50 protein-coding genes and 2 pseudogenes (2 of these 52 cut by a window edge) are annotated in these 57,671 nt (G+C 62.3%); 28 read left to right on the forward strand and 24 right to left on the reverse strand.

The window, feature by feature from the left end:
• The 6 genes from ACZ9IU_RS29425 to kduI form a co-directional block, all read left to right on the forward strand.
• Positions 1-450, forward strand: partial view of an ABC transporter ATP-binding protein gene (locus ACZ9IU_RS29425; protein ID WP_040124321.1) — the end only. It extends 660 nt beyond the left edge of the window; only the last 450 of its 1,110 coding nucleotides appear in the window; the start codon falls outside the window, past its left edge; the stop codon is at positions 448-450.
• A 32-nt stretch (positions 451-482) separates the two neighbouring features.
• Positions 483-1,739 (forward strand): ABC transporter substrate-binding protein, encoded by a 1,257-nt coding sequence (locus tag ACZ9IU_RS29430; protein WP_040124319.1) that lies wholly within the window; start codon positions 483-485, stop codon positions 1,737-1,739.
• A gap of 4 nt (positions 1,740-1,743) precedes the next feature.
• On the forward strand, positions 1,744-3,258 hold the full coding sequence (pglA, locus tag ACZ9IU_RS29435; RefSeq protein WP_040124318.1) for a polygalacturonase PglA: 1,515 nt from the start codon (positions 1,744-1,746) through the stop codon (positions 3,256-3,258).
• Positions 3,259-3,264: 6 nt separating this feature from the next.
• The gene (locus tag ACZ9IU_RS29440; RefSeq protein WP_040124317.1) at positions 3,265-4,410 is read left to right on the forward strand and encodes a glycoside hydrolase family 88/105 protein; all 1,146 of its coding nucleotides are present in this window, start codon (positions 3,265-3,267) and stop codon (positions 4,408-4,410) included.
• A 144-nt stretch (positions 4,411-4,554) separates the two neighbouring features.
• Positions 4,555-5,181: a class I SAM-dependent methyltransferase gene (locus tag ACZ9IU_RS29445; RefSeq protein WP_040124315.1), complete on the forward strand. Its 627-nt coding sequence runs from the start codon at positions 4,555-4,557 to the stop codon at positions 5,179-5,181.
• Between the two features lie 152 nt (positions 5,182-5,333).
• A complete protein-coding gene (gene kduI / locus ACZ9IU_RS29450; protein ID WP_040124314.1) occupies positions 5,334-6,182 on the forward strand; it encodes a 5-dehydro-4-deoxy-D-glucuronate isomerase in 849 nt (282 codons plus the stop codon).
• A 42-nt stretch (positions 6,183-6,224) separates the two neighbouring features.
• Here kduI and ACZ9IU_RS29455 read toward each other — a convergent pair whose 3' ends face one another.
• Positions 6,225-7,274 (reverse strand): LacI family DNA-binding transcriptional regulator, encoded by a 1,050-nt coding sequence (locus ACZ9IU_RS29455; RefSeq protein WP_040124312.1) that lies wholly within the window; start codon positions 7,272-7,274, stop codon positions 6,225-6,227.
• A gap of 171 nt (positions 7,275-7,445) precedes the next feature.
• Between ACZ9IU_RS29455 and ACZ9IU_RS29460 the strand changes: the two genes are divergently transcribed.
• The 12 genes from ACZ9IU_RS29460 (at position 7,446) to ACZ9IU_RS29515 (ending at position 24,329) form a co-directional block, all read left to right on the forward strand.
• Entirely contained in the window at positions 7,446-9,371 is a 1,926-nt protein-coding gene (locus tag ACZ9IU_RS29460; RefSeq protein WP_040124311.1) for an ABC transporter substrate-binding protein, read from the forward strand.
• Between the two features lie 87 nt (positions 9,372-9,458).
• Positions 9,459-11,567, forward strand: coding sequence for an alpha-amylase family protein (locus ACZ9IU_RS29465; RefSeq protein ID WP_040124308.1), 2,109 nt, complete (start codon positions 9,459-9,461; stop codon positions 11,565-11,567).
• A 109-nt stretch (positions 11,568-11,676) separates the two neighbouring features.
• On the forward strand, positions 11,677-12,663 hold the full coding sequence (locus ACZ9IU_RS29470) for an ABC transporter permease (protein WP_040124307.1): 987 nt from the start codon (positions 11,677-11,679) through the stop codon (positions 12,661-12,663).
• Between the two features lie 10 nt (positions 12,664-12,673).
• On the forward strand, positions 12,674-13,864 hold the full coding sequence (locus ACZ9IU_RS29475) for an ABC transporter permease (protein ID WP_040124305.1): 1,191 nt from the start codon (positions 12,674-12,676) through the stop codon (positions 13,862-13,864).
• A gap of 10 nt (positions 13,865-13,874) precedes the next feature.
• Positions 13,875-15,581: an ABC transporter ATP-binding protein gene (locus ACZ9IU_RS29480; RefSeq protein ID WP_040124303.1), complete on the forward strand. Its 1,707-nt coding sequence runs from the start codon at positions 13,875-13,877 to the stop codon at positions 15,579-15,581.
• A gap of 12 nt (positions 15,582-15,593) precedes the next feature.
• Complete coding sequence (gene otnI / locus ACZ9IU_RS29485; protein WP_040124302.1) at positions 15,594-16,385, forward strand: 2-oxo-tetronate isomerase; 792 nt, start codon at positions 15,594-15,596, stop codon at positions 16,383-16,385.
• A gap of 109 nt (positions 16,386-16,494) precedes the next feature.
• A complete protein-coding gene (locus tag ACZ9IU_RS29490) occupies positions 16,495-18,603 on the forward strand; it encodes a beta-galactosidase (RefSeq protein ID WP_040125704.1) in 2,109 nt (702 codons plus the stop codon).
• Positions 18,604-18,697: 94 nt separating this feature from the next.
• Positions 18,698-20,011: an FAD-dependent oxidoreductase gene (locus tag ACZ9IU_RS29495; protein ID WP_051900322.1), complete on the forward strand. Its 1,314-nt coding sequence runs from the start codon at positions 18,698-18,700 to the stop codon at positions 20,009-20,011.
• Positions 20,012-20,111: 100 nt separating this feature from the next.
• Positions 20,112-20,828 (forward strand): GntR family transcriptional regulator, encoded by a 717-nt coding sequence (locus tag ACZ9IU_RS29500; protein ID WP_040125703.1) that lies wholly within the window; start codon positions 20,112-20,114, stop codon positions 20,826-20,828.
• Positions 20,829-20,864: 36 nt separating this feature from the next.
• Positions 20,865-22,115 (forward strand): NAD(P)/FAD-dependent oxidoreductase, encoded by a 1,251-nt coding sequence (locus ACZ9IU_RS29505; RefSeq protein WP_040124299.1) that lies wholly within the window; start codon positions 20,865-20,867, stop codon positions 22,113-22,115.
• A gap of 104 nt (positions 22,116-22,219) precedes the next feature.
• Complete coding sequence (locus ACZ9IU_RS29510; RefSeq protein ID WP_040124297.1) at positions 22,220-23,362, forward strand: M24 family metallopeptidase; 1,143 nt, start codon at positions 22,220-22,222, stop codon at positions 23,360-23,362.
• A 55-nt stretch (positions 23,363-23,417) separates the two neighbouring features.
• Positions 23,418-24,329, forward strand: a complete 912-nt coding sequence (locus tag ACZ9IU_RS29515; protein ID WP_040124296.1) for a dihydrodipicolinate synthase family protein — start codon at positions 23,418-23,420, stop codon at positions 24,327-24,329.
• 69 nt (positions 24,330-24,398) lie between these two features.
• Here ACZ9IU_RS29515 and ACZ9IU_RS29520 read toward each other — a convergent pair whose 3' ends face one another.
• Positions 24,399-25,754, reverse strand: a complete 1,356-nt coding sequence (locus ACZ9IU_RS29520; RefSeq protein WP_040124294.1) for an MFS transporter — start codon at positions 25,752-25,754, stop codon at positions 24,399-24,401.
• A gap of 331 nt (positions 25,755-26,085) precedes the next feature.
• Here ACZ9IU_RS29520 and cyoA point away from each other — a divergent pair, with 331 nt between their 5' ends.
• The 6 genes from cyoA (at position 26,086) to ACZ9IU_RS29550 (ending at position 31,741) form a co-directional block, all read left to right on the forward strand.
• Positions 26,086-27,276: a ubiquinol oxidase subunit II gene (cyoA, locus tag ACZ9IU_RS29525; protein ID WP_040124292.1), complete on the forward strand. Its 1,191-nt coding sequence runs from the start codon at positions 26,086-26,088 to the stop codon at positions 27,274-27,276.
• Between the two features lie 31 nt (positions 27,277-27,307).
• Entirely contained in the window at positions 27,308-29,311 is a 2,004-nt protein-coding gene (gene cyoB, locus ACZ9IU_RS29530; protein ID WP_040124291.1) for a cytochrome o ubiquinol oxidase subunit I, read from the forward strand.
• A 4-nt stretch (positions 29,312-29,315) separates the two neighbouring features.
• Positions 29,316-29,960 carry a cytochrome o ubiquinol oxidase subunit III gene (gene cyoC, locus ACZ9IU_RS29535; protein WP_040124289.1) on the forward strand — a complete coding sequence of 215 codons (645 nt, stop codon included), beginning with the start codon at positions 29,316-29,318 and terminating at the stop codon, positions 29,958-29,960.
• A complete protein-coding gene (cyoD, locus tag ACZ9IU_RS29540; protein ID WP_040124287.1) occupies positions 29,957-30,373 on the forward strand; it encodes a cytochrome o ubiquinol oxidase subunit IV in 417 nt (138 codons plus the stop codon). The genes cyoC and cyoD overlap by 4 nt, the downstream gene beginning before the upstream one ends.
• Positions 30,374-30,407: 34 nt before the next feature.
• The gene (locus tag ACZ9IU_RS29545) at positions 30,408-31,157 is read left to right on the forward strand and encodes an SURF1 family protein (RefSeq protein WP_040124286.1); all 750 of its coding nucleotides are present in this window, start codon (positions 30,408-30,410) and stop codon (positions 31,155-31,157) included.
• Positions 31,158-31,285: 128 nt separating this feature from the next.
• Positions 31,286-31,741 (forward strand): hypothetical protein, encoded by a 456-nt coding sequence (locus ACZ9IU_RS29550; protein WP_040124285.1) that lies wholly within the window; start codon positions 31,286-31,288, stop codon positions 31,739-31,741.
• A gap of 73 nt (positions 31,742-31,814) precedes the next feature.
• On the opposite strand, the gene katG is transcribed toward ACZ9IU_RS29550, so the two are convergent.
• Positions 31,815-33,998 carry a catalase/peroxidase HPI gene (gene katG / locus ACZ9IU_RS29555; protein ID WP_040124284.1) on the reverse strand — a complete coding sequence of 728 codons (2,184 nt, stop codon included), beginning with the start codon at positions 33,996-33,998 and terminating at the stop codon, positions 31,815-31,817.
• A 208-nt stretch (positions 33,999-34,206) separates the two neighbouring features.
• Here katG and ACZ9IU_RS29560 point away from each other — a divergent pair, with 208 nt between their 5' ends.
• Together ACZ9IU_RS29560 and ACZ9IU_RS29565 are read left to right on the forward strand one after the other, a co-directional pair.
• Positions 34,207-35,124, forward strand: coding sequence for a LysR substrate-binding domain-containing protein (locus tag ACZ9IU_RS29560; protein WP_040124282.1), 918 nt, complete (start codon positions 34,207-34,209; stop codon positions 35,122-35,124).
• A 42-nt stretch (positions 35,125-35,166) separates the two neighbouring features.
• Positions 35,167-35,319 (forward strand): annotated as a pseudogene (locus ACZ9IU_RS29565) (IS3 family transposase); the annotation flags it as partial.
• A 27-nt stretch (positions 35,320-35,346) separates the two neighbouring features.
• Here the strand turns inward: ACZ9IU_RS29565 and ACZ9IU_RS29570 are convergent.
• The 9 genes from ACZ9IU_RS29570 to ACZ9IU_RS29610 form a co-directional block, all read right to left on the reverse strand.
• Positions 35,347-36,378: an L-idonate 5-dehydrogenase gene (locus tag ACZ9IU_RS29570; protein ID WP_040124278.1), complete on the reverse strand. Its 1,032-nt coding sequence runs from the start codon at positions 36,376-36,378 to the stop codon at positions 35,347-35,349.
• Between the two features lie 10 nt (positions 36,379-36,388).
• Positions 36,389-37,336 (reverse strand): 2-hydroxyacid dehydrogenase, encoded by a 948-nt coding sequence (locus tag ACZ9IU_RS29575; protein WP_040124275.1) that lies wholly within the window; start codon positions 37,334-37,336, stop codon positions 36,389-36,391.
• Between the two features lie 206 nt (positions 37,337-37,542).
• Complete coding sequence (locus ACZ9IU_RS29580) at positions 37,543-38,310, reverse strand: SDR family oxidoreductase (RefSeq protein WP_040124274.1); 768 nt, start codon at positions 38,308-38,310, stop codon at positions 37,543-37,545.
• Positions 38,311-38,364: 54 nt separating this feature from the next.
• Positions 38,365-39,039, reverse strand: a complete 675-nt coding sequence (locus ACZ9IU_RS29585) for a 4-carboxy-4-hydroxy-2-oxoadipate aldolase/oxaloacetate decarboxylase (protein WP_040124272.1) — start codon at positions 39,037-39,039, stop codon at positions 38,365-38,367.
• A gap of 98 nt (positions 39,040-39,137) precedes the next feature.
• The gene (locus ACZ9IU_RS29590) at positions 39,138-39,974 is read right to left on the reverse strand and encodes an ABC transporter substrate-binding protein (protein WP_040124270.1); all 837 of its coding nucleotides are present in this window, start codon (positions 39,972-39,974) and stop codon (positions 39,138-39,140) included.
• Between the two features lie 32 nt (positions 39,975-40,006).
• On the reverse strand, positions 40,007-40,774 hold the full coding sequence (locus tag ACZ9IU_RS29595) for an amino acid ABC transporter ATP-binding protein (protein ID WP_040124268.1): 768 nt from the start codon (positions 40,772-40,774) through the stop codon (positions 40,007-40,009).
• Complete coding sequence (locus ACZ9IU_RS29600) at positions 40,771-41,532, reverse strand: amino acid ABC transporter permease (RefSeq protein WP_040124266.1); 762 nt, start codon at positions 41,530-41,532, stop codon at positions 40,771-40,773. Before ACZ9IU_RS29600 ends, ACZ9IU_RS29595 begins: the two co-directional genes overlap by 4 nt.
• Entirely contained in the window at positions 41,529-42,236 is a 708-nt protein-coding gene (locus ACZ9IU_RS29605; protein WP_040124264.1) for an amino acid ABC transporter permease, read from the reverse strand. The genes ACZ9IU_RS29600 and ACZ9IU_RS29605 overlap by 4 nt, the downstream gene beginning before the upstream one ends.
• Positions 42,233-43,012: an SDR family oxidoreductase gene (locus tag ACZ9IU_RS29610; protein WP_040124262.1), complete on the reverse strand. Its 780-nt coding sequence runs from the start codon at positions 43,010-43,012 to the stop codon at positions 42,233-42,235. Before ACZ9IU_RS29610 ends, ACZ9IU_RS29605 begins: the two co-directional genes overlap by 4 nt.
• Positions 43,013-43,244: 232 nt before the next feature.
• Between ACZ9IU_RS29610 and nac the strand changes: the two genes are divergently transcribed.
• Complete coding sequence (gene nac, locus ACZ9IU_RS29615; RefSeq protein WP_040124260.1) at positions 43,245-44,150, forward strand: nitrogen assimilation transcriptional regulator NAC; 906 nt, start codon at positions 43,245-43,247, stop codon at positions 44,148-44,150.
• A gap of 36 nt (positions 44,151-44,186) precedes the next feature.
• Here nac and ACZ9IU_RS29620 read toward each other — a convergent pair whose 3' ends face one another.
• The 11 genes and pseudogenes from ACZ9IU_RS29620 to ACZ9IU_RS29670 form a co-directional block, all read right to left on the reverse strand.
• Positions 44,187-45,392, reverse strand: coding sequence for a pyridoxal phosphate-dependent aminotransferase (locus tag ACZ9IU_RS29620; RefSeq protein WP_040124258.1), 1,206 nt, complete (start codon positions 45,390-45,392; stop codon positions 44,187-44,189).
• A gap of 47 nt (positions 45,393-45,439) precedes the next feature.
• Complete coding sequence (locus tag ACZ9IU_RS29625; RefSeq protein WP_040124256.1) at positions 45,440-46,207, reverse strand: 5-oxoprolinase subunit PxpA; 768 nt, start codon at positions 46,205-46,207, stop codon at positions 45,440-45,442.
• Positions 46,208-46,235: 28 nt separating this feature from the next.
• The gene (locus ACZ9IU_RS29630) at positions 46,236-47,231 is read right to left on the reverse strand and encodes a 5-oxoprolinase subunit C family protein (protein ID WP_040124254.1); all 996 of its coding nucleotides are present in this window, start codon (positions 47,229-47,231) and stop codon (positions 46,236-46,238) included.
• Positions 47,228-47,935, reverse strand: a complete 708-nt coding sequence (gene pxpB, locus ACZ9IU_RS29635; protein ID WP_040124252.1) for a 5-oxoprolinase subunit PxpB — start codon at positions 47,933-47,935, stop codon at positions 47,228-47,230. Before pxpB ends, ACZ9IU_RS29630 begins: the two co-directional genes overlap by 4 nt.
• On the reverse strand, positions 47,932-48,354 hold the full coding sequence (locus ACZ9IU_RS29640) for an acetyl-CoA carboxylase (protein ID WP_040124251.1): 423 nt from the start codon (positions 48,352-48,354) through the stop codon (positions 47,932-47,934). Before ACZ9IU_RS29640 ends, pxpB begins: the two co-directional genes overlap by 4 nt.
• Positions 48,351-49,742, reverse strand: coding sequence for an acetyl-CoA carboxylase biotin carboxylase subunit (gene accC / locus ACZ9IU_RS29645; protein ID WP_040124249.1), 1,392 nt, complete (start codon positions 49,740-49,742; stop codon positions 48,351-48,353). The genes ACZ9IU_RS29640 and accC overlap by 4 nt, the downstream gene beginning before the upstream one ends.
• Positions 49,742-50,185, reverse strand: a complete 444-nt coding sequence (locus ACZ9IU_RS29650) for an acetyl-CoA carboxylase biotin carboxyl carrier protein (RefSeq protein WP_040124246.1) — start codon at positions 50,183-50,185, stop codon at positions 49,742-49,744. The genes accC and ACZ9IU_RS29650 overlap by 1 nt, the downstream gene beginning before the upstream one ends.
• Before the next feature lie 179 nt (positions 50,186-50,364).
• Positions 50,365-51,435 carry an alpha/beta hydrolase gene (locus tag ACZ9IU_RS29655; protein WP_244447593.1) on the reverse strand — a complete coding sequence of 357 codons (1,071 nt, stop codon included), beginning with the start codon at positions 51,433-51,435 and terminating at the stop codon, positions 50,365-50,367.
• Between the two features lie 117 nt (positions 51,436-51,552).
• A pseudogene (locus ACZ9IU_RS29660) lies at positions 51,553-54,626 on the reverse strand (efflux RND transporter permease subunit).
• Positions 54,623-55,708 (reverse strand): efflux RND transporter periplasmic adaptor subunit, encoded by a 1,086-nt coding sequence (locus tag ACZ9IU_RS29665; protein ID WP_040124244.1) that lies wholly within the window; start codon positions 55,706-55,708, stop codon positions 54,623-54,625. The pseudogene ACZ9IU_RS29660 and the gene ACZ9IU_RS29665 overlap by 4 nt, the downstream one beginning before the upstream one ends.
• Positions 55,705-56,778 carry an efflux RND transporter periplasmic adaptor subunit gene (locus ACZ9IU_RS29670; protein ID WP_040124242.1) on the reverse strand — a complete coding sequence of 358 codons (1,074 nt, stop codon included), beginning with the start codon at positions 56,776-56,778 and terminating at the stop codon, positions 55,705-55,707. The genes ACZ9IU_RS29665 and ACZ9IU_RS29670 overlap by 4 nt, the downstream gene beginning before the upstream one ends.
• A 111-nt stretch (positions 56,779-56,889) precedes the next feature.
• On the opposite strand from ACZ9IU_RS29670, the gene ACZ9IU_RS29675 reads away from it, so the two are divergent.
• Positions 56,890-57,507 (forward strand): TetR family transcriptional regulator, encoded by a 618-nt coding sequence (locus ACZ9IU_RS29675; protein ID WP_040124240.1) that lies wholly within the window; start codon positions 56,890-56,892, stop codon positions 57,505-57,507.
• Between the two features lie 107 nt (positions 57,508-57,614).
• Here ACZ9IU_RS29675 and pdxR read toward each other — a convergent pair whose 3' ends face one another.
• Positions 57,615-57,671, reverse strand: partial view of a MocR-like pyridoxine biosynthesis transcription factor PdxR gene (gene pdxR / locus ACZ9IU_RS29680; RefSeq protein ID WP_065814810.1) — the 3' portion only. The gene runs 1,452 nt beyond the window's last position; 57 of the gene's 1,509 nt are visible here — the last part of the coding sequence; the start codon falls outside the window, past its right edge; it ends in the stop codon at positions 57,615-57,617.

Raw genomic sequence — 57,671 nt, forward strand, 5'->3', positions numbered from 1 at the left:
GCCGACCCGGTGACGCTCTACAGCCGCCCGGCCAACACCTTCGTCGCCGGCTTCATCGGCAGTCCGGAAATGAATTTCCTTGACGGCACATTCGAGGGCGACAACAGCGTGCGAGCCGCAGATCAGCTGATCACGCTCGGCGACGAGTTCACCAAACGGATTTCCGGACGCAGCGAGCACGTCACGCTCGGCATCCGCCCGCAGCATTTGCGCATCGCGGCCGCTGAAACGCCCGGCACCATCAAGGGCAAGCTTACCCATATCGAGTTCATGGGCCACGAAGTCTACCTCTATGTCGACATCGGCCCGAAACGCCTGATCGCCGTCGTGCCGTCCGCGTCCTACGACCGCGGCGCGCTTCGCGACGACTGGGTCTGGCTCTCCGCCGACCCGAAGGGCGTCCATCTGTTCGACCGCCAGTCCGGGGAAAACATCAGCCTGGCGATTTGAAACGTCATCGTTCCAACTTGGGAGGAGCCAAAATGAGAACCATGTTCATGACGGCGGCTTTGTTTGCCGCCACCAGCCTTTCGACCGCATTCGCTTCGGATCTGCGCATGTCCTGGTGGGGCAGCGACGACCGCCATATCGCAACCCAGGAGGCCCTGAAACTTTGCGGCGCCAAGTTCGGCCACACGATCGCGCCTGAATTCACCGGCTTCCAAGGCCATCAGGAAAAGATCGCCACCCAGCTCGCCGGCCGCACCGAGGCCGACATCATGCAGGTGAACTGGCCCTGGCTACCGCTGTTCACCAAGAACGGCGACGGTTTTGCCGATTTGAACCAGTACAAGGACATCATCGACCTCAGCCAGTGGTCGAAGTCGGATCTCGACAGCGGCACCGTCAAGGGCAAGCTGAACGGCATTTCCGTCTCCACCACCGGCCGCGTCTTCATGTTCAACAAGACCACCTATGACAAGGCCGGCATCCCGATCCCGAAGACCTGGGAAGAGCTGATTGCCGCCGCGCCGAAGATGAAGGAAAAACTCGGCAAGGAGTTTTATCCCTTTGAAGGTGCCGCCCTCGATGCCCGCCTCATGGTGATCCTGCGCACCACCCAGAAGACCGGCAAGGACCTGATCGACCCAGCAACCAACAAGGTCGCCTGGAGCGAAGCCGAACTCGTCGAAGGCCTGGAATTTTACAAGACGCTGGTCGACAAGGGCGTTATCGAGAGCTGGAAGACGGTTGCTGCCGGCGGCAACACGCCGCTGCATGAAAACCAGAAATGGGCCAAGGGCCAGATCGCCGGCACCTACCAGTGGGACAGCACCTACGGCAAGATCGCCACGCCGATGGAAAAAGGCCAGGAGCTCGCGCCCGTGAAGCTGTTGACGATCGAGGGCGCCAAGACCGACGGCGTCTACCGCAAACCCTCCATGCTGTTTTCGATCTCCAGGAACAGCAAGGACCCGAAGGGCGCGGCCCAGGTGCTCAATTGCCTGCTCAACGATCCGGCAGCGGTCAAGATCATGGGCGCCACGCGCGGCATTCCGTCCAGCAAGGTAGCGCTCGATACGTTGACCAAAGAGGGCAAGATCAAGCCGGTGCAGATCGAAGCCTACAAGCGGGTGATGGAGCCGACCAGCCCCGGCGTCTCGCCGCTCAACGAGCATCCGCGCGTCACCGAAGTCTTCGACACCAATTTCGAAGCCTTCGCCTATGGCCAGCAATCCTCCAAGGATGCCGCGACCGAGATCATCGCTGGCATCAACCAGGCGCTGACGGGGATCTGAGGACGTGACGGACGTCGCCATCGAACTCCTGATCACCGGCCCCCGCAGCGCGACCTTCCGCGTCGATGCCGAAAGGCATCTCCACACGCGCGAGGAAGCGCTTGCCTGGCAGGTCCGGAGGCTCGATGGCGCGTTGGTGGCCGAGGGGACGACGTCGAAAGTCGTCTTCACGGTCGCTTCCCTTGAGTCGGGAGCTACCTATCACCTGCATGCAGGCGAAGCCCGGCTCGAATTTGTCACACGGCAGGAAACGGCCCTGATCGACATCCGCGATTTCGGCGCCTCGACGGATGCACAGGACAATGCGCCGACAATCCAACGGGCCATTGCGGTGCTCGCTCCCGGAGGCACGCTGAGAATGCCGGCCGGGCGCTGGCTGAGCGGTCCGATCTTCCTCAAGAGCGACATGACCCTTCTCGTCGAAGACGGCGCGGAGCTTGCGGCGATCGCCAGCAGGCAAGACTTTCCGATCCTGCCGGCGCGCCATGCGGATGGCCGCATTCTCGGCACCTGGGAAGGCGTGGCCGAGCCCTGTTACGCCAGCCTGATCAATGCGATCGACTGCCGTGACCTGCATCTCGCCGGCACCGGCATTATCGACGGCGGCGGTGATCGCGGCGACTGGTGGTCATGGCCGAAGGAGACGCGCCAGGGCGCCCGGCGCCCCCGCACCGTCTTCCTTTCGGCCTGCGAGGACGTCACGCTTTCCGGCCTCACTATCCGCAATTCGCCGTCCTGGACGGTCCATCCGGTCCTCTGCAAGGGGCTTGTCGCGGCGGACCTGACGATAGAGAACGATCCAGGTTCTCCAAATACCGACGGGTTCAACCCCGAGAGCAGCTCCGATATCCGTCTTGTCGGCCTGCACATCTCGGTCGGCGACGATTGCATCGCACTGAAGGCCGGCAAACGCAGCCCGCTCGGCGGTCCCGACCGCCCGACCAAGCATGTGCGGATCGAGAACTGCCTGATGGAACGCGGCCACGGTGCGGTCGTCATCGGCAGCGAGATGAGCGCCGGCATCAGCGACATCGCCATCCGGAACTGCCACTTCAGGGGCACGGACCGCGGACTGCGCATCAAGACGCGGCGGGGGCGTGGCGGCACCGTCGCCAACATCCGGCTCACCGACAGCCTGATGGAGGACGTGGCGACCCCGGTCGCCGTCAATTCCTTCTATTTCTGCGATGCCGACGGCCGGTCCGATTACGTCCAGTCCCGGTCGCCGCTGCCGGTCTCCATGGAAACGCCGAGCATAAGCTCGATCTCCGTCGAGAATGTTACCGTTACCGGCGCGCGAACGGCCGCCGCCGTCTTCTACGGACTGCCGGAGGCGGCAATCCGGGATATTGCCTTCGAAGACTACACCGTCTCCTTCGCGCCGGATGCCGAGGCCGAAGTGCCGGAAATGGCCTCTCTCCTCCTGCCGCTCCGGCATGCCGGGATCATTGCGGAAAACGCCGTTTTCAGCCGCCTTGCGCGACTTTCTCCGGTTTCCATTCATCCAGCTCAAGACTGAAATCCGATGCTTCAGGACTATTTCGAGACTTACGCCCGCGATTACCAATATTACAAAGGCGGCGCTTGGTGTTACGAGGACGGCTGCCTCTATCGCGGCCTGATCGCGCTTTACGAGGCGACCGGCGAGCGCCCATGGCTGGATCATCTCATCCGGCTGGTGAGCGGCCAGATCGATACGCAGGGCCGGCTTGTCGGCTACGAGATCGACGAGTTCAACATCGACAACATCCTGCCCGGCCGTGCCCTTGTCTTTCTCCATCGGCTGACGGGAGAACGCCGTTGGCTCGACGCCGCCGCCCCACTGGCGCGACAGCTCGAAACGCATCCGCGCACCGGCAGCGACGTCTATTGGCACAAGCTGCGCTACCCGCATCAGATCTGGCTGGACGGGCTCTATATGGCGCTGCCCTTCAAGGTCGAATATGCCAGGGCAGCTTCCGATCCCCGGATGGTCGAGGAGGCGCTCCGGCAGTTCACCACGGCACTCGACCTCACCCATGACCGGCAGGCGGATCTTTATCGCCACGGTTACGACGAGGCCCGGCAACAGGCTTGGGCGGATGCGGAAAGCGGCCTTTCGCCGGCCCATTGGGCAAGATCGATCGGCTGGCTGGCGATGGCCTTCGTCGACATCATCGAAAACCTGCCCGCCGGTCCAGCGCGGCGGGAGTTGACCGACCGCGCCGCGGCGCTGGCGTCCCGGATCATCGCCCTTCGCACCGCGGATCACCGCTGGCTGCAGGTGATCGACCGGCCGGAAGAGGCGCAGAACTACCCGGAAAGCTCGGCAACGGCGATGTTCTCCTATTTCCTCCAGAAGCTCGCGCGGTTGGGCGGGCCGGCCGACGTTTCCGAGGCCGGTCGAGCGAGCCTGCAATCGCTCGTCGCACAGGAACTGCGGCAGGATGCCGATGGACGGCGAAGGCTCCATAACATCTGTTGCGTCGCGGGTCTCGGGGGCTTCAACGGCCGCTATCGCGACGGCACCGTCGGTTATTACCTCTCCGAGGAAATCCGCGCCGACGACATCAAGGGTGTCGGACCGATGATGATGGCCCATGCGGAAACGCTGCTGGACACGCAATCGATGATGCCCCAGGCTGCGCAGCCGGAGGGCCGGGTCGAGCTCAGCGCCGCCGTCAAGCGATAGCAGCGCTGGGTAGTGTCTCAGATCGAACTTCTGTTATGGGTGGGAAGCAAAACGCCCGCGTTGTCACCAACTGCCGAAAGTGTGAAGCGCGCAACGGGCTCTCGCCCATTGTGGGAGTCTTTGTCTCGAGGGAGGAGCGCTACGATGAGCACCGACAGGGACACTGTGCGGTCCTATGATGCGGTCGCGGCGGAGTACGCTGCTGAAGCCGCGGCGATGCCCGAATGGGTCGCGACAGAGATCGATGCGTTCGTGACCGGGCTTGGTGGCTCGGGCAGGGTACTGGAGATCGGAAGCGGTGGCGGGCGAGACGCCCTTGCGCTTGAGAAGCGGGGGATTAGCGTCCGGCGCACCGACATTTCGAAAGGCTTCGTCGAACTGCTTCGCGAGAGCGGCTTCGAGGCCGACCTGCTGGACCCGCTGACCGACGACCTGGCCGACCCGCAGCGTCCCAGCACCCCGTATGACGGGATCTGGGCCTGTGCCTGCCTGATCCACGTCGCGCGCGAAGATTTGCGCGTGGTGCTCGAACGGCTTGCCGAGGCGACCCGGATCGGTGGCCGGCTGCACGCCTCGGTCAGAGAGGGTGATGGCGAGGATGCATCCACACACGGCAGAGCTGCAGCGCCTCGGCGCTACGTCGAAACCTACTGGCGCGAGCCTGCCCTGCGATCCGCACTCACAGACGCTGGCTGGATCGTCAGCGACGTATGTCGGTACGTCGGAAGGCCCGATGATCGGTGGCTGAGCGTTCGGGCGGTTCGGGCATGACGCAGACAAAGATCCAGGCCCGATAGAAGCGGTGTACCGCGTCCGCACGGGAAACCAACCCGGTTGGATCGAACTTCCCGGGTCGAAAGCCGAAGTTCAAACTGAGACACTACCCCAGCGCCCTCGCGCCGAGAAACAGGAGAAAACAGACCATGACGATCGATGTCCGGACGCGCCATGCCGTTCACTACAGCCAGTCGGAGCGTATGACGAGCGCGGAGCTGCGCGAAAATTTCGTGATCGAGGATCTCTTTGTCGCGGGGACATTGCAGGCTGTCTATACCCACTACGACCGCATGCTGGTGGCCGGTGTCACGCCGACACAGACAAGCATCGGCATCGGCAGCGAGCTGGCGAAACTTGTCGGCGCGGATTCCTTCCTGGAACGTCGCGAGCTTGGCCTCATCAATATCGGCGGATCGGGTCGCGTCTTCGCCGATGGCCTGACTTACGCGCTCCAGCCGATGGACGGGCTCTATCTCGGCATGGGAACGAAGGAAATCTTCTTCGAGAGCGACAACCCGTTAGCGCCAGCGAAATTCTATATCAACGCTGCACCGGCGCACGCCACCTTACCCTCGCGGTTCGTCGGCAGCTCAGATGCGATCGAGAACAATCTCGGCGACAGTGCCACATCGAACAAGCGCAAGCTCTACCAGTACCTGCATCCGAAGGTGCTGCCGACCTGCCAGCTGCTGATGGGGCTGACCCGGCTGGAGACCGGCAGCGTCTGGAACACCATGCCGGCGCATCTGCATGACCGGCGGATGGAAGCCTATCTTTATTTCGAGATCCCAGAAAACGCCTTCGTCGTTCATCTGATGGGGCGTCCGGCGGCGACAAACCATCTGATCATCCGCAATGAACAGGCAGTGCTCTCGCCGCCCTGGTCGATCCATTGCGGTGCCGGCACCGGCGCCTACGCCTTCATCTGGAGCATGGCCGGTGACAACCAGTCCTTCTCCGATATGGACATGGTGGATATGAAGAGCCTCAAATAGGTCCTCGAAGTCGGGCTGCTACCGGAGCACCGATCTACTCCGTCAGACGGGCACGATGCGTGGCTCCTGCCGAGACGCCGCACGATCGCTTGGATGCGCCGGGTCCCTGCATGGCCCGGTGGAGCGGCGCTCGATGATCCTCGATGCGACCTGGACCCTGCGCGCGGGGGTGCCGGGCTGGCGCGGGTTCTCGATCCGCTCGAGCAGCAACCGCAGGCCGACGGCTCCGCATTCCTGCCCTTCCATGCGTACCGTCGTCAGCGCCGGCGAGATCTGCTTTGCCGGCGAAAAATCGCCAAAACCGACCACCGAGACATCATCGGGAATGCGATAGCCCTGGCCCAGGAGCTCGGAAACGACGGTAAGCGCCAGGCCGTCATGTGCGCAGAAGAAGGCGGTCGGTCGCGCGCCTTCTTCCTTCAGTGCGCGATAGGTTTCGGCAAAACCATTCTCCTCCTCGAACTGCAGGACGTGCAACGTGACATCCGGGTGACGTTCGGCGATTTCGCGGGCGCCATAAAAGCGCTCGCGGCGGCCGCGATAGCCGGGTGTGCCATGGACATAGGCAATGGAACGGTGACCGAGGTCCACCAGGTATTGGATCACCGCCTGTCCTGCCTCGTGGTCGGTGCCGGAGACCTGATCGGCATCCTCCAGCGGATCGACCCAGCCGAACCGGATGATCGGAGTGCCGGTCGCCATCGCGGCGCGGATCGCCTCGCGATCGTGCGGTCCTACCAGCAACAGCCCGGCGCAGGTGCGGGCCAGTTCTTCAAGCTGGCCCTGGCTGTGGGTCCATAACATCCTGAGAGCCATGCCGAGCCTGTGCGCCTCTGCCTGAACCCCGTTCTGGATCTGCATGTGCAGCTCGCTATTGACTGGATCGAGATCGTGAAACACCACCGCGATATCGCCCGGCGTGGTCTGGCTGGCGGGCTTGCTATAGCCGAGACGCAGGGCTGTTTCGCGGATCCGCTCGCGGGTTTCCTCGCTGACGCCGCTCTTGCCCGATAACGATCTGGATACCGCATATTTCGAAAGGCCGACCTCGCGCGCGATGGTCTGTAAGGTAACCCGCCCCCTGCTCTTCATTGCCCATCCCCCTGCAGCTACCGCGTGGCTACACTGCTGCACTGCAAAACGCAATTTTGCCAAACAACACTACATAACACTTTACCTAACAGTATTCGAATGCAAACTTTTCGTTATCCACGCCCAAGGGAAATAATAGGTGACGGCGGGGACTGTGTGGAGGAGACACTCATGATCAAGCTGAAACGTCGCGCGTTTCTGGCCGGGACCTCGGCCGTTTTGATTTTGCCGGCCCTGCCGGCCTTAGCCGTCGACTACAAGGAAGCAAGCCTCCTGAAGGACAAGGTCGCCAGCGGCGCCCTGCCCCCTGTCAAGGACCGCCTGCCCGCCAACCCGCTTGTCATCAAACCGGTCGAAAGCGTCGGGAAATACGGAGGCGACTGGAAGCTGGCGCTGGTCGGCGGCGGTTCGCTCTCCATGCTGTTCCGCTACCAGGCCTATGAACCGCTGCTGCGTTATACGCCGGACTGGTCCGGCGTGACGCTGAATGTCGCGGAAGCCTTCGAAGGCAACGCAGACTCGACCGTCTACACCATCCGCCTGCGCAAGGGCATGAAATGGTCGGACGGGCATCCCTACACCACGGCCGACGTCAAGTTCTGGTATGACACGGTGCTCACCGACAAGCGCGTCGCCGTCACCAGCCAGGGCCACTGGAAAACCGCCGGCAAGCCCGCCAAGCTGGAAGTGGTCGACGAGCAGACCTTCAAGGTCATCTTCGAAAAACCTAACGGTATGTTCCCGTTGCAGGTCGCATGGTCCAACCTGGACCACACCACCCGCTGCCCCAAACACTATCTCGAACAGTTCCATATCGACTATAATCCGAAGGCGGACGAGCTGGCCAAGCAGCGCGGTTTCCAGAGCTGGATCGCCGCATTCCAGTCGGCCTCCGGCTTCCAGGATGACAACGCCTTCTTCCTCAATTCCTCGAAGAAGCCCTGCCTCAACGCCTGGATGTTCACGATCGCGCCGGGCGAAAACACCGAGCGGGTGGTGGCCGAACGCAATCCCTACTATTGGAAGGTGGATACCGAGGGCAACCAGCTGCCTTACATGGACCGCATCGTCTACCAGATGGTCGCCGACCCGCAGGTGCTGCTGTTGAAATGCATGCAGGGCGAAATCGACCTGATGGACCAGTATATCGCCACCCCCAACAACAAGTCGGTTCTCTACGACGCGCGCAAGCAGGGCGGCTATGACTTCTACACGCTGACCTCGACCGAGGCCAACGTGATGAACTTCATCTTCAACCTGAACCACAATGACGAGACGAAGCGAAAGCTCTTCCGCAACAAGAAGTTCCGCGCGGCCCTGTCGACGGCGCTCGACCGCCAGACCCTGATCGACGCAGTGCTTGTTGGCCAGGGCGCCCCCGCCCAGCCATCGATCAAGGAAGGCGATCCGCTTTATAACGAAGAGCTTGCCAAGCAGTTCACCGAGTACAGCGTCGACAAGGCCAATGCCATGCTCGACGAACTGATCCCGAAACGCGACAGCCAGAATTTCCGTCTCGACGAGAAGGGTCGGCGGCTGACGATCATCTTCGAGATCGACCAGGCACGCCCGATCTTCCTCGATCTCTTCCAGCTGGTCATCCCGATGTTCCAGGCGGTCGGCATCGATGCGCAGATGCGCACCATGGACCGTTCCCTCTGGGAAACCCGCGTTCGCCAGGGCCGAGACTTCGACGCCACCGCACACCAGTTCGGCGCCAATGGCGGCGTCGCGGCGATGCTCGATCCGCGTTATTACGTGCCGACCGACAGCAACGCGATGTATGCCCCGGCCTGGCAGCTCTGGTATCTCGATCCGAAGAACGCCAATGCCGAGGAACCGCCGGAAGACACCAAGAAGCAGCTTGCGCTCTACGACAAGCTGAAGGCGACCTCGGATCAGGCAGGCCAGCGCGAGATCATGAAACAGCTCCTGCAGGGAGCTGCGGAAACCTTCTACGTGTTCGGCATTTCGCAGCCGCCGGACGGCTACGGCATCGTCAAGAACAACATGAAGAACATCACCAAGACCATGCCGAATTCGTTCGGCTGGCCGACCCCCGCCCCGACCATGCCGGAGCAGTTCTACAAGGTCTGACGACCTCGCACATTCCGATGTTTTCCGGGCGCCGGTCTCACCCGGCCGGCGCCGAGGGTACCCCTTTTCCGATGATTGGACGCTATCATGCTTGAGGCGAGACGACAGAACACCGATACCTTGCGGACCCCGGACTGGTTCAGGACCGCGACGCGCTGGACCCAGTTGACCTTCGTCGAGGACGATCCGGACAAATACGACCCCGCCTTCTGGATCGACGTCTTCAAGCGCACGAAATCCAACGCAGTCTGCCTCAGCGCCGGCGGTTACATCGCCTACTATCCAAGCAAGGTTCCGTATCACTACGTCAGCCAATATCTGGGCGACAAGGACATCTTCGGCGCGCTCGTCGATGCGGCCCGCAAGCTCGACATGCATGTCATGGCCCGCGTCGATCCGCATGCCATCCACGACGATGCGGCCAAGGCTCATCCGGAATGGGTGATGATCAATGCCGACGGCACGCCGCGCCGCCACTGGGCCTATCCGGATGTCTGGGTCGCCAACGCCTATGGCGACTACAACTCGGTGTTCATGCCGGAGGTGGTGAAGGAGATCGTCCGCGAATACGATATCGACGCGATCTTCGCCAATCGCTGGCAGGGCCACGGTGTCGACTACAGCGATGACAGCGCCCGCCGCTTCAAGGACATGTCCGGCTACGCCCTGCCCAAGAAGGCGGATGCCGAGGACCCGGCCTGGCAGGCCTGGCTGCAATGGCGCCGCCGGGTGCTGACCGATATGATCGCCCAGTGGGACGATGCGGTCAAAGCCATCCGGCCGCATGCGAGCTTCATTCCCAACATGAGCGGCGCGTCGCTGATGGAGTTCGATCTCTCCGTCATCACCAAACATTGCCCCTTCCTCGTCGTCGACCACCAGGGTCGCAAGGGGCTGGAGCTCGGCTGGTCGGCCGGCCGCAACGGCAAGCGCATCCGCGCGACCTTCGCCGATCGCCCCGTCGTGCTGATCACCTCGATCGGTCCGGAGGAGGAATACCGCTGGAAGGATGCGGTGACCTCCGGCGAGGAAATGCAGCTGTGGATCAACAACGGCACGGCCCATGGGCTTTTCGCCTGGTTCACGAAATTCAACGGCGTGGTGCCCGACAAACGCTGGGTGGAGCCGGTTGCCGAGGCTTTCGTGCTGCAGTCGGCCGTCGAGCCGGTGCTCGAAAGCATGACGCCGACCGCGGAAATCGCCGTGATCGACCCATCGACGACCTTGCGCCACTGGGCGCCGGAAGAACGCCACGCCGCGGAGAAACACGATCTCGGCGTCTATCACGCCCTGGTCGAGGCACGCCTGCCCTTTGAACTCCTGTCCGATCAGGTGCTCATCAGGGATAATCTCGACCGCTTCAAGGTGATCATCCTTGCCAATGCCTCCTGCCTCTCGGATGCGCAGAACGAGGCGATCCGCGCCTATGTAGCGCGCGGCGGCAGCATCGTTGCCTCCTACGAGACCTCGCTTCGCGACGAATTCGGCAAGACCCGGCCCGAATTCGGCCTGTCGGACGTGCTTGGGGCGAAATTCGTCTCCGGCCCGCGCGGCATCGTCAAGAACACCTATGTGGCACTGTCCGGCGACCACCCGGTCAACAAGGGCTTTGACGGCGCCGAGCGGATCATGGGCGGCACAAGGCTGATCCATGTCGAGCCTGCGGCGGGCGCTGAAACACCTTTCCTGTACGTGCCCGACTTCCCGGATCTGCCGATGGAGGAAGTCTATCCGCGTAAAGACCCGGAAGGGGCGGCCGTCGTCGCCTGCGAAACCGGCAGGGGTGGCCGCACGGTCTATATTCCCTGGAATATCGGCGAAATCTTCTGGGAAGTGTTTGCCGTCGATCACGCCCGGCTTCTGTCCAACGCCGTCCACTGGGCGCTCGGCAACACCCCGCGCGTCACCGTCAAAGGCCCGGGCGTCATTGACCTCGCGCTCAGGGAAAACGCCGAGGGGATCGCGCTCAGCCTCTTCAACCTTACCAATCCGATGATGATGAAAGGCCCGATACGCGAAAATTACCCCCTGGCGGCCCAGACCGTTTCGGTGGAAGTTCCAGAAGGCAAGTCGGTGGCGAAAGCCTGGCTCGTCGTTGCAGACCGGGCGGCAAGCTTCAGCGTGAAGGATGGACGCGCGGAGGTGGACGTGCCGGGAATAGAGCGGCTGGAGGTACTGCATCTCACCTGGAAATAGGGTGGGAGCCTAAAATGGAGGAGCGTTGCCGGCCTCAAAGGGCCGGTAGCGGATGGAGATCCGAAGGTGGCGCCTGCGCGGTGCCTTCAACGGGAGGAGAACTATTCCGATGCTTGGCTACATCTTCAAGCGCGTGCTCTACATGATCCCGACCCTGTTCGGCATGTCGCTGATATCGTTCCTGATCATCCAGCTGCCGCCGGGTGACTACCTGACGTCGATGATCGCCACGATGAGCGACAGCGGCCAGGCGGTCGATCCGGCCCAGATCGAGCGGCTGAAGGAAATCTACGGCTTCGACGACCCCTTCTACATCCAGTATCTCAAATGGATCTGGGGCATCGTCAGCCGCGGCGACTTCGGTTATTCGTTCGAATGGAACCAGCCCGTCTCCGGCCTCATCTGGGGCCGGATGGGTTCGACGCTGGTCATCTCGCTTTTGAGCCTGCTCTTCGTGTGGATCGTCGCACTGCCGATCGGCATCTATTCCGCCGTCCGCCGCCATTCGATCAGCGACCACGTCTTCACCTTCTTCGGCTTCATCGGGCTTGCCGTGCCGAACTTCATCCTGGCGCTGGTGCTGATGTATTTCGCCTACCGCTATCTCGGCCAGAGCGTCGGCGGCCTCAACTCTCCTGAATTTGCCGAGGCCCCCTGGAGCCTTGCCAAGGTCGGCGATTTCCTCGCCCATCTGTGGATCCCGATCATCATCATCGGCGCCTCAGGGACGGCGGCGCTGATCCGCGTCCTGCGCGCCAACCTGACCGACGAACTGCACAAGCCCTATGTGATCACCGCCCGCGCCAAGGGCCTGCCGGAATACAAGGTCATCCTCAAATATCCGGTGCGCATCGCCCTCAACCCGTTCGTCTCGGCGATCGGCTGGGTGCTGCCGCATCTGGTCTCCGGCGTGACGATCACCGCCATCGTGCTCAACCTGCCGACCGCCGGCCCGCTGCTGTTCCGGGCTCTGGTGTCGCAGGACATGTATCTCGCCGGCAGTTTCATCCTGCTTTTGAGTGCCCTCACCCTTGTCGGCATGCTGCTATCGGATCTGCTGCTGGCGCTGCTCGATCCGCGCATCCGGTTCAATTGAGGGAGGCGGCATGAGCACGCACGAGACATTCGGAACCTATTCCGGCCCTGTCCACACCGTCGCCGACGGCCCTTCGATCAGTCCGCTCAAAGCCGGCAAGACCGTTTCGACCGCAACCGTCGGCCCCTGGAAGCTGATCGCGGGCAAGCTGGTCCGCCAGAAGGTGGCGATGTTTGCCGGCATGGTCATCCTGATGCTTTATCTGATCGGCCTGTTTGCCGAATTCCTGGCGCCCAGCCTGCCTTCGACCTCTCGGCCGCAATATACCTATGCGCCGCCGCAGGGCTTGAGCTTCTTCGTCACCAAGCCGGACGGCAGTTCGGAGTTCAATTTCCATGTGAAGGGCTACAAGGTCGAGATCGAAAAGGTGGCGCTGCGCCGCACCTTCGTCGTCGACGATACCAAGGTCGTGCCGGTCGGCCTGTTCGTCAAAGGCCCGCGCTATGAACTCTGGGGGCTGATCCCGATGGATCGCCACCTGATCGGCCCGATCAATCCGAACGATCCGATGTATCTGCTCGGCGCCGACCGCCTCGGGCGCGACGTCTTCTCGCGGCTGGTCTACGGCACCCGGATTTCCATGTCGATCGGTCTCGTTGGCGTCGTCATGTCTCTCGTCCTCGGCGTCGTGCTCGGCTCGATATCGGGCTTTTACGGCGGCTGGGTCGATACGGTGATCCAGCGCATGATCGAGGTCGTCAGCGCCATGCCGACCATCCCATTATGGCTCGGCCTCGCAGCGGCGATCCCACTCACATGGTCGCCGGTCAACGTCTATTTCGTCATCACCATCATCGTATCGCTGCTCGGCTGGACCAGTCTCGCGCGCGAGGTGCGCGGCCGTTTCCTCGCCCTTCGCAGCGAGGATTTCGTCACCGCTGCCATGCTCGACGGTTCGAGTGAAAAGCGGCTGATCTTCCGCCATATCCTGCCGTCGCTGACGAGCCATATCCTTGCCGTCGTGACGCTTGCCGTGCCGACCATGATCGTTGCCGAAACCTCGCTTTCCTTCCTCGGCATCGGCCTGAAACCGCCGGTCGTCAGCTGGGGCGTGCTGTTGCAGGACGCCCAGAACATCCGAACGGTGGCAACCGCGCCATGGCTGCTGATCTGGCCCTCGCTCGCGGTGATCGTTGCCGTGCTGTCCTTCAATTTCTTCGGCGACGGCCTTCGCGATGCCGCCGACCCTTATGACAATTGAGGAGGTAACCATGACCGATCCCGCCGAAGACGTCGTCCTCTCCGTCGAGAACCTCTCGATCGATTTCCGGTTGAGAACCCATATCCTGCATGCGGTCGAGAATGTCAGCTTCGAGCTGAAGCGCGGCCAGACACTCTGCCTCGTCGGCGAAAGCGGCTCGGGCAAGAGCGTCACTGCCCGTTCCTTGCTGCAGATCGTCGACAGGCCCGGCAGCATCGTCGGCGGGCGCATCCTTTTGCGCAACGCCGGCGCGGTCACCAACATCGCCAGGCTCGATCCGGATGGCCAGGCCATGCGCGCCATCCGCGGCCGCAGGATCGGCCTGATCTTTCAGGAACCGATGAGTTCGCTGTCGCCGGTCCACACGATCGGCTCGCAGATCACCGAAGCCGTTCGCCTGCACAGCGATCTCGACAAACGCGCCGCGCGGGCGAAAACGGTCGAATTGCTGCGCCAGGTGGAAATCCCCAATCCGGACCAGATGGCGGACCGCTACACGTTCGAATTTTCCGGCGGCATGCGCCAGCGGGCGATGATCGCCATGGCGCTCGCCGGCAATCCCGATATCCTGATCGCCGACGAGCCGACCACGGCGCTGGACGTCACCACCCAGGCCGAAATCCTCGACCTGATCAAACGGCTGCAGGTGGAGCGCGGCATGGCGATGCTGCTGATCACCCACGACATGGGCATCGTCGCCGAAGTGGCGGACGACGTCGCGGTCATGCGCTTCGGTCATATCGTCGAGCGCGGGCCGGTCGACGCGATCTACCATGACGCACAGCATCCCTATACCCGCCAGCTTCTCGCCTCGACGGTGAAGCTCACCCGGCATGTCGAAAGCAGGGTGCCGGCGGTGGCCCTGTCGTCGCAGCCGCTGCGGCCGATCCTTTCGGTCCGCAATCTCGGCAAGACGTTCGGCTGGCACGGCAAGACAAGTTCGTTGCGCGCCGTCGACGACGCCAATTTCGATCTCTATCCCGGCGAAAACCTCGGCATCGTCGGCGAAAGCGGCTCGGGCAAGACGACGCTCGGCCGGCTGATCCTGCGCACCGTCGAGCCGACGACGGGCAGCGTGGTCTACCACAACAAGGATGGCAGCGAGGTCGAGGTCACCCGCCTGACCAAGAAGGAGCTGCGCGGCTTCCACCGGGAGGTCCGCCTCGTCTTCCAGGATCCGTTCGCCTCGCTCAACCCGCGGATGACGGTCAAGGAAGTGATCGGTGACCCGCTGATCATCAACGGTCTCGCCAAGGGCAAGGCGCTCGAGGAACGCGTCGCCGAACTGATGCGCCTCGTCGGGCTCGATCCGATGGGCATGGAACGTTATCCGCATGCCTTTTCCGGCGGCCAGCGGCAACGCATCGGCATTGCCCGGGCGCTGGCGCTCGATCCACGCATCATCATCGCCGACGAGGCGACGTCGGCGCTCGACGTGTCGATCCGCAGCCAGATCCTCGACCTGCTGCTCGATATCCGCCAGCGGCTGAACCTCAGCTTCATCTTCATCTCGCACGACATTTCGGTGGTGCGTTATTTCTGCGACCGCGTCGCCGTCATGCATCGCGGCAAGATCGTCGAGCTCGGCGAGGCCGAGCAGATCTGCACGGCGCCACAGGAGGCCTATACCAGGAGCCTGATTTCCGCCGTTCCCAATCCCGACCCTCGCGACAAGCGCATGCTGCACCGGCACCGCTTCGTCGCACCCGTTCTCTAAAGGACAGCGCCAGTGCCGAAATTCTCCGCCAATCTCTCCTTCCTCTACCAGGACCTGCCCTTCCTCGATCGCTTCGCGGCCGCCGCGAAGGACGGTTTCGGCGGGCTCGAATATCTCGGCCCCTATGCCGAGCCGAAGGAAAAGGTCGTCGATGCATTGAAGGCGGGCGGCCTCGTCCAGGCGCTCTTCAACGTGCCTTCGGGAGACTGGGCCGGCGGCGAGCGCGGCATTGCCTGCCTGCCGGACCGCATCCAGGAATTCCGCGACGGCGTCGCCCTGGCGCTCGACTACGCCAAGGCGCTCGATTGCCGCCAGGTGAACGTCATCTCCGGCCTTGTGGCGAAGGGGGCTGATGTCGAGACTCTGGAAAAAGTGTTGGTCGACAACCTGAAATACGCCGCACCGCGCTGTGCCGATGCCGGCGTCAGGCTGCTGATCGAGCCGATCAACCTGCGCGACATTCCCGGCTTCTTCCTGTCGACGACCGATCATGCGGAACGCATCCTCGACAGGGTCGGCTCCGACAATCTCTACATCCAGTACGATTTCTACCACATGCAGGTCATGCAGGGCGATCTGATCCCGACCTTCGCGCGCCTGAAAGACAGGATCGCCCATGTTCAGATCGCCGACAATCCCGGCCGCAACGAGCCGGGCACCGGCGAGATCAACTACGATTTCATACTCCGCGAACTCGACCGCCTCGGTTACGACGGCTGGGTCGGCTGCGAATACAGGCCGAAGGCCGGCACCAGCGAAGGCCTTGGGTGGATGAAGCCCCATCTCGGCGGAGGGCCGCGCTAAGATCAACGCTTTTCGGACCTAACCGGACACCATCTACGCCATTTCCAAACCGGAGCCTTTCTCCGGAGGGCGGAGCCATGTCCGAACATCGATGAAGAAGGACAGGACCATGCTCAAAAACGATATCCAATTCCCCTACGGCGCCGTCTATTTCCGCAAGTCCAATCCGCCCCGCGAGGACTGGGAGCGCGACTACACGACGGCAGGCGAAGACGGCCTCAACATCTTCCGCCACTGGTTCATGTGGAGCGCGATCGAAACCGCGCCCGGCGTCTATGACTGGGAGGAATACGACCGGCAGATGGATTTAGCCGCCCAAAACGGCATCAAGACGGTCATCGCCGAGCTCATCCATGCGGTGCCCGACTGGGCAGTGCGCAAATATGCCGATGCGCTGCAGGTCAATGCCGACGGCACCAAGCTCGGCTCCTATATGGGCGTCTCGGCCGCAACCGGCGGCTTTTCCAACAATGGCGGCGGCGCCGGCGCGCTGACGCTCAACTGCCCGGAAGTGAAGGAAGCGGCCGGCCGGTTCCTCACCGCGCTCGCCACCCGCTACAAGGACCATCCGGCAATCTACGGCTACGACGTCTGGAACGAGTGCAACTATTCCGCCGATGTCGATTACAGCAGCTACGCCAAATCGGCCTTCCGCACATGGCTGGAGAAGAAATACGGCACGCTGAAAGTGCTCGCCAAGGCCTGGCACCGCTACAGCTATGCGGAATGGGAGGATGTCGAGCCGCCGGTCCACATGGCGCCCTATCCGGAATGCATAGACTGGCTGCAGTTCAAGCGCGACAATTTCTACGACCAGATGCAATGGCGCATCGACACGATCCGCGCCGTCGATCCGAAAAACACCATCGCCGCCCACGGCATTTCCGGTGCCATCCCCAACATGGCCGCGAACGGCTGCGATGACTGGCTGGCCGCCTCCAAGGTCGAGATCTATGGCTTCACCTGGATCCAGGCACGCAAGGGTACGGAAGCCTGGAAGAACTGGTACGGCGTCGATATCAACCGCGCAGCCGCCCGTGGAAAACCCTTCTGGCACGCAGAGCGCCAGGGCGGACCGCTGTGGCTGCAGCCGCAGGTGATCGGCCGCGACAAGGATGACGGCCGCGTCGCCGAGCCCGAGGATATCCGCCTGTGGAGCATGACGTCGTTTGCGGGCGGCGCCCGCGGCGTGCTGAACCTGCGCTGGCGGCCACTGCTCGACGGCCCGCTCTTCGGCGCTTTCGGCGCCTACGGCATGGACGGCGCACGCACGCCGCGCTCGAAGCTGCAGAGCGACATGGCGAAATGGGCAAACGACCCGGCACAGGCCGCTCTCTGGGAGGCAAAGCCGGTGCGCGGCGAAATCGGCATCCTGGTCGTTCCCGAGACGCAGGAATGGGATTACCTGCTGAATTACGACCGCAAGGAAAAACCCTATCCGGAAGCCATGTGGGGGGCCTATCGCGCCTTCCTCGAAAACGGCGTCCAGCCGGACTGGGTGCATATCGACGATATCGACGCCTATGACCGCCTCTATTTCCCCTATCCGATCATGTTCACCGCCGAGCAGGCAAAACGCCTCGCCGCCTGGGTGGAAAATGGCGGCACGCTGATCGCCGAGGCCTGCCCCGGTTATTTCGGCGACCGCGGCCATGTCGGCCAGGTTCAGCCGAACATGGGCCTCGACAAGGTTTTTGGCGCTTGCGAGGATCAGGTCGAGTTCATGCCGGATATCGGCGACCGCATCCATTTTAAGCTCGACGCAACGGCGGTCGATGGCGGCGGTTTCCTGCAATCCTATGTGCTTGCCGGCGGCACCGCGCGCGGCAACTTCGACGACGGGCGGCTTGCCGTGGTCGAGAACGCTTATGGCAAGGGCCGGACGCTGCTGATCGGCACCAATCCGTCGGTCGCCTATTACAAGTCGCAGGGCAAGGCGAACGGCGCTTTCTTTGCCGAATTGCTGCGCTGGAGCGGCTGCGCGCCGCATGCGGCCCTGTCGAACAAGGCGCTGTTCGCGCGTATCCACAAGGGCGAAAAAGGCAGCTTCCTCTGGCTCGTCAACCCGAGCCGCTTGGCGCAGGCGACCGAGGTCAAGCTCGCCGAAGGCCATGGCCGGCTCGCCGCCGGCAAGGCGGTCTGGCCGATCGGACACGCCCATGACGGTGGCAAGATCGAGGTGCCGGCTCGCGACGTGCTGATCCTGCCGCTCGACTGATACCAATTTGCCGCCCTCAGGCACGATTCCTGGGGGCGGCATGATTCCGGCCACTCCCCTCCAGCGTCATAGACGTGCCCGAACGCTTGCGGTAATGGCAAAGGCAGGAAGATCGTCGGAGAAAAGAATGCCTGAGCGGGATGCCATCGTCGTCGGCGCGGGGTTTACGGGCCTGAGCGCCGCGCTGGAGCTTATCGAGGCAGGGCTCGACGTGCTGCTGCTCGAAGCGCGCGACAGGGTCGGCGGCAAGGTCGAGTCCGAGACGCTGCCGGACGGCACCCGGATCGACACCGGCGGGCAATTCTTCTGCCGTGACATGAGCGAGCTGATAGCGCTCATCGCGGAAAACGGAAAGACCCCGGTCATGACGCACTATGATGGCGAGACCATCTACCGGCCGCCGGTCCCGCCGCAGCAGGGTTATGCGCGCTGGCAGGGGGTCGACGCGCTCCGCGACCGGATGATCGCCACCGATCCGGATGATCCGGATCTCGCGAAACTGACGGTGGCCGATTGGGTGGCCCGGCAGGACGACGTGCCGGCCGACGTGCGGAAAAGTTTCCTGCGGCTGATCAAGGGCCTCTGGTGCCGCGCGCCGGAGGAGGTCGCCTTCACCTGGCTCGCCTCTAACGACCGGCGCATCACCAATACCTATTCGGAAATGGAAATGTTCCTGCCCGGCACGCTGCACGCACTGGCCGACCAGCTGGCGGCTAGGCTCGGCGACCGGCTGCGCCTCGGCACCCCGGCGACCGGGATAGAATATTCCGACACCAGCGTCACCGTCATCGCCGGCGATGGGCGGTTCTTCGCGAAACGCGTCATCTTGGCGCTGCCGCCGGTGATGATCCGCCGGCTTCCGTTTTCGCCCGCACTTCCCGACCGGCTGCAGGAGGCGCTTTCCGCCTGGGCGCCCGGACTTTCGATCAAGCTGCAGGTCAGCTACGACAAGCCGTTCTGGCGCGAGCGCGGGCTTTCCGGCGCCGTCATGTGGCACGAACCCCAGGGCCTCTATGCCTGCGATGCCAGCCACGATGACTATGCCGGCCTCATCGTCTTCGTCGGCGGGCCGGAGGCGCAGCAATGGCATGGGCGGCCCCGCGAGGAGTTCACCGGGTTCATCCGCGAGCAGCTAAGCGCAGCTTTTGGCCCCGAAGGCGGCAATCCGCGCGACATCCATGTCCGCGACTGGGTCGACGATCCCTGGAGCGGCGGTGCCTACAGCGACGTTATCATCGATCTCGATGCCCGATATGCGGAGGACATCATCAACGAAGGCGTGCCCCCTGTCCATTTCGCGTCGTCGGAACTCTCCCCGTCCTATCCGGGCTATGTCGACGGCGCGATCGTCGCCGGCAGGCTGGCCGCAGCGCGGATCATCGCCACGACTGAGGCTTCGACTCGATAAAACCGCACCAAATCCGTTCTGCCACCTTGTGGGCTTTCCTGTCGACAATACGTGTGCAATTGTCCTGCCGCATTGGCTTGCGACGCAGAACGGTTAAATGATGGCGACGAACGAACCTGCAGAAACGGATATCCCCCGCCCGCGTGGCTCCGGGACGCAGAGCGTTTATACGATCCTGCGCGGGGAAATTCTCGCCATGACCTTGGCCCCCGGCAGTCCGCTCGACGAGGTCCGGTTGTCGGAGCGTTTCGGCATGTCGCGCACCCCGATCCGCGAAGCATTGTTGCGGCTTTCCGCCGATGGCCTCGTCACCACGCTGCCGAACCGCAACACCATCGTCGCGACGATCGATTTCGCCTCGCTGCCTCCCTATTTCGATGCCCTGACGCTGATGTACCGCGTCACCACCCGCGGTGCCGCCATGCGCGCGACGCCGCAGGCGATGGGCGAGATCCGCATGCGGCAGGCGGAGTTCGCCGCAGCGGTTGCCGCCCACGACGCCTTCGCGATGATCGAGGCGAACCGGGAATTCCACGTGGCGATCGCTGAACTCGCCGGCAACACCTATTACACCACCTTCTTCGCCCGGCTGCTCGACGAGGGCCGCCGCATCCTGCGCCTCTATTATCGTACCTTCGACGATCGGCTGCCGCGCCAATATGTCGACGAACACGAGGAGATGATCGCCGCGATCGAAGCGCGCGACATCGAGCGGTCCGACAGGCTCGCCATCAAGCATGCGGAACAGATCGTCCGGCAGATCCAGGATTATATCGCCCGCGATCTCGGCCATCCGATCGATCTCGCCGTCTCCTGACCTCACTTTCCGCATTCCCTTCACAGGACACCAATCATGAATTCCTCTTCGGTCGACGCCGTCGTCATCGGCTCGGGCATAATCGGCGCGATGTCGGCGCATTACCTGCTGGAAGACGGCCGCTCGGTGCTGATCATCGAGCGCGGGGAGGTGGCCCGGGGTGCAAGCAGCGGCAATGCCGGCATTCTCGCCTTTCCGGAAATCATCCCGATCGCCGCACCCGGCATGATGTGGAAGGCGCCGAAATGGCTGCTTGATCCGCTCGGTCCCCTCAGCCTGCCGCCGTCCTATGCACTCAACATGGTGCCGTGGCTGTGGCGACTGTGGCGGGCCAGCGCTCGGCCTGCCTATGAGCGCACGGTCGGCGTACAGGCAAGGATGATGCCGATGGCGCGCAGCGAAATGCTGCAAACGGTCGAACGCACCGGCCTTCGGGCGATGGTCAAACAGACGGGCACGCTCGACCTCTACGACAGCGAGGCGAGCCTCAATGCCGCGGCTGACGACTGGCAGGCGAAACGCAAGGCGGGTTTTGAATTCCAGAAAGTCGGCCGCAATGAGATCGATGCCCTGCAGCCGGGCCTTGCGCCGCAGTTCCGGCACGGCATCTTCACCCCTTCCGGCCTGCAGGTCTCCGACCCGCTGGAATTCACCCAGGCTCTCTTCAGCAACGCCATGTCCCGTGGCGCATCGCTGAGGATCGGTGAAGTCATCCGCATCGAGCCGATAAACGATGGCGCCAGGGTCATCCTGGCGGATGGCGCCATCTTCGACGCGAAGACCGTCGTACTGGCCGGCGGCGCCTGGTCGAAGAAGATCGTAACCGGCCTCGGCGATCATGCGCCGCTCGAAACCGAGCGCGGCTATAATACGACGCTGCCGCAAGGGGCCTTCCCGCTGCATCGCCAACTTTATTTCAACGACCACGGCTTCGTGGTGACGCCGCTTTCCTCCGGCATCCGCGTCGGAGGCGCGGTCGAGCTCGGCGGGCTGACACTGGCGCCGAACTACAAGCGCTCGGAGGCGATGCTGAAAAAGGCAAAAAGCTTCCTGCCCGACCTGAAGACCGATGGCGGCCGCCAGTGGATGGGTTTTCGTCCCTCCATGCCGGATTGCCTACCGGTGATCGGCCCATCGAGCGCAACGCCTGCAATCATCTACGCCTTCGGCCACGGGCATCTCGGCCTCACCCAGTCGGCCGCGACCGGCCGGCTGGTCGCCGATATCGCCGCACGCCGGAAGCCTGCCCTCGATATCGAACCCTATAGCATCAGCCGGTTTCGCTGACATTGACGACGGCGGAATGCAGGTCGGCTGCAGGTGCCAAATATCGCTGTCGACAAACTGACTACAGCGCGATATAACCCGAGCGACATCGAAAGGAAGCGGACATGGTCTGGTCTCACCCCGTCCCCAAGATTACCGACGACGAACGGCGGCAGCGCCTTGTACGGCTGCAGGCGTCGCTGGACGACAAGGGGCTGGGCGGCATCCTGCTCGGCGCCAGCGAGAGCCTGCGTTATTTCACCGGCCTCGTCTGGCACCAGAGCGAACGGCTGCTCGGCGCGCTGGTGACGCCGAAATCGGTAACCTATATCGTGCCGGGTTTCGAACAGAGCCGCGTCGAGAGCTTGCCCCATCTGCCGGGCGAGATCGCCGCCTGGCAGGAGGATGAAACGAGTGCCGCGCTGGTCGCCTCGCTTCTGCCTTCCAATGTGAAGCTTGCGCTCGACGACGCGCTGCCGCTGTTCGTCTACCATCAGCTAGCCGCCGTTTTCGGCACGGAACGGCTTGCCGATGGCGGCCGGCTGATCCGCGATCTCAGGCTTCGGAAGTCGAAGGCCGAGATCGACCTCATCCAGCATGCGATGAACCTGACGCTGGAAGTGCATCGCCGCGCCCATGCCTTCATCAAGCCGGGTGTGCCTGCCTCCGATGTGGTCCGCCATATCGACGAGCAGCATCGTGCGCTTGGGGCAACAGGCGGTTCGAGCTTCTGCATCGTCTCCTTCGGGGTCGCGACCTCCCTCCCCCACGGCGCCGACGGCGAGCAGGCCTATGCGCCCGGCGACGTGGTGCTGGTCGATACCGGCTGCCGGCTCGACGGTTATCATTCCGATCTCACCCGTACCTATGTACTGGAAGAGCCGACCCCGGAATTCGCCAGGGCCTGGGCGATCGAGCGGGAAGCGGAACAGGCCGTCTTCGAGGCCGCCCGCCTCGGCGCCACCTGCGGCAGCCTCGATGACGCCGCCCGCAAGGTTCTTGCCAGCCACGGACTCGGCCCGGATTACCTCCTTCCCGGCCTGCCGCATCGCGCCGGCCACGGCCTGGGCCTCGAAATTCATGAGGAACCCTACCTGGTGCGCGGCAACGCGACCGTGCTCGAACCGGGCATGTGTTTCTCCAACGAACCGATGATCGTTTTCCCGGACCGCTTCGGCATCCGTCTCGAAGACCATATCCACATGACCGAAACCGGGCCGCAATGGTTCACCCAGCCGTCGAAAGGCCCGACCGAGCCCTTCGCGTGACAGATATCGGCGCGCCCGCGCATATTATCACCCATCAACCAGAGGAGTGCATTTCATGACCACAGGCTGGAGCGGCGTTTTCCCCGCAGTGACGACACAATTCAACGAAGACTTCTCGATCGACCTCAAGGCGACCCAAGGGGTGCAGGACGCGCTCGTCAATGACGGCGTCAACGGCCTGATCGTCATGGGCACATGCGGCGAGAACAACTCGCTTGACCCGGAAGAAAAGCGCACCATCCTCAAGGCCGCCGTCGAAGTGGTGAACGGCCGGGTGCCGGTCGTGACCGGCGTGTCCGAATTCGACACCCGCCGCGCCGTCGCCTATGCCCAGGATGCCGAAAAGCTCGGCGCCGACGGCCTGATGCTGCTGCCGGCCATGGTTTATGTGCCTAAGCCTGAAGAACTGGTCGCCCATTTCAAGACGGTCGCCGCCGCCACCTCGCTGCCGATCATGCTCTACAACAACCCGCCAGCCTATCGCGTCAACATCGGCGCCGACGTATTGCGCCAGCTCGAAGACGTGCCGAACATCAAGGCCGTCAAGGAAAGCGCACCGGATCCGCGCCGCTTCACCGACCTGATCAACACCTTCGGTGACCGCTTCGACATCTTCGCCGGCCTCGACGACGTGGCGCTCGAAGGCCTGATGCTCGGCGCCAAGGGCTGGGTCTCCGGCCTCACCAGCGCCTTCCCGCAGGAATCCGTCGCCCTCGTGGCCGCCGCCAATCGCGGTGACTGGGTCGAGGCCCGCGCCATCTATCGCTGGTTCATGCCGTTGCTGCATCTCGATGCCGAGCACGACCTCGTCCAGTCGATCAAGCTCGCCGAGCAGATCATGGGCCGCGGTTCTGAGCGCGTCCGCATGCCGCGCATGCCGCTGACGGGCGCGCGCCGTGCGGAAGTGACGGCGATGGTGGAAAAGGCCGCTGCGACGCGGCCGACGCTTGCCAAGAAGGCTGCTTGATAGCGCGACGGATTCCGCAAGATACGCATACAAAAAAGCCGGGCCCGCCCGGCTTTTTTCGTTTCTCTTTTACCGCTGCCCGGGCTCGCCGCTCTGGTCCAGGACCCGGCTGAGGCTGAGCGCTGCGATCGTGCAGATTGCGCCCGAGATCAGATATCCGCCGATGAAGATGATGCCGAAGCTGCTGGCGAGGCCGAGGGCCACCAGCGGTGCGAAGCCGGCACCGATCAGCCATGCGAGGTCGGAGGTGAGTGCCGCACCGGTATAGCGGTAATATTGCCCGAAGCGCGAGGAGACGGCGCCGGAGGCCTGGCCGAACGAGAGGCCAAGGATCCCGAAGCCGATGATGATGAAGGCATCCTGCCCCTTGCCGCCCGCATCGAGCAGGAAGGGTGCCGAGAACGAGAAGATCGCGATGATCACCGCGCCGATCATCAGCTGGCTGCGGCGGCCGATGCGGTCGGCGATCAGGCCGGACAGGATGATGCCGACGATGCCGACCGCAGCACCGATCACCTGCACGAACAGGAATTCTGCCGCCGACTGCCCGCCATAGAGCGTCACCCAGCTCAACGGGAAGATCGTCACCAGATGGAACATGGCGAAGCTTGCCAGCGGCACAAACGCGCCGAGCACGACGTCATGGGCATGCTTGCTCAGCATTTCGAAGATCGGTCGGGCCTGCAGCTCGTTGGCTTCGAGCGCCGAGCCGAATTCCTTGCTGGCGACGATGCGCAGGCGGGCAAACAGCGCCACGACATTGATCGCAAACGCCACGAAGAACGGATAACGCCAACCCCAGGCGATGAAATCCGCTTCCGAGAGATTGGCGACAAAGTAACCGAACAGGATGCTCGCCAGCGCAAAACCGATCGGTGCGCCGAGCTGCGGGATCATCGCATACCAGCCGCGTCGGTTGGGCGGCGCATTGAGGTTCAGGAGCGATGCGAGCCCGTCCCAGGCGCCGCCGAGCGCAAAACCCTGCCCCATGCGGAACAGCGCGAGCAATGCCACGGCCCAGTAGCCGATCGTGTCGTAGCCGGGCAGGAAGGCGATCGAAGCCGTCGATCCGCCGAGCAGGAACAGCGCGATCGTCAGCTTGGTGCCGCGCCCATAATTGCGGTCGATCCACATGAACACGAACGATCCGACGGGTCGCGCCATGAAGGCGAGCGGGAAGATCGCGAACGACATCAGGGTCGCGGCGACCGGGGTCGGCGCAAACGGAAAGATCAGCTTCGGAAAAACGAGGACGGAGCCCAGCCCGTAGACGAAGAAGTCGAAGAATTCCGACATGCGACCGATGATCACACCAAGCGCGATGCTGCCCGGCGAGATCGGCCCGTCGTCATGAATGCGGCGGGCGTCCCTTTCGAGGCCGGACGATGTCGGGCCTGTTGACGCGGGATTGACGACCGTGGTCATGAATTCCTCCTGGCATAGTTCGCCTCGTCCTCGAGATGTTGATCAACATGCCGTCGAGATCAAGGAACAAGACTAAAAAAACCTGACATATGCGACGGACCGCACCGTCTTCTCATCCACACCCTCTGGTCGCCCCCTCAGGCTGTCCTAGATTTCCGATTGGCGAATGCGGAAACTGAGCGTGCAGGTTGGTGCAGCAAAACGGCTCGGAAGACCATGCGGTTTTTTGCTGCACTGCGACAGATTGCTGCACTGCGACGAACGACCTCATTCCAGCCCATGCAGGAACCTGACTATTCCGAACTAGACAAAACACAAATTCGAGCCCGAGATGACCCCTCAGTTGAAAATCGTCGCACGGTTGTTCGCTCTCTTCACCCTTTTAGGGCTTTCCGGATGTAACCTGGTCGTGATGTCGCCTTCCGGCGATATTGCCCGACAGCAGGCAAACCTGATCATCGTCGCCACGGTGCTGATGCTGATCATCATCGTGCCGGTGATCTTCCTCACGCTGTTCTTCGCCTGGCGTTATCGCGGCTCGAACACCAATGCGCCCTATGATCCCGAATGGCACCATTCGACGCGGCTCGAAGTCATCATCTGGTCGGCACCACTCGCCATCATCATCGCGCTCGGCGCCGTCACCTGGATGAGCACCCATAAGCTCGACCCCTACCGGCCGCTCGACCGGATCGATGCCCAACGCGCCGTGTCCGCCGAGGTGAAGCCTATCACCGTGGAAGTCGTGGCGCTCGACTGGAAATGGCTGTTCTTCTATCCGGAATACGGCATCGCCACCGTCAACGAGATGGCGGCGCCCGTCGACGTGCCGATCAACTTCAAGATCACCGCCTCCTCGGTGATGAACTCCTTCTATGTGCCGGCGCTGGCCGGGATGATCTATGCCATGCCGGGCATGGAGACGAAGCTGCATGCCGTCATCAACAGGGCGGGCGAATACGAGGGCCTTTCGTCGAACTATAGCGGCGACGGTTTTTCGCATATGCGCTTCAAGTTCCATGGCGTCGACCAGGCGAGCTTCGACCAGTGGATCGCCCGCGTCAAGCAGAACGGCACCGCACTCAATCGCGACGCCTACCTGAAGCTCGAAAAGCCGAGCGCCAAGGAGCCGGTGCGCTATTACGCCAATGTCGAGGACGGGCTCTACAGGGCCGTGCTCAACATGTGCGCCATACCCGGCAAGATGTGCATGGATGAGATGATGCATGTCGACATGATGGGCGGCGGCGGGACCGAGAGCCAGGAAAACCGGGCGCGTCTGGAGCATGACAATCGCCATGCCTTGGGAGAAAGGCTTGGCGCCACCGTGCCGGCCAGCGGCGAACCCTCCCGTGTGCCCGAACCGAGACAAAGCGTGGACCAGCCGCAGTCGACCAACCACGACACGCACAACATGCAAGATATGCCGGGAGGCAACACCGCGCCCGACGGCAACCAGGGCGGTCCGGCGCCGGCTCAACTCAACAGCAATGCTCCGGCGCAGCCTGCAACTCAGCCCTGAGACTGCATTTCAAGAGATTTTGGACAGACCCATGTTCGGCAACAGCACTCTGACGGAATTCCTTTTCGGGCGGCTTACCCTCGAAGCCATTCCTTACCACGAGCCCATTCTCGTCGCGACCTTCGTCGTCGTCGCGCTCGGCGGTCTCGCCGTTTTAGGGGTTATCACCAAATATCGGCTCTGGGGTTATCTCTGGAACGAGTGGTTCACCAGCGTCGACCACAAGAAGATCGGCGTCATGTACGTGGTTCTGGCGATCATCATGCTGCTGCGCGGCTTTGCCGATGCGATCATGATGCGCATCCAGCAGGCGATCGCGTTCAACGGATCGGAGGGCTATCTGCCGCCGCACCACTACGACCAGATCTTCACCGCCCACGGCGTCATCATGATCTTCTTTATGGCTATGCCCTTCGTGACAGGCCTGATGAACTATGTCGTGCCGCTGCAGATCGGCGCGCGCGACGTCTCTTTCCCGTTCCTCAACAACTTCTCGTTCTGGATGACGACGGCCGGCGCGATCATCATCATGATGTCCCTGTTCGTCGGAGAATTCGCCCGCACCGGCTGGCTCGCCTATCCGCCGCTCTCAGGTGCGGATTACAGTCCGGGCGTCGGCGTCGATTATTACATCTGGGGCCTGCAGGTGGCCGGCATCGGCACCACGCTTTCCGGCATCAACCTGATCGCCACGATCGTCAAGATGCGCGCGCCGGGCATGACCTTCATGAAGATGCCGATCTTCACCTGGACCTCGCTCTGCACCAACGTGCTGATCGTCGCGTCCTTCCCGATCCTCACCGCCACCCTCGTTCTGCTGTCGCTCGACCGTTATGCCGGCACGAACTTCTTCACCAACGATCTCGGCGGCAACCCGATGATGTACATCAACCTCATCTGGATCTGGGGCCATCCGGAGGTCTACATCCTCGTCCTGCCGGCCTTCGGCATCTTTTCCGAAGTGGTCGCCACCTTCTGCGGCAAGCGGCTCTTCGGTTACGCATCGATGGTCTACGCCACCTGCGTGATCATGATCCTTTCCTATATCGTCTGGCTGCACCATTTCTTCACGATGGGGTCCGGCGCCTCGGTCAACGCCTTCTTCGGCATTACCACGATGATCATCTCGATCCCGACGGGGGCCAAGATGTTCAACTGGCTGTTCACCATGTATCGCGGCCGCATCCGCTACGAACTGCCGATGATGTGGACGGTCGGCTTCATGGTGACATTCGTCATCGGCGGCATGACCGGTGTCATGCTGGCAGTGCCGCCGGCCGATTTCGTGCTCCACAATTCGCTGTTCCTGATCGCCCATTTCCACAACGTCATCATCGGCGGCGTGGTGTTCGGGCTGATGGCGGGCGTCGTCTACTGGTGGCCGAAGGCCTTCGGCTACAAGCTGGATGTCTTCTGGGGCAAGATGAGCTTCTGGTTCTGGTTCATCGGCTTCTACGTCGCCTTCATGCCGCTCTACGTGCTCGGCCTGATGGGCGTCACACGCCGTGTCAACCAATTCGAGGATCCGTCGCTGCAGATCTGGTTCGTGATCGCCGCCTTCGGCGCTGTACTGATCGCCTGCGGCATCGGTTCCTTCATCATCCAGCTGGTCGTCAGCTACCTGAAGCGCGACCAGCTGCGCGAGACCTCCGGCGATCCCTGGGACGGCCGCACGCTCGAATGGTCGACTTCCTCGCCGCCGCCGGACTACAACTTCGCCTTCACGCCCGTCGTGCACGACCATGACAGCTGGTACGACATGAAGAGCCGCGGCTATGAGCGCCCGCTCGGCGGCTTCAAGCCGATCCACATGCCGAAGAATACCGGCACGGGCGTCATCCTCGCCGCAATCAGCGTCGTCTTCGCCTTCGCGATGATCTGGTATATCTGGTGGCTGGCAATCGTCGCCTTCGTCGCCATGATCGCCGTCGCGATCGGCCATACCTTCAACTACGATCGGGATTTCCACATTCCAGCCGATACCGTGACCGCAACAGAGGACGCGCGCTCGAAGCTGCTCGCGGAACGGACCTGAGACCATGAGCCAGACGCAAGTTCAGACCCACGGCCCCTCGGGCAATCGCGAAACCGACAAGCCGCAATTCTATGTCACCGAAGAGCATCATCCGGAAGGCAGCACCATGCTGGGCTTCTGGCTGTACCTGATGAGCGACTGCCTGGTCTTCGCGGTGCTTTTCGCCACCCACGGCGTGCTCGGCCGAAATTATGCGGCAGGCCCCTCGCCCGCCGACCTGTTCGACCTGCCGATCGTCGCCCTCAACACCGCTATGCTGCTGTTCTCGTCGATCACCTACGGTTTTGCCATGCTGCAGATGGAACGCGGCGCCAAGACCGAGACGCTGTTCTGGCTCGGCGTGACCGGCGTGTTCGGCGCGATCTTCCTCGGCCTCGAACTTTACGAGTTCAACCACCTGATCCATGAGGGCGCCGGCCCGACCCGCTCGGCCTTCCTCTCCTCCTTCTTCACGCTGGTCGGCACCCACGGGCTGCACGTCACCTTCGGCATCATCTGGCTGATCACGCTGATGGTGCAGGTCGGCAGACACGGACTGATCGAGGCAAACAAGCGTCGCCTGATGTGCCTGTCGATGTTCTGGCACTTCCTCGACGTCGTCTGGATCGGCGTCTTTTCCTTCGTCTATCTCATGGGAGTCCTCGGATGAGCTCGCACGGCCAAGCCCCGCATGCCCCCGCTCACGAAAGTGCCTCAGAGGCCCATCACGGCCACAGCAACGGCCATCAGGCCGGCCACGGCACGCTGAAAGGTTACCTGATCGGCTTCAGCCTGTCGGTGATCCTGACCGCCATCCCGTTCTGGCTGGTGATGAGCGGCGCCATCGACAGCAAGCTGTTCACCGCCTTTCTCGTCATGGGGCTCGGCGTCATTCAGATCGTCGTGCACATGGTCTATTTCCTGCACATGAACCCGCGCTCGGAAGGCGGCTGGACGATGATGGCGCTGCTCTTCACCCTTGTCCTGGTCGGCATCACGCTTGCCGGATCGCTCTGGGTCATGCACCATCTCAACACCAACATGATGCCGATGTCGCCGGAGATGATGAAAAACATGCCGTGACCCCTTCGGGGGTAAACTGGGAAGGGATAGACGCGTGGCTCTCGACCATCCTTTGACCGGAGAAACAGCGGATGCTGACCCAGTCCGCTCCCGACTGGTCTTTGCCGCCGCGATGCTGTTGTTGACCGTCGTTTTCCTCGGACTCGGCACCTGGCAGGTGCAGCGGCTCTTCTGGAAGCTCGACCTGATCGCCCGCGTCGATGCCCGGGTCACGGCAACCCCGGCGCCCGCGCCCTCATCGCCAGCCTGGCCCACCATCAACGCCGAAGACGACGAGTATCGGCGCGTCACGGCGACAGGCACTTTCCGCCATGACGCGGAAACGCTGGTCCAGGCGGTCACCGATCTCGGTCCCGGCTTCTGGATTCTGACGCCTCTGGAACAGAAGGACGGGACCACCGTCCTCATCAATCGCGGCTTCGCGCCGGCCAACCGTCGCGATCCGGCTTTGCGGCCAGACGGGCAGCTCGTAGGCCCGGTGAAGATCACCGGCCTCATCCGCATCAGCGAACCGGAGGGCGCCTTCCTGCGCTCCAACTATCCCGCGAACGGCCGCTGGTACTCCCGCGACGTGGCCGCGATTGCTGCCGCCAGGGGTCTCGAAAAGGTCGCACCCTATTTCATCGATGCCGACGCAACGCCCATCCCCGGCGGCCTGCCCGTCGGCGGGCTGACGGTGATCCGCTTTCGCAACAGCCACCTCGTTTATGCCGTGACCTGGTATCTGCTGGCGGTGATGAGCGCGGCGGCCGCCTATGCGATCCAGCGCCGGCGGCTCGCCTGAAACTTGAGGCGTGGATTTCCACGGAATAGCAGGTCCGCAACCTGTTCATCGCGCGCCGAATTTCTCATACTCGATAAACGGCATTTGCCAGCGCCGCGGGCGGGCCGGCTAAGAGCGGATTTGATATTATGCGCCAGTTTTTCAACTCGAAATACAAGATCCTTTTTACGGCCGCGCTGTTCATCCTGACGTCGGTATTCATGTCGATCTCCGCGACCGGGCATGTCAGCGGCAACTATATCGCGATTGTTCTGGTGGGATTCCTGTTCACGATCCTGTCGCTCTATTCGGCAGTCAGGTCGCGACACGCGGAATACCTGATCATCGGCAGCCTGTTGTTGTCGCTTTCGACACTGGTCGGGATCACCGAATTGCTGACCAAGAAGATCTCCAACATGCAATACGGAATCTATTTCTTCGCTTTCCTCGGTTGCGTCGGCCTGCTTTCGCTGGGCCTGATCGCGCGGTATCTGACCAGCGAGGGATGGAGCGTCAGTTCCGAAAAGACGCGCGAGGCCTTGTCCGTCTGCGCCACGATCCTCGGATTCGTGCTCGCCATCGCCTCGGCCTTCGTGCCGACCTGAAAAGCTCGGCGGTAAATCAGCATTGAAAAGATGCCCGGACGTAGCTGAGCCACGTCCGGGCGATTTTGATCGATCAGACGAGATCGAAACGGTCGGCGTTCATGACCTTGGTCCAGGCCGACACGAAGTCCTTGACGAACTTCGCTTTGGCGTCGAACTGGCCATAGACTTCCGCGATCGCACGAAGCTGCGAATGCGAGCCGAAGATCAGGTCGACGCGGGTGCCGGTCCACTTGGGCGCCTTCGTCTTGCGGTCATGACCTTCGTAGATGCCATCCTTGCCGGCAACGGGCGACCATTCGGTGCCCATGTCGAGCAGGTTGACGAAGAAGTCGTTCGTCAGCGTTTCCGGTCGGGACGTGAAGACGCCGTGTTCAGGCTGGCCGGCCTTCAGCACGCGCAGGCCGCCGAGAAGAACGGTCATTTCCGGTGCTGTCAACGTCAGAAGCTGGGCGCGGTCCAGCAAGGCCTCTTCAGCCTTCATGAACTGCGTCTTACCGCTGTTGACATAGTTGCGGAAGGCGTCGGCGCGGGGTTCCAGCGCGGCAAAGGAAGCCGCGTCGGTCTGTGCCTCGGAAGCATCCATGCGGCCCGGCGTGAAGGGCACGATGATGTCCTGGCCGCCGGCCTTGGCAGCCTTTTCGACGCCGGCAGCGCCGGCAAGCACGATCAGGTCGGCCAGCGAGATCTTCTTACCCCCTGCCTGGGCAGCGTTGAAATCCTTCTGGATGCCTTCGAGAACGCCCAGGACCTTGGCGAGCTGCGCCGGCTGGTTGGCTTCCCAGTCCTTCTGCGGCGCAAGCCGGATCCGCGCGCCGTTGGCACCGCCGCGTTTGTCGGAACCGCGGAAGGTCGAGGCGGAAGCCCAGGCGGTGGAAACCAGTTCCTGCACCGAGAGGCCGGTCGCCAGAACCTTCGCCTTCAGATCGGCGACATCCTTGTCGTCGACGAGCGGGTGGTCGACGGCCGGGATCACGTCTTGCCAGATCAGGTCTTCGGCCGGAACTTCCGGGCCGAGATAACGGACCTTCGGACCCATGTCGCGATGGGTCAGCTTGAACCAGGCGCGGGCGAAGGCATCGGCGAATTCGGCCGGATTTTCCAGGAACCGGCGCGAGATCTTCTCGTAGATCGGATCGAAGCGCAGCGCCAGGTCACTGGTTAGCATGGTCGGCAGCTGCTTCTTCGACGGGTCGAAGGCGTCCGGAATGGAAGCTTCGGCGTTCTTGGCCACCCACTGCTTGGCGCCGGCCGGGCTGGTGGTCAGCTCCCATTCGAAGCCGAACAGGTTTTCGAAGAAGTAGTTGCTCCACTGGGTCGGCGTCTGGGTCCAGGTCACCTCCAGGCCGCTGCCGATCGCATCGCGACCGACGCCAGTGTTGAACTTGCTCGACCAGCCGAGGCCCTGCGCCTCGAGCTCGCCACCTTCCGGATCGACACCGACAAACGACGGGTCGCCGGCGCCATGGGTCTTGCCGAACGTATGGCCGCCGGCGATCAGCGCCACGGTCTCTTCGTCGTTCATCGCCATGCGGGCGAAGGTTTCGCGGATGTCGCGCGCCGAGGCGAGCGGATCGGGTGTGCCGTTCGGGCCTTCCGGATTGACGTAGATGAGGCCCATCTGCACGGCGCCGAGCGGTTCTGCGAGTTGGCGTTCGCCGCTGTAGCGCTCATCGCCCAGCCAGGTGCCTTCCGGACCCCAGTAGAGCTCTTCCGGCTCCCAGACGTCGGCGCGGCCGCCGGCAAAACCGAACGTCTTGAAGCCCATCGATTCGAGCGCGACATTGCCGGTGAGGATCATCAGATCCGCCCAGGAGATCTTGTTGCCGTATTTCTGCTTGATCGGCCACAGCAGGCGACGGGCCTTGTCGAGGTTGACGTTGTCCGGCCAGCTGTTGAGCGGCGCGAAACGCTGCTGCCCCTGGCCTGCGCCGCCGCGGCCGTCGGTGATGCGGTAGGTGCCGGCGCTGTGCCAGGCCATGCGGATGAACAGGCCGCCGTAGTGACCGAAATCGGCCGGCCACCATTCCTGCGAATCCGTCATCAGGGCCTGAAGGTCTTTCTTCAGGGCGTCGAGATCGAGCGTCTTGAACTCTTCGGCGTAGTTGAACGCCTCACCCATCGGGTCGGAGCGAACGGAGTGCCCGTGAAGAATCTGGACGTTCAGCTGGTTAGGCCACCACTCGCGGTTCGATCGGCCGCGAGGCGTGTGCGCGACCGGACATTTGCCGGCGTTTTCGCTAGATTTCGCATCCATGACTATCTCCTTGATTTCTTTAATTATCTGTCGTGCAGAAGAGGCTGTTTCTGCCGAACCGTCCGGTCCGGCTGCGCTGTTTTCAGACTGTCGTCCCCGCCTTTCGAGCAAGGATCATGGTCACGCGCGCCCTCCCTTGGTTCCTTCTTATCGGAAGTGCCTCATAAATTTAAGTTGGATTTACTGATCGCCGCGATAAGCTGAGGTTATGAAGAACGTTACACTGAAACAGCTCCGTTATTTCGAGGCCCTGGCGCGGGACGGCCGCTTCCGCCGCGCCGCCGATGCCTGCGCGATTTCCCAGCCGGCTTTGTCGATGCAGATCAAGGAACTCGAACAGGAATTGGGCGGCGATCTCTTCGAGCGGAATGCACGCGAAGTGAAACTGACCGCCTTTGGCCAGACATTTGCGCTGCGGGTTCGCGATATCCTGCGGGCGGTGGACGAACTGGCGGATCTCGCCCGCGCGTCGCGCGATCCGTTCCTGGCGCGCCTGCGCATCGGCATCATCCCGACGATCGCGCCCTATCTGCTGCCGGCGATCATCAACGACCTGAACAGGACGTTCGAGGGGATCGAATTGCAGGTGCGCGAGACGCAGACGGCAAAACTGGTCCAGGAACTGGCGCAGGGCGAGCTGGATCTGGCAATCGTCGCCCTGCCCGTATCGGAACCGTTCCTGACCGAACTCAAACTGTTCGACGAGGAGTTCGTGCTGGTCCGGCGACGCGAGGACGAGGACAAGCCCGTCCCCGAACGCGAGGCGTTGCGCGAAATGCGCCTGCTGTTGCTGGAGGAAGGCCACTGTTTTCGCGACCAAGCCTTATCGTTCTGCAAGATAGGATCGACCCGCGCCCGGGAAGTCATGGAAGGCAGCTCTTTGTCCACCCTGGTCCAGATGGTCAGCGCCGGCATCGGCATCACCCTGATCCCGGAAATGGCAGTGCCTTTGGAAACACGTTCGGCGCAGGTTTCGATCTCCCGCTTCCAGACGCCCCGGCCGGCCCGCACGATCGGCATGATCTGGCGCCATTCGACGCCTCTCGTCACCCAACTCCTGCAGATTTCCGAGGTAGTACGCCGCTCAGCCGATATGGTGCGCGAACAGTATGCGATGCGCGCCTGAGACGTCGATCTGCCAGCGAAGCTGCGCCACCTCGCCAACCAGCGGCTGCGTTTTGTCGGCACGTCTGCACCGATCCTGGTCGAGGCGAAGGCCAATTCCCGCCGGTCGCTCGATTTCGTCCACGATCAGTTCGCCTGCGGCAGACGGTTCCGGGTCCTCAATATCGTTGATGATGTGAGGCGCGAATGCCTTGCTCATGGTTTCGTTGCTGTCTACGCATGGTCAAAACGTTAGCTGCACCTTCATCGACTTTGTCCGGTCACCGGCCGCCTCGAATGCCTTGACGGCGTCTTCGAGGGGGTAGGTTCCGGTGAGCAGCGGCTTCAGGTCGACGCGGCGTTTTCCGATAAGGTCCACGGCAAGACCGAATTCCTCATGAAAACGGAAGGTGCCCTTCATCTCGATCTCCTTGGCCACCACCATGTTCTGCGGGATCGACACGTCGCCGCCGAGCCCGAGCTGGACGAGGATGCCGCGCGGCTTCAGCACCTCCAGTCCCGAACGCAATGCGCTCTGATTGCCAGACGCCTCGAACTGAACGTCGAAATAACCCTTGTTGGCCGAGTAGGAGACCAGGTCCTCGGGCTGGTTCGCGACGTTGATCACCCGGTCGGCACCAACCTGGAGCGCCGTCTCGAGTACGGGGGTCATCACGTCGGTGGCTATGATCTCACGGGCCCCATGGGCGCGTGCCGCGATGATCGCCAGCGCACCGATCGGACCGCAGCCGGTCACAAGAACCCGCTTGTCGGCGAGCCCGCCAGCGCGGACGACGGCGTGCAGCGTCACAGCGAAAGGTTCGGCCATCGCGGCTTCATGGATGGAGACGCCATCGGCGACCTTGTGGCACTGCCATTGTTCGGCGACCAGTCGCTCGCGAAAGGCCCCCTGGATGTGCGGCATCGGCATGGCGGAGCCGTAGAAGCGCATGTTGAGGCAATGGTTCTGCTGGCCCTTCAGGCAGTAATCGCAGGCATTGCAGGGGCGGCTCGGCGACACCGCCACCCGGTCGCCGACGGCAAGTCCGGAAACGCCTGCCCCAAGCGCCTTGATCGTTCCTGCAACCTCGTGGCCGAGGATCATCGGCTCGCGGACACGCACCGTGCCGAAGCCGCCGTGATTGTAATAATGCAGGTCGGAACCGCAGATGCCGCCCGCCTCGATGGCGACCTCCACCTGCCCGGGCCCGAGCGCCTCGACCTCCCGTTCCTCGATGCGCAGATCCTTGGCGGCATGAATGACGACGGCTTTCATGGGCTTATCCTCAGAGAACGGGGGTTGGCAAGCTGGCGCCGGCAAAGTGGGCGGCGAGGTTGTCGCGCACCAGCTTGCCCATCGCCTTGCGGGTTTCGATCGTGCCCGACGCATGATGCGGTTGCACCAGCACGTTGCTGAGCTTCAGGAAGCGCGGATCGAGCTTCGGCTCGCCTTCGAACACGTCGAGTGCCGCAGATCCGAGCGCTCCGCTTTCGAGTGCGGCGAGCAGCGCTTCCTCGTCGATGTTAGAGGCCCGCGAGATGTTGATCAGCATGCCTTCCGGACCGAGGGCGGCGATCACGTCTTTCGAGACGATATGACGAGTTGCCGCGGACACGGCGAGCGTCACGAACAGGAAGTCCGCATGCCGGGCGAGTTCGACCGGATCGGCGATGAAAGTCATCCCTTCCGCATAAGGTTTTGCGGCAACATCGCTATAAGCGATGTCCATGTCGAAGCCCTTGAGGCGTTTGGCGACTTCGAAGCCGATACGGCCAAGGCCGAGCACGCCCGCTCTTCTCCCCCAGACGCGGCGCTTCAGCGGATAAAGACCCTTCTCCACCCAGCTTCCGTCCCTCACCCAGGTTTCCGCGCCGATCATGCCGCGCGACTGGACGAGCATCATCGCCACGCCAAGATCGGCCACGTCATTGGTCAGCACGTCCGGCGTATTGGTCACGCGGATGCCGCGAGCGCGGGCAGCATCCAGATTGACCGCATCGTAACCGACGCCGTAGACAGAAATGACTTCGAGCTTCGGCAATGCGGCGATCAATTCGGCGGAGGCGCCGAGCTCGCCCCGCGTGGCGATGGCGCGGATTTCGGCGGCATGTTCGCTCATAAAGGCATCACGATCGGACGCCTCGTACAGCTTCAGGACATTGTACTGCGCCTCCAGCTCGACGAGATCCCACTCGGGATAAGGGCCGATCAGAAGAATGTCGGGCTTGCTCATGTTTCCTCCAAGTTTCAGTTCGAGCGCCTCTGGCGGGCCGCCAGCAGCGTCATTGCCATCGAGACGATGGATTCAAGCGACTGGTTGATATCTACGGTTACGACGTCGGGCTCTGCTGTCGGCAGCTCGAGCGACGCACTTGCCGCAACCGGACACGCCCATCACGACGATCGGCCCGAAGCGGCTCTTCGCCGGAACCAGATAGCTCAGAGGCTGGTGGTGATGCCGCCATCAACATAGAGCGTGTGTCCGTTGACGAAGGAGGAGGCCTTGGCCGACAGGAAAACGGCCGCACCGACCAGTTCCTCGACGTCGCCCCAACGTCCGGCGGGCGTGCGTTTCTCAAGCCAGGACGAGAACTCCTCGCTGTCGACCAGTGCCTGGTTCAACGGCGTCTTGAAGTAACCCGGCGCGATCGCATTGATCTGCAGGCCGTGCTTGGCCCAATCCGTGCACATGCCGCGGGTCAGGTTCTTCACCGCGCCTTTCGTCGCCGTATAGGGCGCGATGCCGGGGCGCGCGAGTTCGCTCTGCACCGAGGCGATGTTGATGATCTTGCCACGACCGCGGCTGATCATGTGCTTGGCCACCGCCTGGCCAACGTAGAAGACACTGGAGACGTTGGTCTTCAGCAATTGCTCCCAGCGATCGACCGGGAAATCTTCGAGCGGGCTGCGGAACTGCATCCCGGCATTGTTGACGAGGATGTCGATCGCACCGACTTCGGCCTCGATCGCATCGACCCCGCGTTTCACGGCCTCGGCGTCCGTCACGTCGAAGTCAGATACCGAAACCGTCGCACCAGTTTCCTTGAGCTGTCCTGCAGCGGTCTCGAGCCTGGCCCTGTCACGGCCGTTCAGGACGACTGAAGCGCCATGCTCGGCAAACCCCTTCGCGAGTGCGAATCCGATACCCTGTGACGAGCCCGTGATTAAGGCTCGCAAACCGGTCAGATCAAACAGGGAGTGGCTCATCGGATACCTCGTTCCTTGAACAGGAAAAAATACTGCGACATCTGGGGCGCCTACTCAGATATCGACGACAAGTCCCTTGGCTTTCAACACCGGTTCCAGCTTGCTGACCTCGATGACCGACTTTCCCTGTTTGTAGGCTTCGATATAACCGGCTTCAGCATCTTCTCGGGCCTGCGACAGACGCGCTGCCTCCTGCGCCTCGGCGCGGCGCACGACAACGAGGCCATCGGCATCGCCGACGATGATATCGCCCGGATTGATGATCTCTCCGCCGACGATAACCGGATCGTTGACGGCGGCGATGGTTTCCTTGACGGTGCCCTTGATGCAGACGCTGAGCGAAAAGACCGGGAAGCCAAGCTCCCGCAGTTGCAACGTGTCGCGGACGCCGGTATCAGTCACCAGGCCGCCGATGCCCTTTGCAAGGCAGGCATTGGCAAGAACATCGCCGAAAGAGCCGGCCTCTTCAAACTCGCCCGCAGACACGACAATGATATCGCCCGGTTTGGCGTAGTTGATGGCAAGCTGCAACATGATGTTGTCGCGCGGTGCACATTTCACAGTAAAGGCCGGGCCGCACAGCTTCATGCGATAGTCGACCGGCTTGAGGCGCGAAGAAAGTGCACCCCTGCGCCCCTGCGCTTCATGGATCGTGGCCGGCGAGAATTTGGCGACCGCCTCGATGTCGGCCTTGCTTGGCCGTTCTGCGATGTCTTTGATATGGATCATGAAAACCTCGTATGGCAAGACCGGCGACGGGCACGTCCCGCCGCCTGCAGCCTTCGTTGATTTGCGATTGAGTTCAGGCAGAGCCGAGCGAGAGACGATTACGGGATTGGGTCGAACTTCAGTTCGGAAAGCGGCACCACCTTGTCGGTGCGGGTCATCTTGTATTCGGTGTCCTGGCCAAGCCACTTGTCCCAGATCTTGTTGAGATCGCCGGACGTGTCGAGCTTGCGCAGGATTTCGTTGACCTTGGCGGTCAGGGCGGGATTGTCCTTGGCCATGCCGATACCGATTGGCTGGAAGAGCATCGGCTCGTCGATCATCCGCATCGGCTTGCCCTTTGTCTTGGATTCGTTCACCAGCTTGGTCGTGGTCATGGTGTTGGCGACCATGCCGCGTGCCTTGCCCTGCTGGACGGCGAGATAGGCGGAGCCGGTGTCCTGGAAGGTCAGCGGATCGGACTTGTTGAGCTTGATCGACATTTCCGATGTCGAACCCTTGGTGGAGGCGACGCGCTGGCCCTCGTAATCGGACTTCTTCTTGCCGGCATCGTCGACTGGAACGATCAGCATTTCCTTGGCGAGATAATAGGGATCGCTGAACTGGATCTGCTCGGCGCGGCCCTGGGTATAGGCAAGATTGGCAACCGTGATGTCGACGCGGCCAAGCTTGACTTCCGGCACGCGGGCTTCCACCGAAACCGGCTTCACTTCAGCCTTGACGCCGAGTTCCTTGGCGATGGCATTGCAGAGATCGACGTCGAACCCGACCATCTCGCGCGTCTTCACATCCGGAGCGGCGAATGGCGGAACGTCGGCGAACGTAGCGCAGCGCAACGTCTTGCTGGCCAGGATCGTGTCGAGTTGGTCCGCGACCGCCGGCGAAGCGGCACCGGCCGCTGCCAATGCGATGGTTAGTGTCAGGCATTTCCAGTTCATTGCTGTTCTCCTTGTTATGATGTCTTGATTGGTCAATGGCGCAGATCGGACAGGAACCGCTGGGCTCGGGGATGACGAGGGTTCTGGAAGAAATCCGTGGGCGGCGCCATTTCGAGGATCTCGCCCGCATCGATGAACCAGATGCGGTCTGCGACATCGCGGGCAAAGCCCATCTCGTGGGTGACGCAGAGCATGGTCATACCGTCGGCAGCCAGGCTCTTCATGACGCTCAGCACCTCGCCCACCATTTCCGGGTCGAGCGCGCTGGTCGGCTCGTCGAACAGCATGACCGGTGGTTCCATGGCAAGTGCCCGGGCAATCGCCACGCGCTGCTGCTGCCCGCCGGATAGCTGGCCTGGATAGGAATTCGCCTTGTCGGCAAGCCCGACACGATCGAGTAGCTTGATGGCTTTCTCGCGAGCGACGTCCGCAGAAACGCCCTTCACCCGGATCGGCGACATGGAGACGTTCTCGACCGCCGAGAGATGCGGAAACAGATTGAAGCTCTGAAACACAAACCCGATCCTGCTGCGCAGCCGGTTCAGTTCGCGTCCGCGCATCGGGGCATGAATATTCTGGCCCTCGAAGTTGATCGATCCGCTGTTGATTTCCTCCAGCCGGTTGACGGTGCGGATCAGCGTGGACTTGCCGGAACCGGATGGTCCGCAGATCACGACGACTTCGCCGCGGCCGACCTCGGCGTTGATGTTGCGCAGGACCGGATAATCGCCGTAGCTCTTGCAGACATCCGAAAGGCGGATGGCCTGGCCATCCTGCAGCGGGGAAACTGGCATCGTCATGGCTGCTCCACAAGTGTTTTGAGGGGGACGGCCTCGGTGGCCAGGCGAGCGTTGCGGCGCGGACCTGCGCGGCGGCGTGCAATGCGCCGCTCGAGGCTGTTGGCCACATAGGTCAGGCTCCAGCAGAGCACGTAGTAGACGGCAGCCAGGATGATGAAGACCTGGAAGGGCTGGGTGAACAGCTGGTTGTTCACCTGGCTTGCCGCGAAGGTCAGGTCCGGCACGTTGATCACGTAACCGAGCGTCGTGTCCTTGATCGTCGAGACGAATGTCGAGATCATGCTCGGGATCATGTTGTAGAGCGCCTGCGGCAAGATCACGAAGCGCATTGCGCTGAGATGGCTGTGGCCGAGCGCCCTTGCCGCATCCATCTGCCCCTGGCCCAGCGAGACGATGCCAGCCCGCACCACTTCGCTCAGGAACGCTCCTTCGTAGACGACCAGTGTTACGAGCATGATCAGGAAGCTTGGTACGTCGGCACCAGTCCAGAGCGGAACCAGGAAATAGCACCACAGAATGAGCATCAGCAGCGGCACGCCCCGGGTGACGTAGACGAGGCCCGTCACCGGCCATCTCAACGCCCGCCATTTTGAAAGGCGTGCCAAGGCGAGAAGAATGCTGACCGGAAAGGCAAGCAGGATCGCCAGCAAAGAGAGGATGATCGTATTGGCAAGCCCGCCCAGCGGTCCGTTGGGATACTGCCCGATCAGAAGGAGCAGCCAATAGTCATGGATGATGGTGATGATGTCCTGGATCATGCGCGCGCTCTCCGAGCCGGATCAGCGCGCATCGACAGATAAGCACCGGCCCCCATGATGATGAGCGAGAAGAACAGGTAGAGGACCGTGCCGACCAGGTAGATTTCGAAAGTGCGGAAGCTGAGGTTTTCAATCTCCTTGACCGCGTGCGTCAGTTCCGAAGCGCCGACGACGATCGCCAGGCTGCTGTTCTTGAACAGGGAAACGCTGTGATTGATCAGCGGCGGCAAGGCATTGCGCACGCCTTGCGGCATGACCACGAAGCGCAGGGCCGAGATATAGCCGTGACCGAGGGCCTTGGCGGCTTCCATCTGGCCCGGGCTGACGGAGCGCAAACCGGACCGCAGGTCTTCGCTGAAATAAGCTGCCTGGCACAGTCCAAGGCCGATGATGGCGAAGATCGCCTCCGCATTGTGATCCGTCAGCCAATTCGCCAGGCCCTGCGGCAGCAGCGTGAATATCCCGAAATACCACAGCATCAGCTGCACCAGGGTCGGCACGTTGCGATGGTAGGAGATGTAGGCCTTGACGATGGGCTCGCCGATCCTGACCGGCGACATGCGGAACGCCAGCAGCAGGATCGCAAGCGTCATCGCCAGCAGCCACGAACCGACATAGATGGCGAAAGTCGTCTCGATGCCGTGCAGCAGCATCGCGCGATAGTCGGAATTGGTCAGGATCGCGGATAGATCAAAGCCGGTCACCGCTTCGCGCCTTCAGCTTGGTAGACGGCTGCTGAGGTTTCGGGCCTGGCAGTCTGCAGCCCGCCCATCACCTGCAATGTCGGGGTGATTTCTATATGGCCGATATTGACGGCAACCGGTGCGGCGATCGCAAAGGCGATCGCGTCGGCGATGTCGGATGCCTGCGGCAGCTCGAACCCGTCGATGAAACGTTCGCGCACGCTCGGATCGTTGCCGTGCACGTGGTTGAAAATATCCGTCGCGACACGCCCCGGGCAGATTTCCGTCACGCGGACGCGTTTGCCGAATGCATCGATCCTGAGCTGATTGGACAGCATGGCGACGCCGGACTTGACCGCATGATAGATGGAATTGCCGCCGAAATTGTAGTTGCCGGCGATCGAGGAAATGTTGACGACATGGCCGCGGTCGCGCTCGACCATGCCAGGAACGATCAGGCGACAGATATGCAGGACGGCGCGCAGATTGACGTCGACCAGCAGATCGATGTCTTCGGCATCCGCCTGCAAAAATTTCTTCGGCCGGTCGACGCCGGCATTGTTGATCAGAATGTCGAACTGGACGCTCTCGGCAAGTTCAGCGATCGCGGCACGGTCGGTGACGTCGATGACATGCGCGATACAGCCCGTACGCTCGGCGAGGTCATTGAGGGCATCAGCACTACGAGCGATCGCATGCACCTCGATATTCTCGGCGCGGAGACGTTCGACGACGGCAGCGCCGATGCCGGACGATGCGCCGGTGACCAGTGCGGTCCTGTAATCGGAGAATGACATTCTGATCCCCTTGTTGTTGGCGTGGACAGTATCGAAGCTTTAACGGCTTGCCTAAGACCGATTATTTCTGGAGTAATAAGCAAGTTTTATGGAGCTTGCCGGATGGCAAGCGCCCAGCCCCAAGGCCTTGAATTCCTTATGCGGAGTAGGCGGCCATCCTTTAGAGCCGCATTGCCAAAGGCGGGCATGTCTGCAAAACATAGGCCTGCGGAACAGAGCATCACCCGACCCCATGGATATTAGGCGCCTCAAATCCTTCATCGTCATTGTCGACAGCGGCAGTATCACCCGCGCCGCCGATATCCTTCACCTCGCACAGCCGGCGCTCAGCCAGCAGCTTGCAGCGCTGGAGGAGCATTTCGGCCAGAAACTGCTGATCCGCAGCCAGCAGGGCGTCAGCATGACCGATGCGGGACATGCGGTGTACAGGCACGCGCAGATCATCCTGCGGCAGATGGAACAGGCTCAGGCGGATGCCGCAGCCGCCGGCAATTCACTGGCGGGCCGGGTCTCGGTGGGCCTCGTGCCGTTCAGCAGTGCCGCGACGCTCTCGGTCGATCTCTTGGCGGAAACGCGCAAGCGGCATCCGGGCATTCTGCTTCACCTGACCGAAAGCGTCGGCCAGACCTATAGCCAGATGATCATGAACGGGCGGCTGGAAATGGCGCTGATCCATGGCATCGGGCCGATCAAGGGCGTGCGTTTCGAACCGATTCTGAGCGAGGAATTTTATCTCGTCGCGCATCGCAACTTCGCGATCGAGGCGGATTCGAAACCCGTGCCGCTCGGCGCCCTGGATGGAATGCCGATGCTGCTGCCGCCGGCCTATAATTTCGTGCGCCGCGCCATCGATACCGCTTTCACCCGCAGCAGGATCAATCTCAAGGTCGTGGCGGAGGTGGAAATCGTGCGCACCCTCGCCCGCGCGGTCGGAAATGGGCTCGGGGCGACGATCATGCCGAAGGCCATTGCCGATCGCATCGTTTCCGAGTCGAGCGAACCGCTCGTCTGCCGGGTCGTATCGCCCCGGATAGAGGAAACGCTTTCGCTCTGCACGTCCGACCAGAACTCGCTGTCGGAACCGGCATTTGCCGTCCGGGACATTCTTGTCGAACTGACCGAGCGGTTGAAACTCTGAGCAAGCTATTTCCGAGGCGGAAGTCGGCATTTCATCTCAGTGCATCGATTTGCAGAACTCGGCAATGCGCGCGCAACCCTCGTTCAGCATCTCCATGCTGGTCGCATAGGAAATGCGGAAATACGGGCTCATGCCATAGGCCGCCCCCTGGACGGTCGCGACATGGTGTTCCTCTATCAGGCCCATGACGAAATCGACATCGGTCTCGATCTTCCGCCCGCCCTTCGTGGTCTTGCCGATCAGGCCCGACATGTTGGGATAGAGGTAGAATGCCCCTTCCGGCTTGTGGCAGCGCAGGCCTTCAATTTCCGAGAGCCTTGCGACGACGAAGTCGCGCCGTTCCCGGTAGATCGCTGCACGCTCCTTAAGCAGATCCTGCGGGCCGTCGAGGGCTGCGATGGCGGCGGCCTGCGTGACCGTCGTGATGCCGCCGGCGTTCTGGGAGTTGACCTTGCTGATCGCCGCGACCAGTTCCTTCGAACCGCTGGCGCAGAAGCCCAGCCGCCAGCCGGTCATGGCATAGGCTTTCGAGACGCCGTTCATCGTCAGGACGCGGTCGTAGAGCCTGGGTTCGACCTCGGCGATGGTGCAGAATTCGAAATCGTCATAGACCAGATGCTCATAGATGTCATCGGTCAGGATCCAGACATTCGGGTGCCGCAGCATGACCTGCGCGATCGCCGCCATCTCGGCCCGCGAGCAGGCAGCGCCCGTGGGGTTGTTCGGGAAATTCAGGATGAGCCATTTGGTGCGTGGCGTGATCGCCGCGTCCAGATCCTCCGGACGCAGTTTGAACCCGGTCTGCTCGAAGCAGGGAACCGCGACAGGTGTTCCACCGGCGAAATGGACGATATCCGCGTAGCTTACCCAGGAAGGGGTCGGAATGACCACCTCGTCGCCCGGGTTCAGGGTCGCCAGCATGGCGTTGAAAATGGTCTGCTTGCCGCCAGCCGACGCAACGATCTGGCTGGCGTCATAGACGAGATTGTTGTCCCGCTTGAACTTCCTGGCGATCGCGGCCTTCAGCTCCGACGTACCATCGATCGGCGGATATTTCGTATCGCCACCCAGTCCTGCAACGTGAGCGGCCTCGATCGCGTGGGCCGGTGTGGGGAAATCCGGTTCCCCGGAGGAAAGGCTGACGACCTTGATGCCCTTGGCGGCCAGTTCCCGGGCGCGCTGGGTCATGGCGGCGGACGCCGGTATGGAAACGTTCTTCAGGCGGTCGGCGATGGAAGGCATTGACTTGGTCTCTCGGTGAAACGGAAATTGCGACGGCGGGTGGCCGGTCAGGACGCGAGTTCGGCCGCAGGCGCGAGCGTCGCGCCGGAAGCTTCGATTTCGCTGCGGACGATCCGGGCAAGCTCAAGCGAGCCAGGCGTATCGCTGTGCACGAGAATGGACCGGGCCGGCATGGCGATGATCGTCCCGTCGATCGCTTCGATGGTCGCATCGGTCAGGAACCGGCGCACCCGTGCACGAACCGCCTCCTCCTCCTTGACCAGCGCACCCGGCAATCCGCGGGCGACGAGCTTGCCGCCGGCATCATAGGCGCGGTCGGCCAGGAAAAGTGCCAGCGTCTTCAGCCTGGCGCGCTTCGCGGCCCTCTCGATTTCGCTGTCCGGCGTCACGAACACCACGAGGTTCGGATCGACGCTCGAAATGGCATTCATCAGCAGGTCCGCCAGCGCGGGATCCCGATTGGCCATGTTGCCCATGGCCGCGTGAAAGCTGAAATGGCCGACGGTCATATTCTCGGCCTTGGCGATCGCGGTCAGGGCGCCGAGCTGGTACAGCATCTGCTGGCGCAATTCGTCCGGCTGGTAGGGCATTTCGCGCCGGCCGAAACCGGCCCGGTCCGGCAGGCCCGGATGTGCGCCGATACCGACGCCGTTCTGCTTGGCGAGGCGCACCATACGCGCCATCGTGTCCGGATCCCCGCCGTGAAAACCACAGGCGATATTGGCCGACGATACGACCTGCATCATCGCCTCGTCGTCGCACAGACGATAGGGGCCGAAGCCCTCGCCCATGTCGGAATTCAGATCAATCTTCATCGCGTCCTCCATCTGATCGCAAATGGCGTCAGGTCATCGCCTTCAAGGCGCGCTTGACCATTTGTGATGTCCGCTCGATGTCCTCGACATACCGGGAGACAATCTGTTCGACCGCGCGGGCCTCGGCATGTGTCGAGCGCACGAACCGCAATCGGCTGCCGGCACGCGCCTGCCCGAGCCGCCACAGATCGGCTTCGATCACGCCGGCGATCTTCGGATAACCGCCCGCCGTATTGGCGTCGCTCATCTGGATGATGGGCTCCCCGCCCGGCGGTACCTGGACCACGCCGGGCACCACGCCATGCGAGCGCATTTCGACCGTCTTCACCGGCTTGACCGGTGCGCCGGAAAGACGGTAGCCCGTGCGGTCGCTGCGCGACGAAATCCTCCAGACCTGGCCCCAGAAAGCCTCGCCGTCATCGGCGAAAAGCTCATGTTCTCCGGCGGGAATGGCGCGGATGAGCAGCGTGCCATCGTCTGCTCCGGGGAATGCGTCGCGCAACGCGATCGCCGGCGCCACCGCGGCGATACCGCCTGCCGGAAGCGGAAGAGGTTGGGGAAGGGCACAGACCTCGATCCGGTCTCCCTTCATGAGCGGCCGGCCGGCATTGCCGCCGAACCCACCGCGCAGCGCCGTGCTTCGCGAGCCCATGAGAACGGGAACGTCTATCCCGCCGCCGAGCACGATATAGGCGCGCGCAAGCTTCGGCGGCTGTTTCAGCTCGAGGATCTGTCCAGCCTCGGCCCGATACGCACACCACGGCAGCAATGCCCGGCCATCGAGCAGTGGCTGACCATCGGCGCCCGTGACGGCAAACGCGGTAGGAACCTCGAAACGCAGCTTGAAAGGAAACATCTGTATCTCGATGGCAGCCGCATCCTGCGGGTTGCCGACGAGGATGTTGCCGATCCTGACCGCGAGCGGATCCATCGCGCCGCCGGCGGAGACACCGATATCGCGATAGCCGGGGCGGCCGAGATCCTGCACCGTATTGAAGGGACCGGTTTCGACGATTTCGATCATAGCTCGATCCTGTCCGGCACGAAGCGCACCGTGTCGCCCGGCGCCAGGAGGGCCGGCGTGGGAGACGTCGGGTCGAACATCTGCAGATCGGCATAGCCGATGGAATTCCACCCGTTCGGGCCGGTCAGCATCGCGACGCCCGTCTGCATTCCGCCGATCGTCACGCAGCCCTTTTCCATCTTGAGCGACGGAACCGTCTTGCGGGGCATGTAGATACGGGCGTCGAGGCCATGCAGGTAACCGAAGCCCGGAGCGCTTCCGAGCGCAAAGACCCGATAGGTCGCATCGTGATGGAGGCGCACCACCTCCCGATCGCTCAGACCGGAAAAATCACAGACCGCCGCAAGATCAGTCGCATAGGCACCACCGTAGTGGACGGAGATCTCTATCGTCTTTCCGGAGAGATCGAGGCTGGGGACGCTGTCCCAGGCCTCCAGAAGCCGGCCGACGATGAACTCTGGATCCTCGGGCGTTGCCGTGAAGATCGCCAGCAGGTTTGTCATGCCCGGTATCACTTCCGCGACATCCGCCCAATCCCTGACCACATGGGATAGCGCCCAGATGAAACGCTGTGCCGGCAGATCGAATTCACCCGCCGCTTCGAGCAGGAAGGAGCGCCCTCCAATGAAGGAAACGCGCGCCCTGCCTTTCGTCGCCGTGACGGGCTGGTGCGAAGACGCAAGGGGCTTTGACGTGGCGATCATGGCTGGGGCTCGATTTCAAACAGGGGATCGCCAAATCCGACCAGCGCGCCGGGCTCCGCCAGCCGCCGCGCCAACAAGCCGGATCGGCCAGCCGGAACGGGAAGCAGCACAGATCCGATGCGGATAAAGCCGACGACATCCTTGTCGGAAACCCTGCGCGGCAGTGTCTCGGTTTCCTCGGAAACCGAAGGATGGATGGCGCAGAAACATCCCGCCATCGGCGCCTTGACGGTCACCGCATTGGCCGGGTTCGCCCCGATGCCGCCAGTAAAACGGATGTGCGGCCCCTCGCCCTTCGAGATGACGAGGCGAAGTTGCCCGACCGGACCGGAAATTTCGAGACCGTCGACACCGGCCGCCGTCAATGCTTCCGTCAGTGCGGCGATTGTTGCAGGATCGCTGAAATCGATCGTGCTCATGCGGCTCTCCGCTGCTTGAGCCATTTCTCCAGGTAGTGGATGTCCGTTTCGCCCCGAGCAAAGGCTTCGTCCTCGAAGAGCGCCCGCAGGAATGGCAGGTTGGTGGAAATCCCCTCCACCCTCGTACCGGCAAGCGCCTCGCGCATCCTTGCCATTGCCTCGGCCCGCGTCGGAGCGTGCACGATCAGCTTGGCGATGAGGGAATCGTAATAGGGAGAGACCCGATAGCCGGCGTGAATATGGGTGTCCACCCGCACGCCCGGCCCTTCGGGAAGCGCAAGCTCGGTGATGGTTCCGGCCGACGGCAGGAAGCTCTCCGGAGCTTCGGCATTGATGCGGCACTCGAACGAATGGCCGCCGCAGCGGATATCGTCCTGCCGCAACTCGAGCGGAATACCCTGGGCGGCGTTGATCTGGGCATGGACGATATCGATGCCGCTGGTCATTTCCGTGACCGGATGCTCGACCTGAAGGCGGGTGTTCATCTCGATGAAATAGAACTCGCCGTCCTCATAGAGGAACTCGAACGTCCCGACGCCGCGATAGCCGATCTGCCGGCAGGCCGCCACGCAGGCCAGGCCGACCGGTCCGATCAGATCGGGCGAGATGCCGGGCGCCGGGGCCTCCTCGACCACCTTCTGGTGGCGCCGCTGCATCGAGCAATCCCGGTGCCCCAGCCAGATGGCATTGCCGTGGACGTCGCACAGGACCTGGATTTCGATATGCCGGGGATGCTGAAGGAATTTCTCCATGTAGAGCGCGGGAGAACCGAAGGCCTGACGCGCTTCCTCGCGGGTCAGCGCGATTGCCTCATGCAGTGCGCTGGCCTCGGACACGACGCGCATGCCGCGGCCGCCGCCCCCGCCGGCAGCCTTGATGATGACGGGATAACCGATCTCTTGCGCAGTCCGTTCGACGGTCGCCGGCTCGTCGAGCAGCTCCGTCTGGGGACCGGGCACGCAGGGAACGCCCGCAGCGATCATCGCCCGCTTTGCCGATATCTTGTCGCCCATCGTCGAGATCGACGAAGCATCCGGCCCGATGAACACAAGACCGGCCTTTTCGACGGCCTCCGAGAAGGCCGCGCTTTCCGACAGGAAACCGTAGCCGGGATGAATTGCGCCGGCACCGGTCAGCTCTGCCGCGAGGATGATGGCATCTTTGTTCAGATAACTTTTCGCGGCATTCGCCGGGCCGATACACAGAACGCTGTCGGCCGTCTTGCCAAAAGGCGCCTGCCGGTCGGCCTCCGAGCAGATCGTTACGGCTTTCAGACCAAGCTCGCGGCAGGCGCGCTGAATGCGAAGGGCGATCTCTCCCCGGTTGGCAATCAGGACGGTATCGAAGCGGCGATTGGCCGAGGCGGTGTTTTTGGGAAGTTCGCCCATCACGCGATCTCCGCGAGCACGTCGCCGACTTCAACTTCCACACCATCGATCTCGGTCAGCCGCTCAACGCGACCCGCAAGCGGCGCCGCGACCGTATTGAAAACCTTCATGGCCTCGATGATGAAAAGCGTCTGCCCCTCTTCCACGAGATCGCCGATCCTGACGAACGGCTCCTGTCCGGGAGCGGATGCCCGATGCAATATGCCAAAGACCGGTGCCTTCAGCTGAAAAGCCTGTTTTGCCGAGGCCGCAGGCGACGAGCCGGAAACAGGCTTCGCTGCCGCACCTACGGTTTCGTCCGGATCCGAAACCGGAACATCGATTTCCGCATGGCCCGCATTACGGAAGATCCGGATCGTGACGTCCTTTTCCGTGACCGACAACTCGGTCACATTCGATCGTCCGACAAAATCGATCAGCGTCTTTATTTTCGACAGGTCCATCAGTGTGCTCGGCATTTCGGAATGCCGATCGCAATCCACGGAAACCGGATCGGGATCGGCTGGCCACTGCGTAACATGGCAATCCCGAGATGGGGTCAGAAGAAGTTTCAATGACCGTCAATTGGAGGCCTCGCACGCGTCAACGAAACCAGCCGGATGCGTGCCAGGAGAAGGCGACGTCATTGCCGGGCAATTTGCCCGGCGAGCCTGAAAGGACTTGCAACAGCCGCGCCCGCCGCATCGAAGACCAATACGCCAACGTCTCCGCTCGTTCGCGCACGCGCTTCCGCCTTGACAAGCTCGCCACCAAACCGGGCAAGCGCGGCATAGCGATCGTGACCAAGACCGTCGGATGAACTGACGGACGATATGTCGATGACGCTGACATGAGCGGCCTTTATTTCGCTGCGAACCAGGGGATCATCGATATCGATAAGGCCGACCCGTGGACGTTCGCCACCAAGGAAGCTGGACACCGCCAGAGCTCGGTCGGTTTTTGACACGAGCAACGCAACCGGGTTTGGGAGCGGGCCGATGTCGCGCAACTGGGACCTGAACACGTCGACGTCTATGTCCGGCGCGGCGAGAATGATCTGCAGCTTGCCGACGACGTCGTCACGACCTTGAAGCTTCAGCTGCCTTGCCGCCTCCATGGACAAGAAGCCGCCCATGCTGTGCCCGAACAGGACGACGCGCTTGATCTTCGGAGTTTCGCCCAGCGCTATCAAGACGCTTTCGAGTTCGCTTCTGGAATAGAGAGTTGCGTCTCGGTCAGTGACATACCCGGTCACGCTTGCCGCAGAAGGCCAGGAAAACAGGATCGGCGGACTGAGCGTTTTGGCGTCCGCTGCCATCTGCGCAGCCCTGAACAGCGCCTCCTGATAGTTGGTGTTGTAGCCGTGGACGAAGACCGCCACAGTCCCGTCGAAGTTTGCCGAACGGGTCGCGTCGTCGATCCAGGCTTTGCGTGTCAGTTGATCGCGACGGGTCACGACGAACTGGCGGCGCGCATCCGGCGTTTTCGAGGGATAGACGATGGCGCTTCCCGTACGCTCGCTGGGAACTGAAAAGCCGTACCGTTCGTAGGTCAGGTCGCCGGCCCATTGACTTCCAAACCCGCCGTCTTCCTTGACTTTGTTACGGTTGGTGACAGAAAGAAGGGTGACCTTCTCGCTTTCGACCTGCTTGATCGCCGCAGGGTGAAGCACCTCGGCTGATGGGCGGGAGGCGCATCCGGTCAGGCCAATCATGACGGCAAGAACGACAAGGCCGTAGCGTGTCCTGCAAGCATAGATCGAGGGGAAAAAGTGCATCGAAGTGCCTTAAGCTGGAGAAAAGAAGGGCGCTCGCAAGCGCCCTTTCGTGGATCAAGCTTGTGCAGCTTCCGGGGAGATATTCGGTTCTTCGCGCGGTATCCGGAACCAGGCTACATAAAGGGCCGGCAGGAAGAGAAGCGTCAGCACCGTACCGACGACGATCCCGCCCATCATGGCGTAGGCCATTGGTCCCCAGAAGACTTCCCGGGAGATGGGGATGAGGGCGAGTGTCGCAGCCGCGGCGGTCAGCAAGATCGGGCGCATGCGGTGCTCCGTCGCCTCGACCACCGCTCGCCACGGCGGAACGCCCTCACTGCGCAGATGCTCGATCTGGACCACCAAGATGACCGAGTTGCGGATCAGGATACCGATCAGAGCGAGCACGCCGAGGATCGCGACGAAGCCCATCGGAGCATTGCTGAGAAGAAGTGCCGCCACGACGCCGATAAGAGCAAGGGGAGCGACTGCGAAAACCAGGAACAGGCGGCTGAAGCTCTGGAGCTGGATCATCAGGATCGTCGCCATGGCGAACAGCATGAGCGGAGCGACGGCGGCGATCGGCCCCTGCGCATCGGCGCTCGATTCCACCGAGCCGCCGACCTCGACTTTGTATCCCGCGGGGAGAGTCTTCGTGAACTTTTCGACCTCGGGCTTGAGCTGTTCGACGATTGTAGCGGGCTGCGTCGGCCCGGTGACCGCGGCCTTCACTGTGACCGTGGGGATGCGATCCCTTCTCGCGATCATCGGCTGTTCGAGCTCGTAGCGGAACTTGGCGACTGCGGAGAGCGGGACGGACTTGCCGTTCGATCCGGGAAGCTGGAGATCTCGCAGCGTTTCGATCGAACCTCGCTCGGCGTCCTGCGCCCTGCCGATCACGTCGATCAGGTAGATGCCGTCGCGGATCTGCGTTGTCGAAGACCCTTCGACGATGCTGTTGAGTACGTTGGCGATATCCTCGGAGGAGACGCCAAGCTGGCGAGCCTTGTCCTGAAGCACATCCACCTTGACGACGCGCGAGGGCTCATTCCAGTCATAGGTCATGTTGGCGATGAGAGGATGCCGGTTGACGATGGCTCCAAAGCGATGCGAGAGCTCGCGTACCGTCTGGATGTCCGGGCCGCTGACGCGGTACTGGACTGGCTTGCCCACCGGCGGACCGATATCCAGGAGTTTGACGAAAGCGTCGGTACCGGGAAAGGTCTTTGCGACGTAGGTCTGCAGGTCTGCGCGCAGCCTGTCCCGGGCTTCCAGGTCCTTGGCGACGATGACGATCTGCCCGAACCAGACAGCCGGGGTCTGCACGTCGTAAGACAGGATGAAACGCGGCGCCCCTTCTCCGACATGTGTGGCCCAATGGCTGATATCGGGGTTGCCGACGAGTTCCTCCTGTTCGAACTGCGTCATCTGGCGGTTCGTTTCGGCTATCGTGCTGTTTTGCGGCATGCTCCAGTCGACGATCAGTTCGACGCGGTCGGACGCCGGGAAGAACTGCTGCTGCACGAGGCCAAGACCGCCGAGCGAGAGGCCGAAAATAGCGATGGTGGCGGTGATCGTGACCCAGCGCCAGCGCATGGCAACCCCCAAAAGCCAGGCAAATCCCCGCGCGGTGCGTCCCTTATGCTCGTGGTGGGACTTCATCGTCTTGGGCAGGATCGCCACGCCCAGCAAGGGCGTGAAGAGAACGGCCACAACCCAGGACACCAGGAGCGAAACCGCAATCACCACGAACAGGGTGAAGGTGAATTCGCCCGCCGCGCTGTTGTTGAGGCCGATCGGGATAAAACCGGCGACGGTGACGAGCGTGCCGGTCAGCATCGGAAAGGCAGTCGATGTATAGACATGGGTGGCGGCTTTGCGCAGATCGTCGCCTGACTCGAGGCGCGCCACCATCATCTCGACGGCAATCATGGCATCGTCGACGAGGAGCCCCAACGCGATGATCAGAGCACCGAGCGAAATGCGCTGCAGCGAGATACCCGTATATTCCATGACGATGAAGGTGATCGCCAGGACAAGCGGGATCGAGATCGCGACCACCAGCCCGGCGCGCAGCCCAAGGCTGATGAAGCTGATCGCCAAAACGATAGCGATTGCCTCAAACAGCGCCTTGGTAAAACCGGACACGGCTTCTTCCACGACGGCCGGCTGGTCGGAAACCCGCTCCACACTCACCCCGATTGGAAGATCGGCCACGACGCGCTTCATTTCCTCGTCCAGCGCATGGCCGAAGTTCGTAAGATTGGCACCCGCCGTCATCCCAATTGCCAGGCCTATTGCGGGTTGCCCGTTGAAGCGGAAAAGCGCGGACGGCGGATCGACATACCCCCGCTTGATCGTCGCGACGTCGGTTAGCGGGAAAAAGCGATCATTCACTCTGAGATTGATGGCCCGCAAACTCTCTTCGGTCGTAAACTGGCCACCGACGCGCAACGCGATCCGCTCGGGTCCCGCATCCACGAAGCCGGATTGCGCTACCGCATTCTGGGCTTGAAGCGTTTCGATAACGGCCTGGCGGTCGATGCCGAGCGCTGCGATCTTGCGGGTCGAAAATTCAAGATAGACGGCTTCGTCCTGTGCCCCGATAATGTCGATCTTACCGGCATTCGGAACCGTCAGGAGCTTCGCTCTCGCGTCTTCCACCAGGTCGCGAAGTTGGCGCTGCGTCAGGCCATCGGATTGGAAAGCATAGATGTTGCCATAAACATCGCCGAAAGTGTCATTGAAGAACGGACCGACGACGCCACTGGGGAATTCGCCCTTGATGTCGTTGATCATGTTGCGGACGCGAAGCCAGTTGCCCGTCACGTCCCTTGCTTTGGTGGTCGCAAGCAATTCAACGTAGACCGTAGTCTGGCCGGCGACTGTTTCGCTTCGCGTGTAGTCCAGCGCGTCAAGTTCATCGAGCTTCTTCTCTATCCTGTCCGTCACCTGACGGGTCATTTCTTCCGCGGACGCGCCCGGCCACCGTGCGTTGATGATCATCGTCTTGATGGTAAAGGCAGGGTCTTCTTCACGGCCGAGGTTGAAGTAGGAAAACGTGCCTGCAAGGATGAAGAGACGATCATGAAATACCAGACGAGCGAACGATGCTCGAGCGCCCAGTCCGAGAGGTTGAAGGATTTCACTTGAGGGTCTCCTGATCGATGCGAACGGTCTGGCCGTTTACGAGGGTGTTGACGCCAGCGGTGACGACCCTGTCACCGGGTTTGATCCCGTCGGTCACCGTGACGGGGCCACTTGCGACGGTTTCTTCAGCAAGCGTGACCGGGGCGGAGGTGACCTTGCCCGTCGCGTTGTCGACGATCCAGACGAATGCCTTCGATCCCTCTGTCCGGATCGCGGAGGATGGCAGCCGGATCAAGGTCTTCGCCTCCCCCATGGAACTGGCCGTTATGACCGAGCCGAGCCTGAGTGCCTCAGGCGGATCGATCAGCGTCAACCGCGTGCGTCGCGTACGCGTCGCGCCGTCCGCTTCGGGCGTGATCTCGCGGACCACGCCCCTGGCGTGAATGCGGGGATCAAGTTGCAAGGCGACGTCGAAGGATGCGCCTGGCTTCAAATGGTCGCCGGCAGCTTCGGGCACGTCGACCACCGCGTCACGCTCTTCCGGTCGCGCCACGGTCGCAACGCTTTGCCCCGGCGAGACGACAAGGCCTACCTCGGCGGCGGTCTTGGTGACCACACCGTCGAATTCGGCAAGCAGGCGCGAATAGCCCAGCTGCTCGTTCGCCTTGTCCAGATTTGCCTGGGCCTTGGCGACTGCAGCTTCTGCGGTTTTGCGCTCCAGCTCGGCAGTTTCAAAGGTGGCCCTGGCCCCGCTCTGTCTTTCCAGCAGAGTTCGTTGCCGGTCTTCTGTGATGCGGGCGTTGGCAAGTTGCGCCTGACTGTTGGCAAGGTCGGACCGCGCGCTTTTGACCGCCAGCTCGAGAGCCACCGGATCGATGGCTGCCAAGACATCGCCCTTTTTGACGAGGTCGCCGACTTGGACGTTGCGGGCAATAACCCGACCAAGAATGCGGAAGCTGAACTCGGTCTCGATACGGGCTTGGACCGTGCCGGGCAGCGTGAATGCCGCTTGCGGGACCGGTTCGGCTAACTGAGATAGGACCGGGCGGGGAGGCAGCGATGCCGCGTCCTCTTGCCTCTGGCAAGCCGACAGCATCGCGGCCGCCGCCAGAAGCGCCGTCAGGCGGGGATCGATTTTCATCTTGCAGTTCCTTCATAAGACACGTGGTCGCCCTCGCTCAAAAACTTCGTGCCGTTGGAAACGACAATGTCACCGGCAGACAGGCCGGACTCGACGGAGAAGCGCCCGCTGGCATAGGCCGCGACCTCCACGCGATGGAGGGAGACGACGCTCGTCTTCGGATCGACGAGCCAGACGGCTGTCCGCCCCGCACGAGAGGCCATTGCCGACCAGGGCAACTCGATGACGGTCTCAGGCTTGTACCGCGCGGTTGCAACCACGGCGCTCCCCAAGGGAGCGTCAGGCGCATCTTCGAGAGCGAGCTTCACCCGGATCGTCCCCGTCGTGGTGTCTATGGTGGGCGATACCTCGCGGACCGTGGCCCGAAACCTGTCGCTGCCGGACAGGAGCCTGACCTCGGCAACGTCCTCAAGCGCGCGTCCGAGAAGGGCGGACTCGTTGGCATTGATCACGGCGTCCCGGGGACCGTCATGGGCGAGTGTGAAGATAAGCTGGGCGGCCTGCGCCACCTGACCGACTTCGGCATTCCTGGCGGTAATGATGCCGTTGGCATCCGCCTTGAGGTCCGTCTGGCTGAGCGTATCGCGGGCCGTATCCAGCTGGGCCTGCGCGGACTGAACCGCTGCCTGCGTCGTTAAAAGGGCTTCGCGTGCGTTATCGAGGGCGGCCTGCGTGGTTACGCCTGTGGTGAAAAGGCTCTGCTGCCTGTCGAATGCCTGCTGGGCCTGCGTTTGCTGTGCCTCCGCGGATTGGAGGTTGGCAAGTGCCACCTGAAGGTCAGCCCTCTGCTCCTGCGCGTCGAGGCGTGCGAGAACCTGGCCAGCCTTGACGTGATCGCCGACATCGACCAGCCGAGCGATAATGCGACCGCTGACGCGGAATGAAAGGTCGGACTGGACCCTGGCGCTGATCTCGCCCGTCGTCGAAATGGTTTCCGACACCGGTACTGCTTGAACAGTCACCGTCTCCACGTGTCGCGCGTTCTTCTGTCGAGCCTCTTCCTGAGGAGCGCACGCCGCGAGGCATGCGATGGAAAATCCCAATAAAACGCCTGTTGTTAACTGTCCCATAAGCCGCCTCTCACGTCGCTTTCAAAGCCGATTATAATTGACTAACCGGAAAGTCAATGAAATAATGCTGACGTATTGAAGCCGCAGGACCTGTTGGTGAGGAATGTGAACATGAAAAAGCTGACGCGCGCTGAACAGAAGGCTCTCCGGCCTGCGCAGATTCTCGACGCTGCCTTTGAGGAGTTCATCGAACAAGGCTACACGGCAGCGCGGGTGGAAGATATCGCCGCGCGAATAGGCGTGACGAAAGGGACGATCTACGTCTACTTCCCCACCAAGGAGGCTCTATTTTCGGCCATGGCACGGCATATTGCGGTACCATTCGAGGGCGTTCTAGCCGACGCCAGGGAACTCACTGGAAGTTGCGCAGAGCGGCTGAGATTGTTGATCCTGCTTTTCTATGAACGCGTAATGGAGGACCGCAGAATCCGGGAACTGCTGCGCCTCGCTATCTCCGAGGGCGTGCGATTCCCCCAGCTCATTGACGACCACTACGCAGAACTCGTCGAGCCGATCCTCGTCACGGGGCAGGCGCTCATTGATGAAGGTATCCGTCAGGGTGAGTTTCGGGACGGGCCTGCGGCGGCTGCACGCGTCATACTTGCGCCTGCGTTGGCCTTGATTGTCGAAACACTGATCCACGACGGTCGTCTCGATCTTGAAACGCCGAGATATATCGAGGCCCATCTTGATCTTGTCTTGCACGGTCTCGCGGCCGCCAGGACCTGATCAGGTGAAAAGGGTGTGTGGTCGATCCGGAAATCGACCCTCCATCGGAAGACGTCTCTTCTCGAAGTCAGAGAACAGAGGATGCGTCACGTAGCCGCCAGTGGAAACTATACGACGGTCGAAATTTTCCCGTTGTCGCTCCCCTGCCCGCCTGGAGGCCCCCC

This window comes from Mesorhizobium sp. USDA 4132, assembly GCF_056279545.1.

Coding starts and splice junctions, on each gene's coding strand:
- ACZ9IU_RS29430 (WP_040124319.1), top strand. CDS start 483: ATGAGAACCATGTTCATGACGGCGGCTTTGTTTGCCGCCACCAGCCTT.
- ACZ9IU_RS29440 (WP_040124317.1), top strand. CDS start 3,265: ATGCTTCAGGACTATTTCGAGACTTACGCCCGCGATTACCAATATTAC.
- ACZ9IU_RS29445 (WP_040124315.1), top strand. CDS start 4,555: ATGAGCACCGACAGGGACACTGTGCGGTCCTATGATGCGGTCGCGGCG.
- kduI (WP_040124314.1), top strand. CDS start 5,334: ATGACGATCGATGTCCGGACGCGCCATGCCGTTCACTACAGCCAGTCG.
- ACZ9IU_RS29455 (WP_040124312.1), bottom strand. CDS start 7,274: ATGAAGAGCAGGGGGCGGGTTACCTTACAGACCATCGCGCGCGAGGTC.
- ACZ9IU_RS29460 (WP_040124311.1), top strand. CDS start 7,446: ATGATCAAGCTGAAACGTCGCGCGTTTCTGGCCGGGACCTCGGCCGTT.
- ACZ9IU_RS29465 (WP_040124308.1), top strand. CDS start 9,459: ATGCTTGAGGCGAGACGACAGAACACCGATACCTTGCGGACCCCGGAC.
- ACZ9IU_RS29470 (WP_040124307.1), top strand. CDS start 11,677: ATGCTTGGCTACATCTTCAAGCGCGTGCTCTACATGATCCCGACCCTG.
- ACZ9IU_RS29475 (WP_040124305.1), top strand. CDS start 12,674: ATGAGCACGCACGAGACATTCGGAACCTATTCCGGCCCTGTCCACACC.
- ACZ9IU_RS29480 (WP_040124303.1), top strand. CDS start 13,875: ATGACCGATCCCGCCGAAGACGTCGTCCTCTCCGTCGAGAACCTCTCG.
- ACZ9IU_RS29490 (WP_040125704.1), top strand. CDS start 16,495: ATGCTCAAAAACGATATCCAATTCCCCTACGGCGCCGTCTATTTCCGC.
- ACZ9IU_RS29495 (WP_051900322.1), top strand. CDS start 18,698: ATGGCAAAGGCAGGAAGATCGTCGGAGAAAAGAATGCCTGAGCGGGAT.
- ACZ9IU_RS29500 (WP_040125703.1), top strand. CDS start 20,112: ATGGCGACGAACGAACCTGCAGAAACGGATATCCCCCGCCCGCGTGGC.
- ACZ9IU_RS29505 (WP_040124299.1), top strand. CDS start 20,865: ATGAATTCCTCTTCGGTCGACGCCGTCGTCATCGGCTCGGGCATAATC.
- ACZ9IU_RS29510 (WP_040124297.1), top strand. CDS start 22,220: ATGGTCTGGTCTCACCCCGTCCCCAAGATTACCGACGACGAACGGCGG.
- ACZ9IU_RS29515 (WP_040124296.1), top strand. CDS start 23,418: ATGACCACAGGCTGGAGCGGCGTTTTCCCCGCAGTGACGACACAATTC.
- ACZ9IU_RS29520 (WP_040124294.1), bottom strand. CDS start 25,754: ATGACCACGGTCGTCAATCCCGCGTCAACAGGCCCGACATCGTCCGGC.
- cyoA (WP_040124292.1), top strand. CDS start 26,086: ATGACCCCTCAGTTGAAAATCGTCGCACGGTTGTTCGCTCTCTTCACC.
- cyoB (WP_040124291.1), top strand. CDS start 27,308: ATGTTCGGCAACAGCACTCTGACGGAATTCCTTTTCGGGCGGCTTACC.
- cyoC (WP_040124289.1), top strand. CDS start 29,316: ATGAGCCAGACGCAAGTTCAGACCCACGGCCCCTCGGGCAATCGCGAA.
- cyoD (WP_040124287.1), top strand. CDS start 29,957: ATGAGCTCGCACGGCCAAGCCCCGCATGCCCCCGCTCACGAAAGTGCC.
- ACZ9IU_RS29550 (WP_040124285.1), top strand. CDS start 31,286: ATGCGCCAGTTTTTCAACTCGAAATACAAGATCCTTTTTACGGCCGCG.
- katG (WP_040124284.1), bottom strand. CDS start 33,998: ATGGATGCGAAATCTAGCGAAAACGCCGGCAAATGTCCGGTCGCGCAC.
- ACZ9IU_RS29560 (WP_040124282.1), top strand. CDS start 34,207: ATGAAGAACGTTACACTGAAACAGCTCCGTTATTTCGAGGCCCTGGCG.
- ACZ9IU_RS29570 (WP_040124278.1), bottom strand. CDS start 36,378: ATGAAAGCCGTCGTCATTCATGCCGCCAAGGATCTGCGCATCGAGGAA.
- ACZ9IU_RS29575 (WP_040124275.1), bottom strand. CDS start 37,336: ATGAGCAAGCCCGACATTCTTCTGATCGGCCCTTATCCCGAGTGGGAT.
- ACZ9IU_RS29580 (WP_040124274.1), bottom strand. CDS start 38,310: ATGAGCCACTCCCTGTTTGATCTGACCGGTTTGCGAGCCTTAATCACG.
- ACZ9IU_RS29585 (WP_040124272.1), bottom strand. CDS start 39,039: ATGATCCATATCAAAGACATCGCAGAACGGCCAAGCAAGGCCGACATC.
- ACZ9IU_RS29590 (WP_040124270.1), bottom strand. CDS start 39,974: ATGAACTGGAAATGCCTGACACTAACCATCGCATTGGCAGCGGCCGGT.
- ACZ9IU_RS29595 (WP_040124268.1), bottom strand. CDS start 40,774: ATGACGATGCCAGTTTCCCCGCTGCAGGATGGCCAGGCCATCCGCCTT.
- ACZ9IU_RS29600 (WP_040124266.1), bottom strand. CDS start 41,532: ATGATCCAGGACATCATCACCATCATCCATGACTATTGGCTGCTCCTT.
- ACZ9IU_RS29610 (WP_040124262.1), bottom strand. CDS start 43,012: ATGTCATTCTCCGATTACAGGACCGCACTGGTCACCGGCGCATCGTCC.
- nac (WP_040124260.1), top strand. CDS start 43,245: ATGGATATTAGGCGCCTCAAATCCTTCATCGTCATTGTCGACAGCGGC.
- ACZ9IU_RS29620 (WP_040124258.1), bottom strand. CDS start 45,392: ATGCCTTCCATCGCCGACCGCCTGAAGAACGTTTCCATACCGGCGTCC.
- ACZ9IU_RS29625 (WP_040124256.1), bottom strand. CDS start 46,207: ATGAAGATTGATCTGAATTCCGACATGGGCGAGGGCTTCGGCCCCTAT.
- ACZ9IU_RS29630 (WP_040124254.1), bottom strand. CDS start 47,231: ATGATCGAAATCGTCGAAACCGGTCCCTTCAATACGGTGCAGGATCTC.
- pxpB (WP_040124252.1), bottom strand. CDS start 47,935: ATGATCGCCACGTCAAAGCCCCTTGCGTCTTCGCACCAGCCCGTCACG.
- ACZ9IU_RS29640 (WP_040124251.1), bottom strand. CDS start 48,354: ATGAGCACGATCGATTTCAGCGATCCTGCAACAATCGCCGCACTGACG.
- accC (WP_040124249.1), bottom strand. CDS start 49,742: ATGGGCGAACTTCCCAAAAACACCGCCTCGGCCAATCGCCGCTTCGAT.
- ACZ9IU_RS29650 (WP_040124246.1), bottom strand. CDS start 50,185: ATGGACCTGTCGAAAATAAAGACGCTGATCGATTTTGTCGGACGATCG.
- ACZ9IU_RS29655 (WP_244447593.1), bottom strand. CDS start 51,435: ATGATTGGCCTGACCGGATGCGCCTCCCGCCCATCAGCCGAGGTGCTT.
- ACZ9IU_RS29665 (WP_040124244.1), bottom strand. CDS start 55,708: ATGAAAATCGATCCCCGCCTGACGGCGCTTCTGGCGGCGGCCGCGATG.
- ACZ9IU_RS29670 (WP_040124242.1), bottom strand. CDS start 56,778: ATGGGACAGTTAACAACAGGCGTTTTATTGGGATTTTCCATCGCATGC.
- ACZ9IU_RS29675 (WP_040124240.1), top strand. CDS start 56,890: ATGAAAAAGCTGACGCGCGCTGAACAGAAGGCTCTCCGGCCTGCGCAG.